The organism is Streptomyces sp. NPDC032091, from assembly GCF_055580265.1.
Genome location: NZ_JBVILR010000003.1, coordinates 286,460 through 340,602 on the forward strand (window position 1 = coordinate 286,460; position 54,143 = coordinate 340,602).

Here is a 54,143-nt window from a genome sequence, read left to right on the forward strand (position 1 = left end):
TCCTTCAGACCGAGGCGTACGCCCGCGCCGTTCTCGGCACGAGCGTCCCACCCAAGAGTGATGAGGAACGTGACAAGCACGTTGTCTCAAGGCTCGAACGGGCAAGGATCCTCAAGGACCCCGTGTCGCCGGTGGTATGGGCACTGATCGACGAAGCCGCGCTGAGGCGCCCCTTCGGCGGCAGCCGCGTAATGGCTGATCAGATCAAGCACATCGTGGACCTGACCGAGCGCGGGCGCATCCGGACGCACATCATCCCTATCGGCCTCGGTCTCTACCCCCTGCTCCAGGGGATGCTGTCGCTCATGTGGTTCGAGGACCAGCCCCCAGCTGCCTACAGCGAAGGCGTATCCGTGGGCAAGGTGCACGACTCACCCGCCCTGGTTCAACGCCTCCAGGCCACATACGCTCAGGCCTTGGGCGATGCGCTCCCACAGCGGGAGTCACTCGCATTCATGAGGGCGATCGCGAAGGAACACGAGCAGCATGGCTGATCACACGGTCCGAGAGGGCTCGACCCTGAGCGGCTGGCGTAAATCCTCGTACAGCGGTAACGAGAGCGGCAGCTGCCTGGAAGTCCTCGACGGCCACCCCACCGCCGTCCCCGTCCGGGACTCCAAGATCCCCCACGGCCCCGCCCTGCTGATCCCGGCCCCCGCCTGGGCCTCCTTCGTGGACGCCCTCAAGCAGGGGGCCAGCACCGCCCCGTAAGGCTCAGGAGCAGTCGAACCAGTGCCCCACCGGCCGGTCCGGACACGTACGGCACTCGAAGACGTAGACGCCCCCGGCGTCGCCGAGGCAGAGGCCCGCCGGGTCGGCGACGCTCCGGCCGGGGTAGCCGCCGTCCGGGGTGCGGTCCTCCTCGGGGAGCCACGTGCGCCAGGACTCTCCGTCGACCTCCCTGCTCGCGACCGTCAGCAGGTGCTCCATCCGCCCGCCGCACCCCTCGCAGTCGGGCCAGGCCGGGTCCTGCGTCCACCCGGGCCAGCCGCCCAGCTTGATCCCCGACGCCTCCGCCAGGTGGTACCAGTAGTACAGGCCGGTGCGCGCCTCCATCTCCTCGATGCGCGGACGCAGCGCGTCCGACAGCGCGCGGGGCATGTCCCAGCTCGGGTACTCGGTCACCGTCTCGGGATGGACCACGCACGGGTCCGGGTACCAGTAGGCGCAGAGGTCGGGATCCGGCGCGGGGGTGGGGCACACCTCGCCCACCGCCGCCGAGTCCCGCCAGTAGACCCTCGGCAGCGGGTAGCAGTACTCGCCGTGCCCGTACGGGCACCACACCACCTGGAGCAGGTCCGTCCCCTCGGGGAACGGCAGGCCGGGCGCGTCGGCGCGGTAGACCTGCACGATGGGAAGCATGGGCGCCGCCTCCTCGTGGAGGTCCACCGACTCCGGCTCGTAGTGCTCCTCGCCACACACCGGCCACGCCTCCCCCGCCGGCCACAGCAGCGGCCCCCCGACCGAGCTGTCGGTGCAGGCGGGTGACCCCGGGCGCGGGTGGAGCCGTACCGCCTCACGGCGGTAGGGGGCCAGCTCCGGGAAGAGCGCCTCGACGTCGACGGGACGGGCGGGCGTCGTACGGGTGTTCTGGATCATGCCGGGACCCTACGGCGCCGGACTGACAGTCACGCGGACGGCGTCAGCGTGCACCGCCCGTCCTCGCACGTGCGCTCCAGGCGGCCCCGGGAGAGCGTCTGCACCAGCCCGACCGCCCAGCACATCGGGCAGCCGCGCAGGGCCAGCAGGCCAACGGGCAGCAGGGCCAGGCTGACCGGCCAGGCGTACGGGAGGAGGACGACGGCCAGGGCGAGCGAGCCGAATCCCAGGACACCGCGCACCAGGTGCCTCGGGAGGGAGGCGCTCGCGAAGTCGGGGCGGCCGTCGGCCTTCGTCGCGGTCATGGGCCGTTCCTTCCGGGAGCCGGGTCGGGCGGGGTCAGGAGGGTGGTGCGGACCGTGGTGCGGGCCCGGTGGAGGCGGGATTTCATCGCCGCCGTGGTGAGGCCCAGGGAGTCGGCGACCATGCGGCCGCTGTGGCCCTGGATGTCCCGCATGATCAGCACCCGTCGCTGGTCGGGCGGGAGGGCCGCGACCGCGGCCGCCACCCTGCCCGCCTCCAGGCGGCGCAGCGCCTCGTCCTCGGCCGAGTCCACCGGGGTGTCCGGGGCCGGGGGGTGCTCCCGGTCGCGGACCACGGCCCGGGCCCGGCGCAGGCACTCGTTGCGGACGATGCGGAACATCCACGAGGCCAGCGCGCCGGAGGCCCGCAGCATGCCGATCTTCCGGTACAGGATGATCAGGGCCTCCTGCGCCGCGTCCTCGGCGTCCTCCGGGGTCGCGCACAGGGAGCGGGCGAAGCGCCGTACGTTCGGGTGCGAGCCCGAGACCAGCGCGGTGATCGAGTCGAGGTCGCCGCGCCGGGCTTCGGCGATCAGGCGTTCGCCGGGCCAGTCAGCCACGTGCGCGCCCCCGCTTCAGGACGAACACGCACGTGCAGAGCAGCAGCGCGCCCGCTGCGATGGCAATGGCGATGATCATGGCGACCTCCAGGTCCCGTTCCCCACCGCGTCCGTCGCGGTACGGGGATAAGAGGCGCGGGCCCCCGGAAAGGATTCACCGCCGGCCGGCCGCATCTGGACAGGATCGACAACCCGCCGGTAACTTAGCTATGAGCAAGCGCTTAGACATAAGCGGCGGACCGCCGCGACGAAGGGAGCCGGCCGTGCGCCGTACGGTGTTCAACGAGGACCACGAGGCGTTCCGCGAGACCCTCCGCGCCTTCATCGAGGCCGAGGTCGTCCCCGTCTACGACGAGTGGTTCCAGGCCGGCCAGGCGCCGCGCGAGTTCTACTACAAGCTCGGCGAGCTGGGCATCTTCGGCATCAACGTCCCCGAGGAGTTCGGCGGCGCGGGCCTGGACACCCACAAGTTCGAGGCCGTCCTGTACGAGGAGACCTCCCGCGCGGGCGTCAACTTCGGCGGTTCCGGCGTGCACGTGCTGCTCGCCCTGCCCTACATCAAGATGCTCGCCACCGACGAGCAGAAGAAGCGCTTCCTGCCGAAGTTCGTCTCCGGTGAGGAGATGTGGGCCCTGGCGATGACCGAGCCGGGCACCGGTTCGGACGTCGCGGGCATGAAGACCACCGCCAAGCTCTCCGAGGACGGCACGCACTACGTCCTCAACGGCTCCAAGACCTTCATCACCGGCGGCGTCCACGCCGACCGCGTGATCGTCTGCGCCCGCACTTCCGCCCCGAGCGAGGACGACCGCCGCTTCGGTATCTCCCTGTTCGCCGTGGACACCAAGTCCGAGGGCTACTCGATCGGCCGCAAGCTCGACAAGCTCGGCCTGAAGACCTCCGACACCGCCGAGCTGGCCTTCGTCGACGTCAAGGTCCCGGTCGAGGACCTCATGGGCGAGGAGGGCAAGGGCTTCTACTACCTGGGCCACAACCTGGCCTCCGAGCGCTGGGGCATCGCCTTCGGCGCGTACGCCCAGGCCGCCGCGGCCGTCCGGTTCGCCCAGCAGTACGTCACCGACCGCACGGTCTTCGGCAAGCCGGTCGCGCACTTCCAGAACACCAAGTTCGAACTGGCCGCCTGCCAGGCCGAGGTGGACGCCGCCCAGGCCGTCGCCGACCGCGCGCTGGAGGCCCTGGACGCGGGCGAGCTGACCCCGGCCGAGGCCGCTTCCGCCAAGCTCTTCTGCACCGAGGTCGCGCACCGCGTGATCGACCGCTGCCTCCAGCTGCACGGCGGCTACGGCTACATGAACGAGTACCCGATCGCCCGCCTGTACGCGGACAACCGCGTCAACCGCATCTACGGCGGCACCAGCGAGATCATGAAGTCGATCATCGCCAAGTCGATGGGTCTGTAAGTCCCCTTGAACGAAGCGCTCTCCGGTCTCCTCGATCTGCTCGACCTGGAGCAGATCGAGGAGAACATCTTCCGCGGGACCAGCCGCCCGTCGCTGGTCCCGCGCGTCTTCGGCGGACAGGTCGCGGCCCAGGCGCTGGTCGCGGCCGGCCGTACCGTGCCCGGGGACCGTACGGCGCACTCGCTGCACTCGTACTTCCTGCGCACGGGCGACCCGGGCGCGCCCATCGTCTACACCGTCGACCGGATCCGCGACGGCCGCTCGTTCACCACGCGGCGGGTCGTAGCCGTGCAGCACGGGCAGCCGATCTTCCACCTGTCGGCCTCGTTCCAGGTGTACGAGGAGGGGCTGGACCACCAGGTCCCGATGCCCGACGCGCCCGACCCGGAGTCGCTGCCGACGGCCGCCGAGGCCCTGCCCGCCTACCGGGAGCTGTTCCGGGACCCGGGCACGGTGGAGCGGCTGCTGGAGGCGCGCGGCGCGGTGGACCTGCGGTACGCGACGACGCCGCCGTGGGGGTCGATCGGCGAGCCGGTGGAGCCGCGCTCGCAGGTGTGGTTCCGTACGGCCGGGAAGCTGGACAGCGCCGACCCGCTGCTGCACACGTGCCTGGCCACGTACGTCTCGGACATGACCCTGCTGGATTCCGTGCTGCTCGCGCACGGCCGCGGCGGCTGGGCGGTGGGCGACGTGGTCGGGGCCTCCCTGGACCACGCGATGTGGTTCCACCGGCCGCTGCGGGCGGACGAGTGGCTGCTCTACGACCAGGACTCGCCGACCTCGCACGGCGGGCGGGGCCTGGGCCAGGCCCGGATCTGGACCCAGGACGGCCGGCTGGCCGTCACCGTGATCCAGGAGGGCGTGGTCCGCGTACCGCGCGCCTGACACGCCGCTCCCCGAAGGCCCCCCGGACCGCGTCCGGGGGGCCTTCGGCGTTCCCTACCCCTGCGGGCGGGACTTCAGCTTCGCCCAGACCGTCTCCAGGGCGGCGATGTCCGTGTCGTCCAGCAGGTCGTCGAAGACCTCGGCCAGGGCCTCGCGGCGGGTGGCGTCGGCCTCGGCGTAGGTGCGGCGGCCGGCCTCGGTCAGGGCGATGCCGACCGAGCGGGCGTCGGTCGGGGAGGGTATCCGCTCGATGAGCCCGCGGGCCTGGAGCGAGTCGGCCACGCGCGAGACCTGGCTGCGGCTGAGCAGGGTCCTGGCGCCCAGCTCCGAGGGGGCGACGGGCTCCTTCTGCACGCTGAGCCACAGCATCACCTCGAACCACGACAGCGGCAGGTCGTGGCGGCGGGTGAGCGCCTGGTCGACCCGGGCGGTGAGGGTGGTGCCGGCCCAGACCAGACCGTAGAAGGCGTGGTCACGGGGGGTGAGGCCGTCCAGGTTGAGGTTCGCGTGCGCCATGGGGAAAGGGTACCGGGTTGCGTGCACGCGCACACATCATTAATGTGTGTGTGCACGCACAAACCTAGGGAGCCTCCATGACCACCACGCCCGCCAAGACCGTCCTCATCACCGGCACCTCCTCCGGCATCGGACTCGCCGCCGCGGTGGCGGCGGCACGGGCCGGCTGGCACACCGTCGCCACCATGCGGGACACCACCCGCGCCGACGCCCTGGTCAAGGCCGCCGCCGAAGCCGGCGTCACCGGTCTCGTCCAGGTCAAGCGGCTGGACGTGACCGACGCGGACTCCGTAGCCGCCTGCGTGGCCGAGGTCGTCGCCGAACACGGCCACCTGGACGCCGTCGTGAACAACGCGGGCGCCGGCTTCGTCGGCACCGTCGAGCAGCACGGCATGGAGGAGGTGCGCTCCGTGATGGAGGTCAACTTCTTCGGCGTCGTCGAGCTCACCCGGGCCGCGCTCCCCCACCTGCGCGCCTCGGGCGGCCGGGTCATCACCGTGACGAGCGTCGGCGGCGTGGTCGGCCAGCCCTTCAACGAGTCCTACTGCGCGGCCAAGTTCGCCGTCGAGGGCTTCATGGAGTCCCTCGCACCGGTCGCCGGGGCCGCGGGCGTCCAGGTCTGCGTCGTGGAACCGGGCGCCGTGTCCAGCGAGTTCGTCAACAACGTCGGGCTCGACCTCCCGGCGCTGCTCGCCCAGGCCGGCCCGTACGCCGCCCAGCTCCAGGGCTACATCGACCACGCCATGCGGTCCTTCGGCAGCGACACCGCGCAGACCCCGGAGCAGGCGGCGGCGCCGGTCGTCGAGGCGCTGACCGCCGAGAGGATGCCGTTCCGGATCCAGACCTCGGACTGGGCGCGCACCTTCGTGGGCATGAAGCTCGCCGACCTCGACGGCTCCACCGTCCAGGGGGAGATGAGCGCCTGGCTCCGCTGACCCGCCCGCCGCGCGGGCCGGCTACCGCAGGCCCGCCGCCGCCAGGAGGTACGCGACCATCGGGTCGTAGTAGCGCGGGTCGCGGACGTGGTCGTCCAGGGGGACGGCCACCTGGAGCGTCCCCTCCGCCTCCGCCAAGAACAGCGCGGGGTCGTTGCAGTCGGCGTAGCCCACCGCGTCCAGCCCCCGCTGCGCCGCGCACCCCGCCCAGCCGTGGTCGGCGACGACCAGGTCCGGCAGGGGGCGGCCGTCGTTCGGCAGGGTGTCGAGGATGGCCGCCATCGGGGCCGGGGAGTGGGTGTGCCACAGCGTCGCACCCCGCTCCATGACCGCCACGTCGGCGAACTGCCACACCGAGCCCTCGTCGGCGAAGAGCCCCGCCGGGATCCGGACGATCTCGCAGCCCGCCGCGCGCAGCGCGTCGGCCGTGGCGCGGTGGACGTCCAGGAGCCCGCCGGGGTGCCCGGTGGCGAACAGCACGCTCTGCCGGTCCAGCGCGGCCTTCCGCAGGCGGGCCGCCATCCGGTCGAGGCCCGCGACCGTCAGCTCCGGGTCGATGGTGTCCTGCCCGGTCCGGTGCGCCGGGTCGTCGACGACGCCGACGCGCTCCGCCATCACGGCCAGGACGTCCTGCTCGTCCGTCCAGCGGTCGCCCAGCTCCAGGCCGAACCAGTAGTGCCGGTCGCCGTTGGCGAGCTTGCGGTAGTGGGAGAGGTTGTTCTCGCGGGGGGTCGCCACCTGTCCCGCGATGCGCGTGCGCACCAGGTGGTCGATGAGCTGCGCTCGGCTGGGGGTCTCTATGGGCTCTGTCGGCTTCGGCATGCGGCCCATTCTGCCGCCGCCCGGCCGGATCCGTCCGCTGCGCCAAGCCGCCCTCAAGCCCTCGCCCCGGCTTTTGCCCGGGCCCGCGCCCCGCTTCACCCCGACAGCGCCCCGAAGGACCCGTGCGCGAGCCGGCGCAGCAGCGACTCCGTCGCCTCGCGGCTCAGCGCGCCCAGGTGCGGGGTGGAGTTCAGCAGGCCGAAGACCGCGTGCACGGCGACCCGTACCTCCGCCTCCCCGACCTCGGGGTGCAGCTCGCGCACGACGGACACCCAGAGCTCGACGTACTGGCGCTGGAGCTGCCGTACGAGCTTGCGGTCCTCGTCGCGCAGCCGGTCGAGCTCCCGGTCGTGCAGGGTGATCAGCGCCCGGTCGTCCAGCGCGAAGTCGATGTGCCCCTCGACCAGGGAGGCGAGCAGCGCCCGCGGGTCGCCCACGGCCTCCTCGACGCGGCGGCGGCCGCCGGTCAGCAGCCGCTCGCTGATCCCGACGAGCAGCTCGGCCAGCATCGCGTCCTTGCCGGCGAAGTGCCGGTAGAGGCCGGGGCCGCTGATGCCGACCGCGGCCCCTATCTCGTCCACGCCCACGCCGTGGAAGCCGCGCTCCGCGAAAAGACGAGCGGCCTCGCGGAGGATCTGCTCGCGGCGGGTCGGGGTGGCAGCTCTGGTGCTCATGGGAATCCATTCTAGACAGGGCGGTTAGCGCTCGTTAACCTTTGACCCACACGCGTTAACGGTCATTAACACAGCAGGTACCGAGCAAGGGAGCTCGACCGATGCAGCAGGCACCAGTGCTGACGAGCGCCGCGGACCCGGCGTCCGAGGCCTGGCGGACCAATGAGGCCGCCCACCGCGAGCTCGCCGAGGGCCTGCGCGCCCGGCTGGACGCGGCCCGCCTCGGCGGCGGCGAGAAGGCACGCGCCCGGCACACCGCGCGCGGCAAGCTCCTGCCCCGCGACCGCGTGGACACCCTCCTCGACCCCGGTTCGCCCTTCCTGGAGCTGGCCCCGCTGGCCGCCGAGGGGATGTACGGGGGCGCGGCCCCGGCGGCCGGCGTGATCGCGGGCATCGGCCGGGTCAGCGGCCGCGAGTGCGTGATCGTCGCCAACGACGCCACCGTCAAGGGCGGCACGTACTACCCGATGACGGTCAAGAAGCACCTGCGGGCGCAGGAGGTGGCCCTGGAGAACCGGCTGCCCTGCCTGTACCTGGTCGACTCCGGCGGTGCCTTCCTGCCCATGCAGGACGAGGTCTTCCCCGACCGGGAGCACTTCGGCCGGATCTTCTACAACCAGGCCCGCATGTCCGGCGCCGGCATCCCGCAGATCGCGGCCGTCCTCGGCTCCTGCACGGCGGGCGGGGCGTACGTCCCGGCGATGAGCGACGAGGCCGTCATCGTCCGCGGCCAGGGCACGATCTTCCTCGGCGGCCCGCCGCTGGTGAAGGCCGCCACCGGCGAGGTGGTCACGGCCGAGGAGCTCGGCGGCGGCGAGGTGCACTCGCGCACCTCCGGCGTGACCGACCACCTCGCGGAGGACGACGCGCACGCGCTGCGGATCGTACGGAACATCGTGGCGACCCTGCCCGAGCGCGGGGCCCTGCCCTGGTCGGTCGAGCCGGCCGAGGAGCCCAAGGTGGACCCGTTCGGGCTCTACGGCGCGGTCCCGGTCGACTCCCGCACCCCCTACGACGCCCGTGAGATCATCGCCCGGGTCGTGGACGGCTCCCGCTTCCAGGAGTTCAAGGCGGAGTTCGGGCAGACCCTGGTCACCGGCTTCGCCCGGATCCACGGCCACCCCGTCGGCATCATCGCCAACAACGGCATCCTCTTCTCCGAGTCCGCGCAGAAGGGCGCCCACTTCATCGAGCTGTGCGACCAGCGCGGCATCCCGCTCCTCTTCCTCCAGAACATCTCCGGCTTCATGGTCGGCCGCGACTACGAGGCCGGCGGCATCGCCAAGCACGGCGCGAAGATGGTCACCGCCGTGGCCTGCGCCCGGGTCCCGAAGCTGACGGTGGTGGTCGGCGGCTCGTACGGCGCCGGCAACTACTCGATGTGCGGCCGGGCGTATTCGCCGCGCTTCCTGTGGATGTGGCCCAACGCCAAGATCTCCGTCATGGGCGGCGAGCAGGCCGCCTCCGTCCTGGCCACGGTCAAGCGCGACCAGATCGAGGGCGCGGGCCAGGAGTGGCCCGCCGAGGACGAGGAGGCCTTCAAGGCCCCGGTCCGCGCGCAGTACGAGGAACAGGGCAACGCCTACTACGCCACCGCGCGGCTGTGGGACGACGGGGTCATCGACCCCCTGGAGACCCGGCAGGTGCTGGGACTGGCCCTGACCGCGTGCGCGAACGCCCCGCTGGGCGAGCGCGGCTACGGCATCTTCCGCATGTGACCCGTGACTTGTGACTTGTGACGTGAGGACCTCACAGATGTTCAGCACTGTTCTGGTGGCGAACCGGGGCGAGATCGCCGTACGGGTCATCCGCACCCTGCGGGAGCTCGGGATCCGGTCCGTGGCCGTCTTCAGCGACGCCGACGCGGACGCCCGGCACGTACGGGAGGCCGACACGGCCGTCCGGATCGGCCCGGCGGCGGCGTCCGAGAGCTACCTCTCGGTCGGGAAGCTGCTCGACGCCGCCCGGCGCACGGGGGCCGAGGCCGTCCACCCCGGGTACGGCTTCCTCGCGGAGAACGCGGCCTTCGCGCAGGCCTGCGCGGAGGCGGGGCTGGCCTTCATCGGGCCGCCCGCCTCGGCGATCTCCCTGATGGGCGACAAGATCCGGGCCAAGGAGACGGTGAAGGCCGCCGGGGTGCCGGTGGTACCCGGGTCGTCCGGGAGCGGGCTGTCGGACGCCGAACTGGTCGAGGCCGCCGAGAAGATCGGCATGCCCGTGCTGCTCAAGCCCTCGGCGGGCGGCGGCGGCAAGGGCATGCGGCTGGTCCGGGACGCGGCCCTGCTGGCGGAGGAGATCGCGGCGGCCCGGCGCGAGGCGCGGTCCTCCTTCGGGGACGACACCCTGCTGGTGGAGCGGTGGGTGGACCGGCCGCGCCACATCGAGATCCAGGTGCTGGCCGACGCCCACGGCAATGTGGTGCACCTGGGCGAGCGCGAGTGCTCGCTCCAGCGGCGCCACCAGAAGGTCATCGAGGAAGCCCCCTCGGTCCTCCTCACGCCCGAGATCCGGGCCGCGATGGGCGCGGCGGCGGTGGAGGCGGCGCGTTCCTGCGGGTACGTCGGCGCGGGCACGGTGGAGTTCATCGTGCCGGGCGGGGACCCGTCCTCGTACTACTTCATGGAGATGAACACCCGCCTCCAGGTGGAGCACCCGGTCACGGAGCTCATCACCGGGCTGGACCTGGTGGAGCAGCAGCTGCGCGTGGCGTCGGGGGCGGAACTGGGCTTCGGGCAGGAGGACGTCCGGCTGACCGGGCACGCGATCGAGGCCCGCGTCTGCGCGGAGGACCCGGCGCGCGGGTTCCTGCCGTCCGGCGGCACGGTGCTGGCGCTGTCCGAGCCTTCGGGCGGGGCGGTGCGGACGGACTCCGGGCTGGTGGCCGGGGTGGACACGGGGTCCACGTACGACCCGATGCTGTCGAAGGTCATCGCGTACGGCCCGGACCGCGCCGCCGCCCTGCGGGTGCTGCGGGGTGCCCTGGCGGACACGGTGATCCTGGGTGTCCAGACCAACGCCGGGTTCCTGCGGAGGCTGCTGGCGCACCCGGACGTGGTGTCCGGGAACCTGGACACGGGGCTGGTGGAGCGGGACCTGCCGTCCCTCCTCCCGGAGGGGGTCCCGGCCGAGGTGTACGCGGCGGCGGCGCTGCTGGCCCGGGCTTCCCTCCCCGCGCCGGCGGGGCCGGATGCGGCGGGCGCGTGGGCCGACCCCTTCTCCGCCGCCGACGGCTGGCGCCTCGGCGGCACCCCCGCCTGGACGGTCCACCACTTCCGCCTCCCGGGCCAGGACCCGGTCACGGTCCGCACCCGGCAACGGGGCGCAGAGCAGGAGATCCTCCTCGACGGTCCGACAGCCGACAATGGCGCCGCGCAAAATACAGCCTCGCCGGCGATTGAGGCGCGGGGTCTGGGGCAGAGCCCCAGCGCACCGGCCCGCGGCCGCATCATCAGCCTCAGCCCCGACCGCCTCAGCGTCGAACTGGACGGCGTCACGCACCGGTTCAGCCACGCCACCTCCCCGGACGGGGTCTGGCTCGGGCGGGACGCCGACAGCTGGCACGTCCAGCACCACGACCCCGTCACCGCAGCCCTCAGCGGCAGCGGAAGGGCAGGCGCCGACACCCTCGCCGCCCCCATGCCCGGCACCGTCACCGTCGTCAAGGTGGCCGTCGGGGACCGGGTGGCGGCCGGGCAGAGCCTGCTGGTCGTCGAGGCGATGAAGATGGAGCACGTCATCTCCGCCCCGCACGCCGGCACCGTCACCGAACTCGACGTCACCCCCGGCTCGACGGTGGCCATGGACCAGGTCCTGGCCGTGATCACTCCCGACGCGGATGAGGAGGAGGCGGCGTGAACGGCCTGCCCATGACCGTCCCGGCCCCCAGCGGGCTTCCGACGCGGGTGCGGATCCACGAGGTCGGCGCCCGCGACGGGCTCCAGAACGAGAAGACGGCCGTCCCCACCGAGGTGAAGGCCGAGTTCGTCCACCGGCTCGCCGCCGCCGGCCTGACCACCGTCGAGGCCACCAGCTTCGTCCACCCCAAGTGGGTGCCCCAGCTGGCAGACGCCGAGCAGCTGTTCCCGCTGCTCTCCGACGTCCCGGCGGACCTGCCCGTCCTGGTGCCCAACGAGCGCGGCCTCGACCGCGCGCTCGCCCTCGGCGCCACCCGTATCGCGGTGTTCGGTTCGGCCACCGAGACCTTCGCCGCGCGGAACCTCAACCGTACGGTCGCCGAGTCCCTGGCCATGTTCGAGCCGGTCGTGGCCCGGGCCAAGGACGCGGGCGCGCACGTGCGCGGCTATCTGTCGATGTGTTTCGGCGACCCCTGGGAGGGCGCGGTCCCGGTCCCCCAGGTGGTCCGCGTCGCCAAGGCCCTGCTGGACCTGGGCTGCGACGAGCTCAGCCTCGGCGACACGATCGGCGTCGCCACCCCCGGCCACGTCCAGGCGCTGCTCGGCGAGCTGAACGCGGCGGGCGTGGCCACCGGCCGGATCGGGGTGCACTTCCACGACACCTACGGCCAGGCCCTGTCCAACACCCTCGCCGCGCTCCAGCACGGCGTGACCACGGTCGACGCCTCGGCCGGCGGTCTCGGCGGCTGCCCGTACGCGAAGAGCGCCACCGGGAACCTGGCCACCGAGGACCTGGTGTGGATGCTCGACGGCCTCGGCATCGAGACCGGGGTCGACCTGGCCGCCCTCACCGCCACGAGCGTGTGGATGGCCGAACAGCTGGGCCGTCCCAGCCCCTCCCGTACCGTCCGCGCCCTCTCCCACAAGGAGTAACGAAGCCATGCCCCTCGACCACCGGCTCACCCCCGAGCACGAGGAACTCCGCCGTACCGTCGAGGCGTTCGCGCACGACGTGGTGGCGCCCAAGATCGGCGACCTGTACGAGCGCCACGAGTTCCCGTACGAGATCGTCCGCGAGATGGGCCGCATGGGCCTGTTCGGCCTGCCCTTCCCGGAGGAGTACGGCGGCATGGGCGGCGACTACCTCGCGCTCGGCATCGCCCTGGAGGAGCTGGCCCGCGTCGACTCCTCGGTGGCCATCACCCTGGAGGCGGGCGTCTCGCTGGGCGCCATGCCGCTCTACCTCTTCGGCACCGAGGAGCAGAAGCGGGAGTGGCTGCCGAAGCTGTGCTCGGGCGAGGTGCTCGGCGCGTTCGGCCTGACCGAGCCCGGCGCCGGCAGCGACGCGGGCGGCACCCGTACGACGGCCGTCCGCGACGGCGACGAGTGGGTGATCAACGGCTCCAAGTGCTTCATCACCAACTCCGGTACGGACATCACCGGTCTGGTCACGGTCACCGCGGTCACCGGCCGCAAGGCGGACGGCCGTCCGGAGATCTCCTCGATCATCGTCCCGTCCGGCACCCCGGGCTTCACGGTGGCCGCGCCCTACTCCAAGGTCGGCTGGAACTCCTCGGACACCCGTGAGCTGTCCTTCTCCGACGTCCGGGTACCGGTCGCCAACCTGGTGGGCCAGGAGGGCCGCGGCTACGCCCAGTTCCTGCGGATCCTCGACGAGGGCCGGATCGCCATCGCGGCGCTGGCCACCGGTCTGGCGCAGGGCTGTGTGGACGAGTCGGTGAAGTACGCCAAGGAGCGACAGGCCTTCGGGAAGCCGATCGGCGACAACCAGGCCATCCAGTTCAAGCTGGCCGACATGGAGACGCGCGCCCACATGGCCCGCCTGGGCTGGCGGGACGCAGCCTCGCGGCTGGTGGCGGGCGAGCCGTTCAAGAAGGAGGCGGCCATCGCGAAGCTGTACTCCTCCACGGTCGCCGTCGACAACGCCCGTGACGCCACACAGATCCACGGCGGCTACGGGTTCATGAACGAGTACCCGGTGGCCCGTATGTGGCGGGACTCGAAGATCCTGGAGATCGGCGAGGGCACGAGCGAGGTCCAGCGCATGCTCATCGCCCGCGAACTGGGCTTCGCCGGCTGATCCGGCACCGCTGCCCGCACCACCCCGTACGACGGCCCGCGCCCTCCGGCGCGGGCCGTCGCGCGTGCGTGCGCCCGTGCGCCCCCGAGAGAAGTTAGGACTGCCTTACCGCTTTTGGCCAAGGTTAGGCTAACCTTCCTCCCGAACGGCCCACCCTCGCAGCCGCCCTGCACGCACGAAAGCGGAACCGACATGCCCAAGCCCAGCCCGACCTTCCTCTCCCGCCGCGGCCTCATCGCGGCCGGCGGCGCCCTCGGCCTCGTCGCCGCGCTCACCGCGTGCGGCGGCGGCGACAAGGCGAAGGACGGGGCGGGCGACCAGGGCTCCTCCGCCGCGTCGGGCGCCTGGAGCTTCAAGGACGACCTGGGCAAGACGGCCACCGCCAAGTCCACGCCGAAGAACATCGTGGCCTACACCGGCACCGCCGCCGCGCTCTACGACTACGGCGTGCAGGTCAAGGGCGTCTTCGGCCCGACCAGGCTGGCGGACGGCAAGCCGGACCCGATGGCCGGCACGATGGACATCTCCAAGGTGGAGATCCTCGGCAACGTCTACGACGAGTTCAACGTCGAGAAGTACGCCGCCCTGCGGCCCGACCTCCTCGCCACCAACACCTGGGACGGCTCGTACTGGTACGTGCCCGAGGCCTCCAAGGACAAGATCCTGAAGCTGGCCCCGGCCGCCGCCGTCGGCGTGGGCGACAAGGTGTCCATGGACAAGGCCCTGGAGCGCACCGCGGACCTCGCCAAGTCCCTCGGCGCCGACCTGAACACGAAGAAGAGCGCCGACGCGAAGGCCCGTTTCGACGCCGCCTCCGCCAAGGTCCGCGAGGCCGTCAAGGCCAACCCGGGCGTCAAGGTCCTCGTCGGCTCCGGCTCCGACCAGATGTTCTACGTCTCCACCCCGAAGACCTCCGCGGACCTGAAGTACTTCGAGACCCTCGGCGTCGAGTTCGTCACCCCGGAGCAGGACAAGCTGGACCCGCAGGGCTTCTTCGAGAGCCTCAGCTGGGAGAACGCCGGCAAGTACAAGGCCGACGTCATCCTCCTGGACAACCGCACCCAGGCCCTCCAGCCGGAAGCCCTGAAGGCCAAGCCGACCTGGAACGAGCTCCCGGCGGTCAAGGCCGGCCAGGTCGCCCCGCGCGTGACCGAGCCGATCTACTCGTACGAGAAGTGCGCGCAGCTGCTGGAAGACCTCGCCAAGACCATCCAGAACGCCAAGAAGCTCGGCTGACCCGGTAACCCAGGGGGGACCTCCGCATGACCGCCACCGCTTCCGCCGCCGCCACCGCTTCCGCCGCCGGCTCCGCTTCCGCCACCGGCCCCGACGCCGCCCCCGACGCGGCTCCGGCCGCCGCGCACTTCCGCTTCTTCACCCTCGAAGTCCTGCGCACCCGCCGCCTCGGCCACTCGTTCCTGCGCGTGACCTTCGGCGGCGAGTCCCTGGCCGGCTTCCGCTCGGGCGGCTACGACCAGAGCCTGTCGCTCTTCCTCCCGGTCGGGGACCGGGAGGACACCGTCCTCCCGTCCACCGACGAGGACACCTGGTTCGGGGCCTGGCGCGCGATGCCGGAGCAGGAGCGCCCGGTGATGCGCTCGTACACCGTGCGCGAGCAGCGGCGTACGGACGGCGGGGCGGTCGAGGTGGACGTCGACTTCGTCCTCCACGGGGACGCGTCGCCCGCCTCCCGCTGGGCGGGCCGGGCGGTCACCGGCCGGCGGATCATGGCGATCGGCCCGGCCGTGGCGGAGAACAAGTCGGTCCGCTTCCAGCGGCCCGAGGGCACCGGCACGGTGCTGATGTACGCGGACGAGACGGCCCTGCCGGCGGCCGCCGCGATCCTGGACCGGCTGCCCGCCGACACCGGGGTAAAGGCCTGGTTCGAGGTCCCGCACGCCGACGACCGCCTCGGCCTGCACACCCTCGCGGACGCGGACATCACCTGGATCGTGCGCGAGGACGGCGCGGGCCCGGCGGCGCGCACCGAGAGGGTGCTGTCCGCGCTGCGGGCAGCGGAACTCCCCGCCGGCGGGACCCCGTACGCCTGGCTCGCGGGCGAGGCCGGGACGATCAGGGCGGTACGCCGCCACCTGGTGCAGGAACGTTCCGTCGACCGGCGCGCGGTGCGGTTCACCGGCTACTGGAGGCTCGGCGCGAGCGAGGAGCAGCTGCTCGCCGAGGCGTACGCGGGCCAGGCACCGAGCGAGGACCCGGCATCCGACCTGTAGTCAACTCCCGTCGCGTACAAGCTATTTGAGGAAGGGCCCCGGCATCAGCCGGGGCCCTTCCTCATTTGTGATCTAACTTAGGTTAGGCTAACCTAAATCCCGCACCCACCCCCCGCTCTCCCTGCCCGGAGGAAAGTTGATGCGCTCGCATCTGCTGAACGAGACGACCGCGGACCTCTACCGGCGCACCGTCACCGAGGGCGTCGACCGCGTCGCCGCCAAACTCGCGGCCACGCGACGCCCCCACACCGGCATCTCCGTGGACGAACTCGCCCCGGTCATCGACGGCATCGACCTGGACCGCCCGCTGGGCGACGCGGCCGCCGCCCTCGACGAGCTGGAGGACGTCTACCTGCGCGACGCGGTCTACTTCCACCACCCGCGCTACCTGGGCCACCTCAACTGCCCGGTCGTCATCCCCGCGGTGGTCGGCGAAGCCGTTCTGTCGGCCGTCAACTCCTCCCTCGACACCTGGGACCAGTCCATCGGCGGCACGCTCATCGAGCGCCGCCTGATCGACTGGACCGCCCGCCGCATCGGCCTCGGCGAGGGCGCGGACGGCGTCTTCACCTCCGGTGGCAGCCAGTCCAACTTCCACGCGCTGCTCCTCGCCCGGGACGAGGCCTGCCGGATCGTCATGAAGCGCGCCCTGGACGGCGGAACCGAGCTCACCAAGGCCGAACTCCTCCCGAAACTGCGCATCTTCACCTCCGAGGCCAGCCACTTCAGCGTGCAGAAGTCGGCCGCCATGCTCGGCCTGGGCTACGAGGCCGTCATCTGCGTCCCCGTCGACCGCCACCGCCGCATGGACACCTCCGTGCTCGCCCTGGAGCTGGAGGAGTGCGCCGCCGAGGGCCTCTTCCCCATGGCCGTCGTCGCCACCGCCGGCACCACCGACTTCGGGTCCATCGACCCGCTCCCCGAGATCGCCCGCCTGGCCTCCGAGCACTCCGCGTGGATGCACGTGGACGCCGCCTACGGCTGTGGACTGCTGGTCTCCCCCACCCGCCGGCACCTCCTCGACGGCATCGAGCACGCCGACTCGGTGACCGTCGACTACCACAAGTCCTTCTTCCAGCCCGTGAGTTCCAGCGCGGTGCTGGTCCGCGACCGCGACACCCTGCGGCACGCCACGTACCACGCGGACTACCTCAACCCGCGCCGCATGGCCGAGGAGCGGATCCCCAACCAGGTCGACAAGTCCATCCAGACCACCCGCCGCTTCGACGCCCTCAAGCTCTGGATGACCCTGCGCATCATGGGCGCCGACGGCGTCGGCTCGCTCTTCGACGAGGTCGTCGACCTCGCCGCCGCCGGCTGGGAGATCCTCGACGCCGACCCCCGCTTCGAGGTGGTCGTCGCACCGCAGCTCTCCACCCTGGTCTTCCGCTACGTCCCCGCTCCCGACGGCGCCGGCGACGGCCCGCGCGCCGACCTCCTCGACGAGGCCCAGCTGCACGCCCGCAAGGCCCTGTTCGCCTCCGGCGAGGCCGTCGTCGCCGGCACCAAGGTCGACGGGAAGCAGTACCTGAAGTTCACCCTCCTCAACCCGCAGACCACGACGGCCGACATCACCGCCGTCCTCGACCTCGTCGCCGCACACGCCGAGCAGTTCCTGGGAGAGTCCCTTGCCGTCCACCACTGAGCCCTACGACTTCATCGGCATCGGCCTGGGTCCCTTCAACCTGGGTCTGGCCTGCCTGACGGCGCCGATCGACGAGCTGAACGGCCTGTTCATCGAGTCCAAGCCGCACTTCGAGTGGCACGCCGGGATGTTCCTCGACGGCGCCCACCTCCAGACGCCGTTCATGTCGGACCTGGTCACGCTCGCCGACCCGACCTCACCCTTCTCCTTCCTGAACTACCTGAAGGACAGGGACCGGCTGTACTCCTTCTACATCCGGGAGAACTTCTACCCGCTGCGCGCCGAGTACAACGACTACTGCCGCTGGGCCGCCGACCGGCTCGACAACGTCCGCTACTCCGCCTCCGTCACCGAGGTCTCCTACGACGAGGGCGCCGGCCTCTACGAGGTGCACACGGACCGCGGCGAAACGTTCCTGGCCCGCCGCCTGGTCCTCGGCACCGGCACCCCGCCGCACGTCCCCGCCGCCTGCGAGGACCTCGGCGGCGACTTCCTCCACAACTCCGCCTACATGGAGCACAAGGAAGCCCTCCAGAAGAAGAAGTCGATCACCCTGATCGGCTCGGGCCAGAGCGCCGCCGAGATCTACTACGACCTCCTCACCGAGATCGACGTCCACGGCTACCGGCTCGACTGGGTGACCCGCTCCCCGCGCTTCTTCCCCCTCGAATACACCAAGCTCACCCTGGAGATGACCTCGCCGGAGTACGTGGACTACTTCCACGCCCTCCCCGAGGAGACCCGCTACCGGCTGGAGAACCGGCAGAAGAACCTCTTCAAGGGCATCGACGGCGACCTGATCAACGCCATCTTCGACCTGCTCTACCAGAAGAAGATCACCATGCCGGGCCCGGTCCCCACCACCCTGCTCACCAACACCTCCCTGAACAGCACGGCGTACGACACCACCACCGGCACGTACACCCTGGGCCTGCGTCAGGAGGAGCAGGAACGGGACTTCTCCCTCACCACCGAGGGCCTGGTCCTCGCCACCGGCTACAAGTACCGCGTCCCGGAGTTCCTGGCCCCCGTCCGCGACCGCCTGAACTTCGACGGCCACGGCCGCCTCGACGCCGGCCGCAACTACGCCGTCGACGTCACGGGCCGCGGGGTCTACCTCCAGAACGGCACCACCCACAACCACTCCCTCACCTCGCCCGACCTGGGCATGGCCGCGTACCGCAACGCGTACATCGTCGGAGAGCTCCTCGGCCGCGAGTACTACAAGGTCGAGAAGTCCATCGCGTTCCAGCAGTTCGCGGCCCCGGAAGGCACCCACGCATGAGCACCACCGAGACCCTCTTCACCCGCACCGACCCCGCCCTCGGCGCCTTCTCCCTGAGGCCCCTGGACCCCTTCTCGGACGCGGAGCTGCTCCACACCTGGGTCACCCACCCCAAGGCCGCGTTCTGGATGATGCAGGACGCCACCCTCCCGGACGTGGAGCGCGAGTACGTGCGCATCACCGCGCACGAGCACCACCAGGCCTTCCTCGGCTTCCACGAGGACCGCCCGGCCTTCCTGATGGAGAGCTACGACCCCGCGCGCCTGGAGCTCGTCGGCCTGTACGACGCGCAGCCGGGCGACGTGGGCATGCACTTCCTGGTCGCCCCGACCGACACCCCGCTGCCGGGCTTCACCCGCGCCGTCATCACCACCGTCATGGCGGCCCTCTTCGCCGACCCCGCCACCGAGCGCGTCGTGGTCGAGCCGGACGTCCGCAACACCGCCGTCCACGCCCTCAACGAGGCCGTCGGCTTCGTGGCCGAAGGCCCCGTCACCAAGCCGGAGAAGGAAGCCCTCCTCAGCTTCTGCACCCGCGCCCAGTTCGAGGCGGCCACCGCCCTCACCACCGGGGTCTCGATATGAACCTCTCCGCCGACATCGCCCACCTCACCCCGGAGCTGTGGGCCCGCGCCAACCGCGCCCTGGTCCGCAAGGCCCTCGCGGAGTTCTCCCACGAACGCCTGCTGACCCCGGAGCCCCTCGGCGAGGACCGCTACCGCGTCCCCTCCGACGACGGCACGGTCGAGTACCGCTTCCGCGCGACCCTCCACGCCCTCGACCACTGGTCGGTGGACGCGGCGTCCATCACCCGCCACGGCACCGGCACCGGCACCGGCACCGGCACCGAGCTCCCCCTCGACGCCCTGGACTTCCACATAGAGCTCCGGGACACCCTCGGCCTCAGCGCGGAGGTCCTCCCCGTCTACCTGGAGGAGATCTCCTCCACCCTGGCCGGCACCGGCTACAAGTACACCAAGCCGCAGACCCCGTCCGCGGTCCTCGCGAAGTCCTCGTTCCAGGACATCGAGACCGGCATGACCGAGGGCCACCCCTGCTTCGTCGCCAACAACGGCCGCCTGGGCTTCGGCGTGCACGAGTACCGCGCGTACGCCCCGGAGACCGCGAACCCGGTCCACCTCATCTGGGCGGCGGCCCACAAGGACGTCTCCACCTTCACGGCGGGCGCGGGCCTGGACCACGACACGTTTATGCGCGAGGAGCTGGGCGAGGCGGCGCTCGCCGGCTTCGCGGCGAAACTCACCGCCCTCGGCCTCGACCCGGCCGACTACCACTACTTCCCCGTGCACCCCTGGCAGTGGTGGAACAAGACGACGGTCACCTTCGCCGCCGAGATCGCGAACCGCCGCCTGGTCCTGCTCGGCGAGGGCGAGGACGCCTACCTCGCGCAGCAGTCGATCCGCACGTTCTTCAACACCACCACCCCCACGAAGCACTACGTGAAGACGGCCATCTCCGTCCTCAACATGGGCTTCATGCGCGGCCTGTCGGCGGCCTACATGGAGGCCACCCCGGCCATCAACGACTGGCTGCACCAGCTGATCGAGGGCGACGAGACCCTCCGCTCCGTCGACTTCTCGATCATCCGCGAGCGCGCGGCGATCGGCTACCACCACCGCCAGTACGAACGCGCGACGGACCGCTACTCCCCGTACCGCAAGATGCTGGCCGCCCTGTGGCGCGAGTCCCCGGTGAACTCCCTGCGCGACGGCGAGCACCTGGCCACGATGGCCTCGCTCCTCCACGTGGACGAGGACGGCGCGTCCTTCGCCGGCGCCCTCATCGCCGAATCGGGCCTCACCCCGGCGCAGTGGCTGAAGCCCTACCTCCGCGCCTACCTCCTGCCCCTCCTGCACTGCTTCTACCAGTACGACCTCGCCTACATGCCGCACGGCGAGAACACGATCCTGGTGATCAGGGACGGGGTGGTCCAGCGGGCGATCTTCAAGGACATCGCCGAGGAGATCGTCGTCATGGACCCGGACGCGGTCCTCCCGCCGGCGGTCGAGCGCATCCGGGCCGACATCCCCGAGGACATGAAGCTCCTGTCGATCTTCACGGACGTCTTCGACTGCTTCTTCCGCTTCCTGAACGCCATCCTCGTCACGGAGGGCATCTGCGACGAAGCGACGTTCTGGCGGGCGGTCGCGGACTGCGCCCACGACTACCAGCAGTCCCACCCCGCCCTGGCGGACCGCTTCGCCCGCTACGACCTGTTCGCGCCCGACTTCCAGCTGTCCTGCCTCAACCGCCTCCAGCTGCGCAACAACCAGCAGATGGTCGACCTCGCGGACCCGTCGGCGGCCCTGCAGCTGATCGGCACCCTCAAAAACCCCGTCGCGCCCTTCGCCCGGCGCTGACGGCCCCCGCCGGGGCGGGCACGGCTTCGACACGGTCCCTCGAAAGCCGCGCCCGCCCCGGCGGTCGTCTCATCCGCCGGAGACCTGGAGCCGGTAATCCACGGAGACGGCGAACGACCCCGACGCCCCCCGGATCCCCACGGTGTGACTCCCGGCCGCCAGGCGTTCCAACTGCACCCAGAGCCCGCAGGCCTTGGTCCGCACCCGCCCCCCGCCCTGCACGACGGGGTTGCCTTCGACGGCCGTGATCTGCACCGGCGTCGCCTCGAACCGTTCGGCCTGCACTTCCCGCCCGTCAAGGGTGGCCCTCCCCTGCGCCGAGGCCATGAACGCGGCGCAGTCGGCCGATTCGCCGAAGCTGTTCACCAGGGGGAAGGCCACCGGCACCCCCGCCGGCACCGTGCACGCGCGCTGCGCACTCCCCCCGAAGGTCCCCGCCAGGAACCACACCCCGTCCTTCTGCCCCTTCGCGCAGAGGTGCCCGTCCGGATCGGAGACGGGGTTCGCGTCACTGGTACTCGAAGCCGCCCAACTCCACCAACGCCCCTGCAGATCGGCCGCACTCATCCGCCCGGCGGGCTGGCCGGAGGACGTCGGCGTCGACGACGGCGCGGGCGCGGGCGCGAGCGAACAACCGCTGACCAGGAGGGACGCACCGATGAGCAGGGCCATGGATCTACCGGGAAACATGGCCGAAGCGTACGAGGCCCCACCGCCCCTCCCACACCGCGCCCCCGGACCCCGGCCTCCCCGAGGCCGTCAAGGGCGGTGAACCGCTCGGCGGAGCCGTCCAAGAGCCCGATGTGGCCGTCTGTCGAGCGCAGCCCCGTCAGCAGCAGGCCCGTGGCCTCGCGGCCCCGCCCGTCCAGCCGGCGCACCCACACCAGGGCACGGCCGCCGGGCGGCAGCTCGGCAAGCGCCCGCACACCGTCCCTGACGGTGGGGAACTCGGACACCTGCAGGACGGACCCCAGCCGGGCCATCGTCCCGCCGAACCAGCCGGCCGCCCCCGGCGCGGGCGTGGGTTGTCCGCCGGGTCCGGCGCCACCAGCTCGACGGGCTCCTCGTAGGTCCGGCGCAGCTACTCCTCGGCCTTGAGCCGGGCTGCCCCGAAATCCCCGGCGGACTGCGTCGCCCCGGGCCGGAACCGGGCGAAGACCAGCTCCAGCACCCCGACGGTGTCCAGTCGCGCCAGCCCGCCGGTCATACCGTCCAGGAAGGCCACGCTGACCTGGTTGTTGTGCGCGTACACCAGGTGCCCGCTGACCTCGGTCCCTCCGATCGCCCGCCGCACCCACACCACGCCCTGCGTGTCCGGCCCCGTCTCCTGGGCCCGCCGGACCACCTCGTCCCAGCTCGCGCACCGCAATTCCTCGGCCGCCGGGAAGTACCGCCGCAGCAACAGCTCCCACCACCCGGGCGCCTCGTGCGCGGGCTGCCACGGCAACGGCGACGACGGCGCCCCGGCGATCATCCCGGCGACGGTGACGACACACCCGCGCGAGTTGAGCCGCCGCGCCTCCACTTCAGGGTCCCTCTTGGCAGGAGCCCTCATGTAGGCGGCCACATCCCCCCATGGATCGTTGGAGGCAGGGTGGAAAGGCCGTCCCGGAGACTTGGGTACGACGACCGACGCAGCGAGCATCGGCGTTCGCGGATATCCCGGCTGCGCGATGGTCCGGCAGGCGAACAGCCACGTACCGGCGTCCTCGGCGACCGGTTCGATGCCCACCAGCTCGACGAGCCCACGGTACGTATCGAGTAGCCACTGCAGCGCCCGCTGCCACGGCAAGGCCTTCACCGTCTTCGCCGTTCCGGCCGTCTCCCAGCCCCCGTGGCGCGCGTAGGCGAGGTACTCGTCCAGTGGCAAGTGGGTCGGGGGGAACCGGACCTCCGTCCCGTCCTTGGGCACCAGCACCACGTTCGCCAGGAACCCCACCCACGAATCGCCCTTGTCGATGCCCTCCTGAGTATCAACCCTGACGATCCAGGCCACCTCGTGCTCCCGGCTGAGCTCCGGTCGCATCACCGGTGTCCACGACTCGGCCGCGTACGCCCGCTCGACAAAAGGCCTGGCCGCCTCGACGGCCTCGTTCAACGTGAGCATCTCTGATTCCTGACGGCACTATCTTGAACGGCCCTGGACGCCACCCGGAGGTCAGCTGACGCCCATGCCTCGCTCGGGCCACTCACCGGATTCGGCGTACATCGCGTTGATCTTCCTCGATGCCTTCAGGAAGGTGTAGTCCACAACGCCGTCGTCGGCGACCGCCGCTACGCGGCCCTTCTGCATCGTCAGGCTCCGCGACAGGGAATCGAAGTCGTCCCCGAATTCATACGAGACCACATCAGGCCCCTCGGAGACCTTGCGGAAACAAACCAGCGCAGCCATCACCACGCACCTTCGAAACCAGGGAGCGGCGTCGCTCCGGTACCTCAACCGGACAGATCGTCGCACGATCCCGCGACGCACTGGGGGCCGCCGGCTACGGCCAGGGGATCTCCGGGGCCCGGTAGTACGTGATGTCCTGGGCGTCCAGGCGGGGGCCCTGGGCGGCGAGGCGTTGGCGGTGGGCGGGCCAGTTCAGGGTGGTGGACGGGGACCAGGCGAGTTCCGCCAGGCTGAGGAGGCGGGGGAAGGCCATCAGTTCCCAGTCGGTGCGGGTGGAGATGGTCTCCGTCCACAGGGGGGCCTCCACGCCCAGGACCGCGGACGCGGGGACGTCGGGGAGGTAGGAGCCGGGGTCCCAGGCGTAGGCGCGCTCGGCGGGGACGTAGCCGGCCCAGGCCAGGCCCGGGCCGGTCCGCCGGTCGTACTTCATGTCGAGGTAGGCGTGGTCCGCCGGGGAGAGGACCACGCGGTGGCCGGCCCTGGCCGCCGCCGCGACCGCCGCCTTCTCCGCGGCCGGGGTCCGGTCGTGGCCCCAGTACTGGAGGACCGCGCCCGGTGCCGGGCGGGCGGAGGCGAGCTGGTGCCAGGCCATCACCGTCTTGCCGTGCCGGGCCACCACCGCCTGGGCGCGGTCCATGAACGCCGCGTAGTCCGCCGCCGGGGTGGAGTGGGCCTCGTCGCCGCCGATGTGGAGGTAGGGGCCGGGAGTGAGGGCGGCGATCTCGCCGAGGACGTCGTCGACGAACGCGTACGTGCGCTCCTTGCCCACGCACAGGGAGCTGAAGCCGACCTTGACGCCGGTGTAGCGGGCGGGGGCCTTGCCGTCGCAGGTCAGCTCCCCGTAGGCGGCCTGGGCGGCGTTGACGTGGCCCGGCATGTCGATCTCCGGGACGAGGGTGACGTAGCGGTCCGCCGCGTAGGCGACCAGCTCGCGGTAGTCGTCCTTGGACCAGGAGCCGCCGGGCCCGCCGCCGACCTCGCTCGCGCCGCCGTACTCGGCGAGGCGGGGCCAGGAGTCGACGGCGATCCGCCAGCCCTGGTCGTCGGTGAGGTGCACGTGCAGGGTGTTGATCTTGTACTGGGCGAGCTGGTCGACGTAGCGCTTCGCCTGCTCCACCGGGAAGTGGTGGCGGGCGATGTCGATCATGGCGCCGCGGTAGGCGAAGCGCGGGGTGTCGGTCACCGTGCCGCCCGGGACCGTCCCCGCGCCCCGCACCGGCAGCAGCTGCCGCAGCGTCTGGCCCGCGTGGAAGAGGCCGGCCGGGGTGCGGGCGGTGAGGAGGACGCCCGTGGGGGTGGTCAGGAGCCGGTAGCCCTCCTCGCCCAGTTCCCGCGCCGCGCCGTCGAGGCGCAGCCGCACCCCGTCGCCGTCGCCACCGCCGTCGCCGGGGCCGCCCGGCCCGTCCGCCACCGGCAGCGGCAGTCCGGTCGGCCCGCGCAGCTGCTCCGCGAGGAGCTCGCCGATCCGCCGGACCTCCTCCGGCGTGCCGGGGCCGCCGGTCCGGATGACCGTGCCCGCCCCGAAGGCGTACCCGGGCCCCTGGGCCCGCACCGAGGACGGGGCCGGCAGCAGCCGCTCGTAGGGGGTGAGGACGGCGGAGGCGGCCGGTTTGGCGTCGTCGCCGTGCGCGGCGGTGCAGGCGGAGGAGGCGGCGAGGGCCACGAGGGTGCCGAGGGTGCCGAGGGTGCGGCGCAGGACTCTCATGCGCCCAGGTATAGGCCCAACGGCCCCCGCCCGGGCCCCACATACCGGTGGGAGAATGCCCGGATGGCGGAAATCATCCAGAAGGACGGTACGTGGACCTTCGACGGGGACGCGGTGCGCATCGTGCCGGGCCGCGACAAGGGGGTGGGGCTGCTGCGGCAGCAGCTCGGTGAGGTCGTCGTGCCGCTGCGCGCGGTCGGGGGGATCAGTTACGAGCCGGGCCGCAAGTCCGGCCGGCTGCGGCTGCGGCTGCGCGACGGGGCGGACCCGCTGCTCCAGGTGACGGGCGGCCGGCTGCCGGAGTCCTCGGACCCCTACCGGCTGACCGTGGAGGCGGACCGGGCCGGGGTGGCGGAGTACTTCGTGGACGAGGTGCGCAACGCGCTGCTGCTGGACGGCGTCGACCCCGGCCCCTCGGCCGCGTACCTGCTGCCGGGCCCGGCGGTGCCGATCGCGGTCGCCGCGGGGGACGGGACGGCCTCCTTCGACGGGGACCGGGTGGTGCTGGACTGGAACTGGACCACCGAGGACGCGAAGTCCTCGGGCGGCCCGCGCGAGTTCCGGGTCGCGGACGTGCGGGCGGTGGAGTGGGCCCCGTCGAAGGGGCTGGAGAACGGCTGGCTGCGGTTCACCCTGACGGGTGCCCCGCCGGCGCCCGCGCCCAAGTACGACCCCTGCGCGGTGGAGCTCTTCGGTTTCAAGAAGGACCCGCTGATGGCGCTGGTCGCGGCGGCGGTGGCGGTGCGGATGCCCCACCCGGCCGCCCCGGCGGCATCGGCGGAGGCCCCCGCGGCCCTCCCCCTGGCGGACGCGGCCCCGGCGCTGGCGGGCGAGCCGGCGGACCACGACACCCTGCTGCGGCGGCTGCGCGAGCTGGGGGAACTGCACCAGAGCGGGGTCCTCACGGCGGACGAGTTCTCGGCGGCGAAGGCCGCCATTTTGGGTGGTTTCTAGCCAAACGAGACCGGAATCACCTATTCCTTGGTCCAGACCAGCATGATCCTGCCCGATTCCGGGCAGGATCTTTGCGTTTCTGCCCCTGGCCCGTCAATATCTACTGGTGCTCGACCGCCGACCGTCCCATGACGAACTCGTCGACCACCTGGTACGCACCACCGCGCTGCAGCGCGGCGAGGCCGCCCGGGTGGTGCTCGACGTGCTCGCGTACTTCGACGAGACGACCGAGGAGTTCGTCCGTCGCCGCCACCGGGAGCTGCAGTCCGGCGGAGCGGTCAACGCGGAGATCTTCGAGCGGATCGCGGCGGAACTGCCGCACCGCGCCGTGGCGCCGCCGGAGCTCTCGCTCCGGCAGCTGCGCCGCATCGTCTACGGCTGAGACGCCGCATCGTCCCGGCCGGGGACAGGGCCCGCACGGGGCCGGTACGCGTCCGGGCACGGACACCGAACTTCAGGAGGGGCAACACCGTATGTGCGGAATCGTCGGTTACATCGGCAAGCGCGACGTGGCACCACTGCTGCTGGAAGGCCTCCAGCGGCTCGAATACCGCGGCTACGACTCGGCGGGCATCGTCGTCAACAGCCCGAAGTCGGCCGCCCTGAAGGTCGTCAAGGCCAAGGGCCGGGTCCGCGAGCTGGAGTCCCGCGTCCCCAAGCGCTTCGCCGGCACCACCGGCATCGCCCACACCCGCTGGGCCACCCACGGCGCGCCGAGCGACATCAACTCGCACCCGCACCTGGACGCCGAGAACAAGGTCGCGGTCGTCCACAACGGCATCGTCGACAACGCCGCCGAGCTCCGCGCCAAGCTGGAGGCCGACGGTGTCGTCTTCGTCTCCGAGACCGACACCGAGGTGCTCGTCCACCTGATCGCCCGTTCCCAGGCCGTCACCCTGGAGGAGAAGGTCCGCGAGGCGCTCAAGGTCGTCGAGGGCACGTACGGCATCGCTGTCATGCACGCCGACTTCGCCGACCGCATCGTCGTGGCCCGCAACGGCTCCCCGGTGGTCCTCGGCATCGGCGAGAAGGAGATGTTCGTCGCCTCGGACGTCGCCGCGCTCGTCGCCCACACCCGCCAGGTCGTCACCCTCGACGACGGCGAGATGGCCACCCTCAAGGCCGACGACTTCCGCACGTACACCACGAGCGGTACGACGACCACCGCCACGCCCGAGACCGTGGAGTGGGAGGCCGCCTCCTACGACATGGGCGGCCACGAGACGTACATGCACAAGGAGATCTCCGAGCAGCCCGACGCGGTCGACCGCGTGCTGCGCGGCCGGATCGACGACCGCTTCTCCACCGTGCACCTGGGCGGCCTGAACCTGGACCCGCGCGAGGCGCGCGGCATCCGCCGGGTCAAGATCCTCGGCTGCGGCACCTCGTACCACGCGGGCATGATCGGCGCCGGCCTCATCGAGAGCCTCGCCCGCATCCCCGCCGACGCCGAGCCGGCGTCCGAGTTCCGCTACCGCAACCCGGTCGTGGACCCCGACACCCTCTACGTCGCCGTCTCCCAGTCCGGTGAGACCTACGACGTGCTCGCGGCGGTCCAGGAGCTCAAGCGCAAGGGCGCCCGCGTCCTCGGCGTGGTCAACGTGGTGGGCTCCGCCATCGCCCGTGAGGCCGACGGCGGCGTGTACGTGCACGCCGGCCCCGAGGTCTGCGTCGTGTCCACCAAGTGCTTCACGAACACCGTCACCGCCTTCGCCCTGCTCGCCCTGCACCTGGGCCGCATCCGCGACCTGTCCGTCGCCGACGGCAAGCGGATCATCGAGGGCCTGCGCAAGCTCCCCGGCCAGATCCAGGAGATCCTGGAGGGCGAGGAGGACATCAAGAAGCTGGCGGCCGAGTACGCCGAGGCCAAGTCGATGATGTTCATCGGCCGGGTGCGCGGCTACCCGGTGGCCCTGGAGGCCTCCCTCAAGCTGAAGGAGATCTCCTACATCCACGCCGAGGCCTACCCGGCCTCCGAGCTCAAGCACGGCCCGCTCGCGCTCATCGAGCCGGCGATGCCGACGGTCGCGATCGTCCCGGACGACGACCTGCTGGAGAAGAACCGCGCGGCGCTGGAGGAGATCAAGGCCCGCAGCGGCCGGATCCTGGCGGTCGCCCACCGGATGCAGGAGAAGGCCGACCACACGATCCTCGTCCCGAAGAACGAGGACGAGCTGGACCCGATCCTGATGGGCATCCCGCTCCAGCTGCTGGCGTACCACACCGCCCTGGCCCTGGGCCGGGACATCGACAAGCCGCGCAACCTGGCGAAGTCGGTCACGGTCGAGTAGGACCCGCCGCGGCACCGTCCGCGGTACGCGACAGGGGCGCCACCGGTAACTCCGGTGGCGCCCCTGTCCGTTGTGCCCGCGGTGCGGGCGGCCTTCAGCCCGCCGCTACCGCGCCCCGCCCGGACGCCTTGCCGAGGGCCAGGGGCCAGTGGGCGAGTGCGGCGGTCGCCCCGTACCAGGCCAGCAGCCCGGACACGGCCGCGACCCAGCCGCCCGCCTTGGCCAGGCTCGCGCTGTCCGCGAACGAGGCTATCGCCAGGAGCAGGAGGGAGAGGGTGAGCAGACCGTAGACGCCCTGCCCGAACAGACCGCTCGCGGCGGCGAGCGTGAGGGTCAGCGCGAGCATCGCGAAGAGGACCAGAAACGTTCCGGCCGCCTCGCCGGACACCGAGGCGCCCGCGCCCTTGGCCCAGGTGAACCAGAAGACGCCGAGGCCCGCGAAGGCGGTGCCATTGAACCCGTTGCCGCCCCGGTATTCCAGGAGGCCGAGGAGGAAGAGGGCCGCGCCGCCGACGTACATCGCGAGCGACACGGAGTTGGCAGCGGTGACACCGGAGAGGACGCCGGTGTGGCCGATACCGAACGCGAGAAGGGTGAGACCCAGGGCGATGTTCCCCAGGGTCGAGGTCGAGGCCGTGCTTCCCGCAGAGACACCATTGTCCACGGCGGGCTCCCTTCGATCTGCAGTTGTTGCTGCGTCCCAGCAGCACTTATCTACCCTTTACACGGGTTCACAACCGCACAACCGGAATACACACGGTCACGGAATGACAACGACCGGTCGCTGCGCGCGCTTGGCCAGACGGCCCGCGACCGAGCCGAAGATCCGGCCGACGATGCCGTGGGTGGAACCCACCACGATGGCGTCCGCCGAGTACTCCCGGCCGACCTCCTCCAGCTCGTGGCAGATGTCCCCGCCCCGCTCGACCAGGATCCACGGCACCTCGGCGAGGTAGTCCGCGCAGGCGAGTTCCAGGCCCAGCACCTCGGTGCGGTGGTCCGGCACGTCCACGAAGACCGGTGGCTCGCAGCCGGCCCAGACGGTGGTGGGGAGCCGGTTCGCCACGTGCACGATGATCAGGCCGGATCCGGAACGCCGGGCCATGCCGATCGCGTAGGCGAGGGCGCGCTCACTGGACGTGGAGCCGTCGAAGCCCACCACCACTCCGTGCCGGAAGGCCGGGTCGCAGGGAAGGCGTGTCTGTTCCACCGCGCGCAGGTCGCTCGATACGGAATCGGCGAGATGGTGCTTGCGCTTGCGGTCCGCGGGTTCGAAGAATTCGTGACCGGCCATGGATGTCTCGGCGAAAAGTCCTCGGGGGAAGCGACAGGGGCGGTTTCGGCGACTCGGGCTTTCTGACGACGAGGCGGGCCTTTCGGCGACGCTGCGTGACGGAGGTCTGTCCTGGAAGCATCTTTCCAAGCCCTTACCCACCAGGGTACGGCGACACTCCCGTCCTGCACAGGGCATGCCGCCCTTGGAGAGCGTCCAAGGGAGCATGCCGGAGCGGAGCCACCTTGGCAATGGCCGCTGGCCCCTACAGCCAGTGACGGAAGACCCTCGCGCCACCCGTGCGCGCAGTGACCGGGACCTGCGCGCGGGCGTTGGACAGGCGTCCGACCGTCCAGGAAGAGCCCGCAGGGAGTACGCCGTGCCCGGCCATCCGGTTCACCCCGTCCCGCCCGTCCAGCCCGCTCAGCCGGCACAGTCCGCCCCATCCGCACACCCTCCGCTCCAGCCGCCGGCCCGCTCCCGCCTTCACCCGTCCGTGCGGCCCCCCTCGGGCGGGCAGCATGACGATCCCGCGGGTGACGTGGTGCGCTGGGCCGTCTTCAGCTGCCTGCTCGTGCCCGTCGTGCTGGTGGTCTACGGGACCTCGTACGGCGGGGCCGCCGTGACGACCCTGGGGCTGGCCGCCGTCACGGCCGCCTGCCGGGTGCTGCTGCGGCACTCGGAGAAGACCGGGCGGGCCGCCGCCCGGATCCTGTCGGAGGATCCGCTTCCGCACGGGCACCGCGGCCGGCACTCCCGCAGCGGGGCCGGTACGCACCGCGGGTGCCACGGATCCCCCGGCCACTCCCCTCACGACTGACCGATTCGCACGTACACACCCGGCTGTTTTCGGCCAACTTCCGGACTGGACGCTGCCCTTGCCGGAATGTCCCCCCAACCCCCCTACCACCAGCGACGACAGAGCGAAGGGGGCGAAAACACCCCATGGGTACTGGCCACGACCGGATCGTGAGGTTCCCGTACGGGTAGCGGAGTGGAACGCTTCCTGATCGAATGCTTTTCGCCAAGTTGCCAAGTCGACATAGCGGTGCGTGCTGAACTTGTCACGCCGACACCACGGGACGCAGTAGATTCGATCATGTATTTACGGCGGGGGATCCACGTGCAAGGCCGAGGGGAAACGTGCAGGTGCGACCAGACCAAGGAGTCGCGACACCCAAGGGGGGCTTAGCGCCATGAGCCAGGATTCCACCGCAGTCATCGCCGACGCGGGCAGGAAGCTCGCGGGGCGTCGCCGCAGAGAGATCGTCGCCGTGCTGCTGTTCAGCGGCGGCCCGATCTTCGAGAGTTCCATTCCGCTGTCCGTGTTCGGCATCGACCGCCAGGACGCCGGAGTGCCGCGCTACCGACTGCTCGTGTGCGCCGGGGAGGACGGTCCGCTGCGGACCACCGGCGGACTCGAACTGAGCGCGCCGTACGGGCTGGAGGCCATCGCCCGCGCGGGCACGGTCGTCGTCCCGGCGTGGCGCTCCATCACCTCCCCGCCGCCGCCGGAGGCGCTCGACGCCCTGCGGCTGGCGCACGAGGAGGGCGCCCGGATCGTCGGCCTGTGCACGGGGGCGTTCGTACTCGCCGCCGCCGGGCTGCTCGACGGCCGGCCCGCGACGACGCACTGGATGTACGCGCCGACGCTGGCCAAGCGCTACCCGTCCGTCCACGTCGACCCGCGCGAGCTGTTCGTCGACGACGGCGACGTGCTGACGTCCGCCGGCACCGCGGCCGGAATCGACCTGTGCCTGCACATCGTGCGCACGGACCACGGCAGCGAGGCGGCCGGGGCACTGGCCCGCCGGCTCGTCGTCCCGCCGCGCCGCACCGGCGGCCAGGAGCGCTACCTCGACCGGTCGCTGCCCGAGGAGATCGGCGCCGACCCGCTCGCCGAGGTCGTGGCCTGGGCGCTGGAGCACCTCCACGAGCAGTTCGACGTGGAGACGCTGGCCGCCCGCGCCTACATGAGCCGGCGCACCTTCGACCGGCGGTTCCGCTCGCTCACCGGCAGCGCGCCGCTCCAGTGGCTGATCACCCAGCGGGTGCTCCAGGCGCAGCGGCTGCTGGAGACCTCCGACTACTCGGTCGACGAGGTCGCCGGACGCTGCGGCTTCCGCTCCCCGGTCGCCCTGCGCGGTCACTTCCGCCGGCAGCTGGGGTCCTCCCCGGCCGCCTACCGCTCCGCCTACCGGGCGCGCCGGCCGCAGGGCAGCGACGTCTCCCCGGTCTCGGAGATGTCGGGGACCTCGCTGCCGCACCAGCGCACCCCGCAGCCCCAGCGGGCCGCGGCGGCCCTGGCCGCCTCCGGTCCGAGCGTGACGGAGCTGTACGCCCCGGGCCGGGTGCTGCGCGAGCACGCGTAGCCGCGGAACCCGGAAGACGCATGACGAAGGCCTCCCGCATCAGCCGGACACCACGGCGGGGGGCCTTCGGCATAAGGTGGGGCGCATGAACGATCGCATGGTGTGGATCGACTGCGAGATGACCGGGCTCTCGTTGACGGACGACGCACTTATCGAGGTGGCCGCGCTGGTCACCGACTCGGAGCTCAACGTGCTCGGCGAAGGCGTGGACATCGTGATCCGCCCGCCGGACGCGGCCCTGGAGAACATGCCGGACGTGGTGCGCGAGATGCACACCGCCTCCGGCCTGCTCGACGAGCTGGCCGGCGGCACGACCCTGGCCGACGCGGAGGCGCAGGTCCTGGCGTACGTGCGCGAGCACGTCAAGGAGCCGCGCAAGGCTCCGCTGTGCGGGAACTCCGTCGGCACCGACCGCGGCTTCCTCTCGCGCGACATGCCGGCGCTGGAGGCCCACCTGCACTACCGGATCGTGGACGTGTCCTCGGTCAAGGAGCTGGCGCGCCGCTGGTACCCGCGGGCGTACTTCAACAGCCCGCCGAAGAACGGCAACCACCGGGCGCTCGCGGACATCAAGGAGTCCATCGCCGAGCTGCGGTACTACCGGGAGGCGGTCTTCGTCCCGCAGCCCGGGCCGGACTCGGACACGGCCAAGGCCATCGCCGCCAAGCACGTGGTCGCCGGCGAGTAGGACCGCCCGCGGCGCCGCCGGAAGGGGTACGGGGAAAGGGGGGAGCGAGCACCCTCCCGGACCCTGTACCCTTTTCTTCGAGCCGGTCGTCCACGACCGGACGTGGTGGGTGTAGCTCAGTTGGTAGAGCACCTGGTTGTGGTCCAGGTGGCCGCGGGTTCAAGTCCCGTCACTCACCCTGTGGGAAGGCCCCGGTTCGCGAGAGCGGACCGGGGCCTTCCGCGTATCCGGGCCCGGCCGGCCCCCGCAGGGGGGTTCCCGGGACGGGATCGCGAGGCTAGCGTCTGCGGCAACGGGCAACGACGCGCGCCGGAGACACGGGAGGGTCGGCGTGCGGCTGGAGGTTGCCCCATGTCCGTATCGAAGACCGGGCCCGGTGGCGGGCCCCGCTCCGGGCCGGCCACCGGCTCCGCGGCGGTTCCCGCGGCCGGATTCCGCGGGGTGTTCGCCCTCGGCGGGACCGCCCTGCCCCTGTACGCGTTCCTCGCCCGGCTCCCCGCCGCGCTCTGCCCGATCGGGACGCTGCTGCTGATCAACGAGCGCGACGGCATCGGCGACGCCGGCGGCGTCGCCGCCGCCCTCTGGCTGGGCCAGGCCCTGGGCGGGCCGGTGATCGGCCGGCTCGCGGACCGGCGCGGCCACCGCCCCGTCCTGCTGGCGGCCTGCGCCGCGAACGGCGCCGTGCTGGCGCTGCTGGTCGCCGCCGTCCTGGGCGGGCTGCCGCTGGCCGCGTGGATCGGTCTGGCCGTCGCGGCCGGGCTGACCGTCCCGCAGGTGGGGCCGCTGGCGCGGGCCCGCTGGGCGCGGCTGGCCGGCCCGGACCGGGCCCTGCTGGGGTCGGCGCTGTCCTTCGACACCACCCTCGACGAGGCCTCGTTCATGGTGGGGCCCGCGCTGGCGGGGATCCTCGCGGTGGCCGTGCACCCGGCCTCGGCGCTGGTCCTGGCGGCCGTCCTGATCCTGGTGTTCGGGACCCTGTTCGCCCTGCACCCGAGCGCGCCCGGGCCGCTCGGGGCGCAGGGCGCGCGGGCCGGCGTACGGCTGTGGTCGCCGGGGCTGGCCCTGCTGTGCGCGATGGCCGTGCTCCAGGGGGCCGCGTGGAGCGGGGCCAACACGGGGGTCAACGCGCTGGCGAAGTCCCTGGGGCAGGGCGGGGCCGCCGGGCTGGTGTGGGCGGCGATGGCGGTGACCAGCTCGGTCGCCGGATGCGTGACGGTGGCCCGGCCCGGTACGGCGGACCTGGTGGCGCGGCTGCGGTGGACGATCGGGCTCCAGGCGGCGCTGACCCTGCCCCTGCTCGCGGTGTCCGGGCTGTGGGGGGCGGCGGCGGCCGTCGCGGGGATCGGGCTCGCGGTGGCCCCGCACCTGATCGCCCTGTTCGGGCTGGTGGAGCGGACGGGGCCTGCGCCGCGGCTGGGCGAGGCGATGACGGTGGCGGGCAGCGGCCTGATCGTCGGCCAGGCCCTGGCCGCTGCGGTGGCCGGACCCCTGGCCGCCGCGTACGGCTACCGCGCGGCGTTCGCCGTGTCCTGCGCGGCGGCGGCCGCCTCGGCGGTCCTGGCGGCGACCGCGGGCGGACGGGCCCGGCCGCGGGCCGGGGGCCGGGCCGGGGCCGGGGCCTAGGCGAGGGTGCGGACCTCGGAGAGGATCTCGGCGAGCTCCTCCCCCGTCGTGACCGGGGTGATCTCGACCTCGGCGTGGAAGCGGCTGAACAGGTCCCAGGTCAGCAGCGGCGCCTGGGCGCTGTCCTGGAGGTCGAAGACGATCCAGCAGGAGCGCACGCCCTCGTGGAGGCCGAAGTAGGCGGCCTCGGGCCGGACCCTCTCCATGAACTTCCTCATGGCCTGGACCAGGGCCCCGGTCTTGATGGCCTCGTTGCTGGCGGCGGTGTCCAGGTGGGCCCTGAGCATGACTCTCATCCGCGGCTCCCTCCGTCACCCCCCACCCTCCGCACGGGTCGGGGGCGCGGCAACATCTGCGCCCCCGTCCGTGCGGGCAGGCGGGGCAGGGAGGGCGGGGTCAGGCGGAGGGGCGGGCCGTCTGGATGTGGAAGTTGAAGTCCGCGTGCCCCAGGGCGTTCATCAGGCGCAGCCACACCGGCAGGAGCATCTCCGTACCGCGCGCGGTCTCGATGCCGCCGAGGTCGATGACCGACCGGTCCGGCCAGCCGAAGGAGCTCAGCAGGTCGTGGACGGCCTTCTTCGCGTCGGCGTCGTCCCCGGAGAGGAAGACGGTGTGGTCGCCGGGGACGCGGGCGGGGTCGACCATGATCTGGCAGTTCATGGTGTTGAGGGTCTTGACCACCCGCAGCTGCGGGAAGGTGCGCTGGATCAGCTCGCCGAGGCTGTCGTCGTCGACCGGGTCCAGGCGCGGCGGGAAGCCGTGGGAGAAGTCCAGCGGGTTCGCGATGTCGATCAGGACCTTGCCGTCGAGGTGGGCGGCGTCGGCCTCGGTCAGCGCCTCGACGCTGACCCGTCCGCCGGTGGCGTTGACCAGCGTCTCCCCGTGCCGTGCGGCCTCCGGGAAGGCGGCGAGGCCGATCGTCGGGTGGGCCTCCTGCCACTCGGCGTACTCCGCCCGGTCGAGGGTGGCGCGCGGGTCGCGGGTGCCGATGACCACCTCGTGGCCCAGGGAGGCGAGGCGGGCGGCCACCGTACGGCCGACGATGCCGGTGCCGAGAACTGCGTAACGCATGCGGATGTCCTTTTCCGAAAGGTGTGACACGAGCCGTGCGCGGGATGCGGCCGGGCGGTGCGGCCGGTGTCCACCGGCGCCAACTGGCCGGGAACGTACGGTATTCCACGCGCGGACCCCCGGCCCGCGTCCTCACCCGGCCGGGTGGCTCCGCTCGCCCCGCCGGCGGCTGCGCGCGCGGCGGGCGCGACGGCCGCCCGGGCCGCGGCCGCCGCGCCGGGCCCGGTCGTCCAGGGCGAGCCACACCCGCACCTCGGTCCCCCCGAGCACCGAGCGCCCCAGCCGTACGTCACCGCCGGTGGACTCGGCGACGCGGCGCACGATGTCCAGGCCGAGGCCGGTGGAGCCGTCGCGGGCGCCGTCGTTGCCGCGCCGCAGGGCCGCGTCCGGGTCGGTGATGCCCGGGCCCGCGTCCGAGACGAGGACGATGACGGCGTCCCCCGCGTCGTGCACGTCGACCGCGAAGGGGGTGGCCTCGGGGGTGTGCCGGAAGACGTTGCCGAGCAGGGCGTCCAGGGCGGCCGCCAGCTCCGGCCGGGCCACGGGGACCCGTACGGTGCGGTCCACGCCCGCGAGCCGCACCTCGCGGCCCTCGTCCTCGGCGAGCGCGGACCAGAAGGCCATCCGGTCGCGGATCACCTCGGAGGCGTCGCAGCCGGCCGTGGCCGCCGCGGCGGCGGGCGGGCGCTGTTCGCGGGCGGTGCGGATGATCGTGTCGACCTCGCGCTCCAGCTGCTCGACGGCCGCCCGGGTGTGTTCGGCGGCCGGGCCGTCGCCGAGCGAGGCGGCGTTGAGCCGCAGCACCGTCAGCGGGGTGCGCAGCCGGTGGGAGAGGTCGGCGGCGAGCTCCCGCTCGTTGGCGAGGAGTTCGACGACCTGGTCGGCCATCGAGTTGAACGCGACGGCGGCCGACCGGAGTTCCTTCGGGCCGTCCTCGGGCACCCGGGCCCCGAGCCGGCCCTCCCCCAGCTGGTGCGCGGCGTCCGCGAGGCGTTCGGCCGGGCGGACCAGGCGGGCGCCGAGCCGGTCGGCCACCGCGACCGAGCCCACGACCAGGGCGAGGCCGACGCCGGCGAGGATCAGCCAGGCGGTGGCGACCCCGTTGCTGACCTCGCTCTCCGGTACGTAGATCTCGATGACGGCGATGTCCCCGGAGCCGAGGGCGATGGGCTGGAGCAGCGCGGAACCCCCGCCGGCGGCCCCGGCGGTGGTGGCCCGTCCCATGGAGCGGGTCTCGGCCACCGCGTGGGCACCCGCCCAGCCCTCGCCGATGTCCACGGCGGCGGCGCCGCCCATGGCGGGGACGTGGACGGCCATCCGGCGGGCGGCGCCCATCTCGGTGGACTCGACGGCCTTGCGCAGCTGCACGGGGTCGGTGGTGATGGACAGGGTCGGCCCCATGGTGGCCGCCTGCCGCTCGGCGTTGGAGAAGGCCCGGTCACTGGCCATCTCCTGCACCACCAGCCCCAGGGGCACCGCGAAGGCCACGACCACCATGGTGGTGACGGCGAGGCAGACCTTGACCAGCGCCCATCTCACAGCGGCGGCTCCAGTTTCACCCCGACGCCCCTGAGGGTGTGCAGGTAGCGGGGCCGGGCGGCGGTCTCGCCGAGTTTGCGGCGCAGCCACGACAGGTGCACGTCGATGGTCTGGTCGTCCCCGTACGACTGCTGCCAGACCTCGGCGAGCAGTTCGCGCCGGGCCACGACCACCCCGGGCCGTCCGGCGAGGAAGGCCAGCAGGTCGAACTCCCGGCGGGTGAGGTCGAGTACGGATCCGTCCAGCTCGGCCTGGCGGCGCAGCGGGTCGATGGCGAGGCCGCCGACGCGCAGCACGCGCGGGGGCGGTTCGGCCGCGGCGGCCTGGGAGCGGCGCAGGACGGCGGCCATCCGGGCGGAGAGGTGCTCGACGGAGAACGGCTTGGTGAGGTAGTCGTCGGCGCCGTCGTTGAGCAGCCGGACGATCTCGGCCTCGTCGTCGCGGGCGGTGGCGATGATGACCGGCACGTCGGTGATGCCGCGCAGCATCTTCAGGGCCTCGGAGCCGTCGAGGTCGGGCAGGCCGAGGTCGAGGATGACCACGTCGAACCGGTGGTGGGCGACCTCGCGCAGGGCCTCCAGGGCCGTGCCGACGCTCCGTACGGTGTGGGAGGCCTCGGTCAGGTGCCGGATCAGGGCGGAACGTACGAACTGGTCGTCCTCGACCACGAGCACACTAGCCATGGGCGCACGGTAGTCCATTCGGGCGACCCCGGGAGGTGCCGGGACGGGCTTGTGACGTGTGGTGCACTATGTGCCCTGATGCGCAGAGGACTTGTACACGCCATGGCCTGGGTGGCGGCGACCGCGGCCGCCGTGACCCTGTCGTGGTGGGGTGTGCGCACCGTCATGTCCGGGACGGCGTACGATCCTCCGCTCGCGGTTCCGCTGGCGACCCGGCCGCTGTCCTCCTCGACGCGGGGGCCCGAGCCGCCGCCGGCCGGCCCGTCGGGTTCCGCGTCGGCGGCGGCGTCCGCGTCCCCGTCGCCCTCGTCCTCCGGGGCGGGGCCCGGGCCTTCGGCGCCGGCCGCCGCACCGTCGGCGCCGGCGAGGTCGAAGCCGGCGCCGCCGCCCGGGCAGCAGCGCCAGAACCCGGGGGGCGCCGCGGGCGAGGTGAAGGGGTACTCGGTCTCGGGCGGGCGGGTGGTCTTCGACCTCGGGACCTCCTCGGCCGCCCTGGTGTCGGCGACGCCGGAGGCGGGGTGGCGGGTGCAGGTGTGGAAGCAGGACTTCTGGATCCGGGTCACCTTCACCCGTGACGGCCGTGAGGTGTCGGTGTTCTGCACCTGGCACGACCACCCGCCGACGGTGGAGACCGTCGATCCGTAGCCGTTCCGTTCCTACCGGAACACCGAGGCCGGGGGCTGCGGCGAGGCCGTCGCCGAGGCGTCGGAGACCGGGAGGGCGCCGCCGGTGAAGTCCGCCAGGGCCCGGCCGTGCTCCACCCGGCCCGGGTGCGGGTCGCTCGCCACGCGGCGGGTGAACTCCGCCACCGGCAGCTCCCGGTCGGAGGCCACGAGCACCGCATTGCCGAAACGTTTCCCCCGCCAGACGACGGGATCCGCGGCCAGCGCCAGCCGCTCGAACCGGGAGGCGGCCGTGGCGACCTGGCCTCGCAGGTGCGCCAGCGGCGGCCCGTCCGCGAGGTTGGCCACGTACCACCCGGCCGGCGACAGCGCCCGGCGTACGTCGTCCAGGAACTCGGCACTGGTCAGGTGGGCCGGGGTGCGCGCGCCGCTGAACACGTCCGCGATGACCAGGTCCGCCCAGCCGTCCGGCACCTTCGCCAGCCCCGCCCGCGCGTCCACCGCGCGGACCCGGACCCGCGCCTGCGGGTCCAGCGGCAGGTGTTCCCGTACGAAGGCCACCAGGGCCGCGTCGATCTCCACCACCTGCTGCGCGGAGCGGGGGCGCGCGGCGGCGGTGTAGCGCGCCAGGGTGAAGGCGCCGCCGCCCAGGTGCACCACGTTCAGGGGCTGCCGGGCGGGGGCGATGAGGTCGATCAGGTGGCCGATGCGCCGCTGGTAGGCGAAGTCCAGGTGTCCGGGGTCGTCCAGGTCGACGTGGGACTGCGGGGCCCCGTCGATCAGCAGCGTCCAGGCGCGGGCGCGCTCGCGGTCCGGGGACAGCTCGGCCAGGCCGCCGCCCACCTGCCCGGCGACCGGCTCGGCGGCGCCCCGCCGGACCCCGTCGCGGTTCCTGCCCTTGTCCCTGTCCCTGCCCGTGCCCTTGCCTGCCACACCCCCATTATCGCTGGCCAGAGCTTCACCGGCAGTTGTCGGCCGCCTCGATCAGCCGGGCCGCCTCGCCGAGCGCCGCCCGCAGCACCTCCGGGTCGGTCACCGGCCCCACCGCCTCGGGCGGCAGCAGCCAGCCCGTACCCCCGGCGGTGGGGGCGGCGGCCAGGTCGCCGAAGCGCATCCCGCGCCCGTTGGTCTGCGTACAGGCGCTGCCGGGCAGGTCCCAGGCATCGGCCGTCCCCGGCGGGACCAGGAAACCGAGGGTGTCGCCCGAGCCGTCGTGCAGCACGGGACCGACCGCGGGCACCGCCTGCCCGGCGCCCCTGCGGATGATGTCCACGGCCTCCAGGCCCTGCCGCACGGACACGGTCACCAGATCCGGGGCCGGGGCCCCCGGAACCTGCGCGGTGAACGGGATCGCGCCGGCGTCGGGCGCGGTGTCCGTACCAATGCTGTCCATGCCGGCCTCCACCAAGGGGAACCCTCCTCGATCCGTATCCGCATGGGTTCAACGCGGCGAAGCGTCAACAGGTGCGGCGGCAAGACGCCGCAAAGGATGGCAGTTCATGGCGGATCGCGGGTGAGATATCCGTTTTGTAGGCAAACACCGCGTGGGAGCCCCGTCGCTGGCGGTACGTTCATGCGCGCCGGAGCGCTTGACTCCGGGGCGGGCTTGTCCAGAGAGGCAGCGTCCATGGCGGCGTCACCCCACTCACCCAACTCCAGCTTCCGGCGGCTGCGCGGAGCGCACTCCCCGGCCGAGTTCGCGGCCATGGTCCGCAGGGCCGCACGGGAGATCGGCGAAACGGTTTCCTGCGACGCCCGCTACATCGGACGCGTGGAATCGGGCGAGATCCGCTGCCCCAACTACGCCTACGAACGCGTCTTCCTCCACATGTTCCCCGGCCGCACCCTGGCCGACCTGGGTTTCTCCCCCCGCGAGACGGTCCGCGGACGGGCCGCCCAGCGCGCCCTGCCCACCCCGCCCGCCTTCACCCACCTCATCCACCGTTCCAAGGAGAGCGACGTGCAGCGCCGCGCCTTCATGGCGGGCGGCTCCGCGACCGTGGCGGCCGCGACGCTCGGCCTCACCCTGCTCGGCGACAGCCGCCGGCTCCCCTCCCGCGCCGGCGAGGCCGAGGCCGCCGCCGTCGAGGACGCCGTCCGCCAGATCCGGCTGCTGGACGACCGGCACGGCGCCGACGCCCTCTACCGGCGGGCCGCACAGCCCCTGCGCACCGCCTACGCCCTGCTCGACGCGGGCGCCACCCGGCAGTCCACCGAGGACCGGCTGCACGCGGGGGCCGGGGAACTGGCCGTCTCGGTGGGCTGGCTGGCCCACGACTCGGGCCGCTTCGACGACGCCCGCTCGCACTACGCCGAAGCCCTGGCCACCGCCCGGGTGGCGGGGGACGCCGGTCTGGAGGCGCACGCCTTCAGCAACATGGCCTTCCTCGCCCGGGACTGCGGCCGCCCCCGGGAATCGGTACGGGCCGCCCAGGCGGGACGGCGCGCGGCCCGCTCGCTCGGCTCCCCCCGGCTGCTGGCGCTGCTGGCGCTGCGGGAGGCGGGCGGCTGGTCGGGGCTCGGGGACCGCAGGGCCTGCGAGGAGGCGCTGACCCGGGCGCACACCGAGTTCGCGCGGGGGGCCTGCGCCGCGGACCCGGAGTGGATGTCCTTCTTCGGCGAGGCCGAACTGGAGTCCCTGGAGTCCCGCTGCTGGGCGGCGCTCGGGGAGCACGCCCGCGCGGCCCGGCACGCCCGCCGGGCGGCCGACCTCCAGGACCCGCACTTCGCGCGGAACGTGGCCCTCTACACCGCCGAGCTCGCCGACGACCTGGCCCGCGCCGGGGCGCCGGACGAGGCCGCCTGGGCGGGCGGGCGGGTCCTGGACCTGCTGGCGGAGGTCCAGTCGACCCGGATCCGCTCCATGCTGGCCGGCACCGCCCGCACCCTGGTCCCCCACCAGCGCTCCCCGCGCGTCGGCGCCTTCCTGACCCGGCACGCCCAGGCGTAGACCGGACGCGGGCCGGGCGCGGGCCGGGGGGCGTAGGCCGGGGCCCGGGGCTACCCCTCCAGGTGCCCGGTGTCGTTCCAGCGCTCCAGCGCCGGCGCCCCGTACGCCCAGCCCAGGACCGACAGGGAGGTCGGGTCCAGCCGGATGCGGGCGCCGAAGGAGGCCTCGAAGCCCAGCCAGCGGGCGGCGAGGGTGCGCAGGACGTGCCCGTGCGCGAAGACCAGGACGTCCCGCTCGGCGGAGCGGGCCCAGGCCACGACCTCGTCCGCGCGGGCCGCCACGTCGGCGACGGACTCCCCGCCGGGAACCCCGTCGCGCCAGATCAGCCAGCCCGGCCGGACCGCCTGGATCTCGGCCGGGGTCATCCCCTCGTAGTCGCCGTAGTCCCACTCCATGAGGGTGTCCCAGGGGTCCGCCCGCGACCCGAAGCCGGCGAGGTCGCAGCTCTCGCTCGCCCGCAGCAGCGGACTGGTGCGCACCTCCAGCCCGCGCAGCGAGGCCCAGGGCTCGCCCGCGAGCCGCTCGCCCAGCCGCTTCGCCCCCTGCCGGCCCTCCTCCAGCAGGGGCACGTCCGTGCGTCCGGTGTGCTTGCCGAGCAGGGACCATGCCGTCTGGCCGTGGCGGGCCAGCAGGATGCGGGGGGCCATCTGTGTTTCTCCCGGTCCGTGGTGGTTCGCCCAGGGATGCGCGAATCCGTCGTCCGTCCATCATCCACGACGTGAACGTGGGGCAACTGCGGCCGCCCGTCGAGCGTCTTACACCGTATGACCACACAGCAGCGGCCCTTACGGTGGCGGGTGGAGCTGCTGCTCCTGGCGCTCGTCTACGGCGCGTACTCCGGCGGCAGGCTCCTCGTCCGGGGTGACGCGGACCTCGCCGTCGGGCACGGGCTGGCGATCCTGCGGATCGAGGAGGTCCTCGGGCTCGACGTCGAACGGCCGCTGAATCGTTTCTTCTCCCGGGAGGGCGTGCTCGGCGTACCCGCCGACTTCGTCTACGCCTCCCTGCACTACCTGGTCACCCCGGCCGTGCTGCTGTGGCTCTACCACCGGCGGGCCGCGCACTACCGGGCGGCGCGCGGCTGGCTGGTGGCCTCGACGCTGCTCGGGCTCGTCGGGTTCAGCCTGCTGCCCACCTGTCCGCCGCGGCTGCTGGCCGCCCCGTACGGGTTCACGGACACGATGGCCCGCTTCAGTTCGTACGGGTGGTGGGGCGCCGAGGCCAGCGCCCCGCGCGGGCTGGGGGCGCTGACCAACCAGTACGCCGCCATGCCGAGCCTGCACGTCGGCTGGGCGCTGTGGTGCGGGATCCTGCTGTGGCGGCACGCGCGGCGGCCGCTGGTGCGGGCCCTGGGCCTGGCGTATCCGGCCCTGACGACCGTGGTGGTCATGGGCACGGCGAACCACTACCTCCTCGACGCCGTCGCCGGGGCCGCCGTGATGGGCGCCGGCTGGCTCCTCGTCCGCGCGCTCGGGGCGGGCGGCGGACGGCCGGGACGGCGGGAACCGGTCCGTTTCAGCCGTAAGTCCACGATTGTCGGTGGCGGATGGGACACTTCCGCCCGTGAGCTCCTACCCGCCCAGCGACCCGCCCCAGACGACGACACTGCGGCAGCGGCTCGCTGACCTGCGCGGCCCCGCCGTGCCGCCCCGTCCGCTCGACGCCCGGGCGCTCGCCGCCCTCGCGGCGAACCCGGGCTGTGGCAGACGGGCCGTCCTCGACGGTGCCGGAGTGGACAAGACCGCCCTCGCCGCGGCCCTCGGCACACCGGCCGCTTTCGGCCAGTCGCAGTTCGCGATCATCCGCGGGAACTCCTTCGAGGCCAAGGTCAAGGGCGACGGCGGGGCCGAGCTGCTGCGCCTGGCGCACGCCCGCCTCGGCGCCGGGTCCGAGCCGCCCGGGCCGGACGCCCGGGTGCCGGACCTCACCGCCGCCGGCCCGCAGGGCCGGGCCGCCCGCACGGCGCTGGCCCTGCGGGAGGCCACCGCCGCGCGGGCGTGGACGCTGCTGGACCATCCGATGCTGGCCCTGGAGGTGGCGGGCACCCCCGCCTACCTGGAGCCGGACGCCGTCGTGGTGCACCCCGACGGCCGCTGGACCGTGGTCGAGATCAAGTCGTTCCCGATGATCGACGGGTCCGCCGACGCCGCGAAGGTGGGGGCCGCCGCCCGGCAGGCCGCCGTGTACGTGCTGGCCCTGGAGCAGACCGCCGCGAAGCTGTCCGGGGCCTCTGTGGACCACCGGGTCCTGCTGGTCTGCCCCAAGGACTTCTCCAACCTGCCCGCCGCCGAAGCCGTCGACGTCCGCCGTGAGCGCGCGGTCACCCGCCGGCAGCTGGAGCGGCTGACCCGGATCGAGGACCTGACCGCGGACCTGCCCGAAGGGCTCTGCTTCGACCCCGCCCGCCCGGCCGACGAGCTGACCGAGGCCGTCTCCGCCGTGTCCGCCGCCTACGCCCCCGAGTGCCTGGCCGCCTGCGAGCTGGCCTTCCACTGCCGCGAGCGCTCCCGCGCCGCCGGGGACCCCGCCGCGCTCGGCCGCTCCGTCCGCGGTGAGCTGGGCGGGCTGGCCACCGTGGCGGAGGCCCTCGCGGCGGCCGGCGGCGCGGGCCCCGACGGCGACCCCACCGCGGACGCGCTGCGCCAGGCGGCCCGGCTGCGCGCCGAGGCGCTGGAGCTCGCCGCCGCCCGACCCCCGTACCAGGCCCCGGAGAGCCCCGAATGCCCCTGCTGAGCACCCTCGCCCGGCTGGAGGCGGTCCGCGCGGGCCGCGCCCGGCCGCTGGCGACCGCACGCCACCGCCACCTGAGCGCGGAGCCGCTGGTCTTCGTGCCGCTGACCACCGCCGGTGAGGCCGGGGCGCCGCTCGGCGCGATGCTGGGGACCGACCGGCACGAGCCGCGGATCCTCGTCATACCGCAGCCCCGCGACCGGGACCTGCGCTGGGAGTTCCTGGGCGAGCTGGCACGGCTGCTGATGCCGTACGTCGAGGCCTACACGGAGGTCGTCGAGCCCGCCGAGCGCACCGAGACCGACCCGGAGACGGGCCGGAAGACCAAGGTCGAGGCCGAGCTGTGCGTGGACGCGCCGCAGATCGTCGTGCCGAGCCGGGCGGGCATCGAGTACGTGCGGCTGCTGGGCCGGTCCATGCGGTTCCGGCGGACCGCCGAGGAGGACCCGGAGAACCCGTACCCGGTGCCCTCCCAGGTCCCGCTGCTGGGCCGCTGGTTCACCCACCTCGCCGAGCGCTCCCGGGTGCCGGGCTCCTCGATGCTGGTGTCCGCCACCGACCTGCTCTCGCGGCACTGGGCGACCGGCCAGAGCAACCTGGAGGACCAGCACCTGGGCTCGCTGCTGGGCTGGATCGCCCCGCCCGAGGGGGTCTCGGGCGCCGAGTGGGCGCTGCGGGTGGAGCTCGAACGGGACCAGGACGGCCAGTTGCTGTTCCCGCCGGCCGGCCCGGCCACCGACCCGGCCTTCGACAACAGGCTGCTGGCACCGGCGATCGGCAGGTTCGACGCGGCCCGCGCGGCGGGCGAGCCCCGCGACGGGGACACGCCGCGGAAGGCCGAGCGGGCGATCCGGCGGCTGGTCGTGGACCAGATGCAGAGCGCGTGGTGGCAGACCTGGGAGGCGATCGACCTGCTGCGGACGCTGCCGCCCGGCGAGCGGACCGGGGAGCGCTGGACCCGTGACCGCTGGTCCTTCACCGGCCACCGCGACCGGGTGCGCGCGGGCGAGCCGCCGCAGCCGCGCCGTGACGACGCCGTGACGGCGGCGCAGAAGCTGGCCACGCGGGAGACCGAGCAGGTACGGCTGGACGCGCAGGAGGCGCTGGACGACCCGCTCGTCATGGCGGGCCGGCGGTTCGCGGGCGAGGCCTTCGCCGGTGAGGTCACCGAGGTGGTGATGGAGTGGACGGAGGGCAGGCGGCCGCGTCCGCGTCCGCTGCTGAGGGTGGCCACCGAGGACCGGCCGCAGCTCGCGGACGAGGGCGGCGGCAGGGTGTTCCGCTCGCTGGACGGGCGTCAGCAGGCCTTCGAGTTCGTCCGCCGCGAGGAGGACGGCCAGCTGGTGCTGCGCGTGCTGGACAAGATGGGCGCGGGCCGGGAGCCGGTGGCCGGGTCGGTGCCGGAGAAGGGCGACCGGGTGTGCTGGACCCTGTTCGAGCACGACGCGCGCGGCGGCCCGAAGCTGCCCGACCCGGAGAACACCCCGTGGACGCACGGCGGTCCGCCGGGGTCCGCGACCGCCCCCGCCCTGGACGCCGTGACCGACGAGGACCTCCTGTGACCACCGCCTTCGATCCGGGTGCCGCCGCCGACCGGGCGACCGCCGCCATCCTCCGGGACACCCTGCACGGCACGGAGCGGGGCGTGGTCGTCGATTCCCCGCCCGGGGCCGGGAAGTCGACGCTCGTGGTGCGCGCGGCCCGGGAGCTGGCCGCCGCGGGGCGCCGGCTGATGGTGGTGGCGCAGACCAACGCGCAGGTCGACGACCTGGTGCTGCGGCTCGCCGCCAAAGACCCGGAGCTGAAGGTCGGCCGGCTGCACAGCAGTGACGCCGACGCCTACGACCCGGCCCTCCGCGACCTCCCGTCGGTCACCCTCTCCGCCAAACCGGCCGACCTGGCCGAACTCCCCGTCACCATCTCCACGGCCGCGAAGTGGGCGTACGTGAAGGCGGAGCCCTGGGAGCACGCGATCGTCGACGAGGCGTACCAGATGCGCTCCGACGCGCTGCTGGCCGTGGCCGGGCTGTTCGAGCGGGCGCTGTTCGTGGGCGACCCGGGGCAGCTGGACCCGTTCAGCGTGGTCGGGGCGGAGCAGTGGGCCGGGCTGTCCTACGACCCCTCCGCCTCGGCGGTGAGCACCCTCCTCGCCCACAACCCGCACCTGCCGCAGCACCGGCTGCCGGTGTCGTGGCGGCTGCCGGCGACGGCCGCGCCGCTGGTCTCGCGCGCCTTCTACCCGTACTCGCAGTTCCGCAGCGGCACCGGCCCGGGCGAGCGGAGACTCGCGTACGGGGTCCCGTCGGACGGGTCCGGACCGGACCGGGTGCTGGACGAGGCGGCCGAGTCGGGGTGGGGGCTGCTGGAGCTCCCCGCCCGGCACACCCCGCGCACGGACCCGGAGGCGGTGCGGGCGGTGGCGCTGGTGGTCCGCCGCGCCCTCGACCGCGGGGCGGTGACCTCGGACGAGCAGACCCCGGCCCCCACCCCGCTGACCCCGGCCCGCATCGCGGTCGGCACCGCGCACCGCGACCAGGCGGCGGCCATCCGCACGGCCCTGGCCTCCCTGGGCGTCACCGGCGTCACGGTGGACACCGCGAACCGCCTCCAGGGCCGCGAGTACGACCTGACGGTGGTCCTCCACCCCCTGTCGGGGCGCCCCGACGCGACCGCCTTCCACCTGGAGACGGGCCGCCTGTGCGTCCTGGCCTCCCGCCACCGGCACGCCTGCGTGGTGGTGGCCCGGGCGGGCATAGCGGAACTCCTGGACGACCACCCGTCCACGGAGCCGGTCCAGCTGGGCACGACGATCAAGTTCCCCGACGGCTGGGAGGCGAACCACTCGGTCCTCTCCCACCTCTCCGAACACCGCATCACCTGGCGCCCCTGAGCGCGGATTACTTGCGGGGGGCGCCGAAGGTGTGGCGGAGGACTTCGCCGACCTCGGCGAGGGTGCGCAGCTGATCCGGGGTCAGGACGTCGATCAGGTGGCGGCGTACCGACGCGACGTGGTGGGGTGCGGCCTCGGTGATGGTCCGCACTCCGCCGCCGGTGAGGACCACCTCCGCCCCGCGGCCGTCGTCGGCGACCTCCTCGCGGCGTACCAGGCCGCGCTGTTCCATGCGGGTGAGCTGGTGGGACAGCCGGCTGCGGGACCAGCTCATCAGGGCGGCGAGGGCGGTGATGCGCATGCGGTGGCCGTCGGTCGATCCGAGGACCGACAGCACGTCGTAGTCGGCTTCGGAGAGCGCGCTGTCCTGGTGGAGGTCGCGGGCGATCTCGGCGTTGACGAGGGGGAACATCCGGCGCCAGGCGTACCAGGCGTCCTGTTCGGACTCGGTGAGCCAGCGGGGGTGGGCGGGCTCGGGCACTTCGGTCATGGGGGCACCCTAGCGAAGTTGGTGATACGTCACCTATCTAGTTGACATATCACGCACCACCCCCTTTCCTGGGTGACACGTCAACAACAAGACTCCACACCGCACACCGCACCCGCACCACAAGGGAGTTCACCCCATGACCCGCCTGCACGTCATCTCCTCCGCCCACCGCCCCACCTCCGCCGGCCGCCCCCTGGCCCAGTGGGTGGCGGACCTCGCCCGCGAGCACGGCGCCTTCGAGGTCACCCCGGTCGACCTCGCGCAGATCGCGCTGCCGTTCCTGGACGAGCCGGAGTTCCCCTCCAGCGGCAACTACGCCCACCAGCACACCCGCGACTGGAGCGCGCTCGTCGACTCCGCCGAAGCGTTCGTGTTCGTCCTGCCCATGTACAACGGCGGCTTCACCGCCCCGTTCAAGAACGCCGTCGACTTCCTCTACCGCGAGTGGCAGGGCAAGCCCGTCGGCATCGTCAGCTACAGCGCGGGCGGCACCGGCGGCGCCCCGGCCGCCGAGATGCTGCTGCCGGTGCTCACCCAGGTCGGCCTGGTGCCGGCCGCGCGCTCGGTGGCCGTCCCCGGCGTCCTCGGCCTGCTCGGCGCCGAGGGCTTCGAGGCCCCGGAGGGCCTGGCGGCCGAGGTGACGGGCGTCCTCGACGACATCACGGCCCTGGTGAAGGAGCCCGCGACGGCCTGACGGCCGACCGCACCCTTGCGCGGCATTGGACAATGGAGGGTGGCCCCGGAGGAAACCCGTACGCGCAGGAGGACACGCATGGCAGAGCCCGAGCGGACCGAGCGGAGGCAGCGGCCCGCGCCGCTGCTCTTCGAACCCTCGGCGGCCGTCGCGGACCCGGAGCACTTCTTCGACCTGGAGTCGATCGAGGACCCCCGGGAGCTGCTGGCCCGCGCGACCGAGCTGACGCTGGCGTTCCGGGCCGCGCAGAACCGGGCGGAGGAGTTCCAGGCCCTGGCGGCGGCCCAGCTGGCCGACCCCCGCCGCTTCGACCGCCTCTCGGCGTCCGCGATCGCCGAGGCGGCGGAGTGGACCGAGGACTACGCCCGCCGCATGATCGAGTTCGGCGAGGACCTCCAGCGGGGCACTGCGACCGAGTCCTGACCGGAGCCGGGGCCGGGGTGCGGCGCGCACGATAGCGCAGCGGACCCCGCCCCGTCACGGTTTTCGGTAACTCGTGGGAACCGACACACTACGCGCGGTAGACATTGGCATATGACGATCCTGACGACGGCCGCCCACCGCCCCGCCCTCGACGGCATCGACGCGCCCACCGCGCCCGCCACCCAGGTCACCCCGCAGGGTGCCGCCTGGCTGGCCTCCGCCTCCGCGCGGCCGGGTCACACCCTCGACACCTGGGAGGCCCGGCCCGACGCGCCGGCCGTGCTGCCCTGCGGGACCGCCTTCGACGTCGTCAACGTCCCGCTCGTCCTCGGCCGGCGCATGCTCGACCTGCTCTGGGAGCGCGGGCCCGGCTCCGGACCCGCCGCCGTGCACCGGGGGCGGATGCTGCTCTTCGCCTCGCCGGGCACCGCCCAGCGGCTGCCCGCGCTGCTCGCCTGGGAGGAGTGGGGGCCCGCCGCGGCGGCCTCAGCCCCGACCCCGGCCCCGGCGCCCCTGTGTCACGGCCACGGCGACACCGTCACCGTGCCCCCGCTGCGGCCCGCCCCCGGACCCTCGCGATGGCTGGTGGCACCGGACTCGCGGCTGCCCTGGCTGCCCGGCCCGGACTGCCTGCTGTGGGCGTTCCTGCACGCCACGCGGGGTCCGGCCCCGGTATCGATTTTTGGTTCGGCGGATTCGGATGCTAGTGTCTACGACGTCAGCAAGCGCCGCTAGCTCAGTTGGTTAGAGCAGCTGACTCTTAATCAGCGGGTCCGGGGTTCGAGTCCCTGGCGGCGCACAGACGGGAGAAGGCCCCCACTCATCAGAGTGGGGGCCTTTTTCGTTCCCGCACGGGCGGGGTCAGGTGGTGATCTTCACCGTGTACGCGCCCGACAGCGTCCGGTCCGCGACCTCGATGGTGATCCGCTCCCCGGGGACGGTGAAGGTCTCGCCGACCTCCAGCGGGGCGTCGGCCAGCGGCGGGTACACCGAGCGGTCCCAGCAGGCCTCCGTGTGCGGATGCCCGTCCAGCACCTCGATCGGGCCGCCGCCCGACGCCGCCTCGTTGCGGACCCGGTAGACCAGGACCCCTTCCGTGCAGGTGTCCCCGTCGTTGCCGGCGGAACCCCGCGCCTCGACCGCGATCGCGCTGCCGGGGCCCGTACGGATCACCGCGAGCCGGGTGCCGCCCGTGCCGCCGGGCTGCAGGGGCTGCGAGAGCGGCTGGAGGGTGTGCAGGGAGGTCCCGGAGCGCACGCAGTCGACCTGGGAGGCGTCCAGCCAGCCCAGCTTCCACTTCTGCCAGCCGAACAGGTCCGGGGCCATCCCGAACTGGCTGCCCATGACGTCCCAGTCGCCGACGTAGGTGTCCCAGTCGCCCTTCCCGTCCGTCGGCCGGTGGTAGAGGTCGGGCAGGTCGAAGACGTGCCCGGTCTCGTGGGCCAGCACGTTGCGGTCCGGCGGGTGCCGCTCGAAGACGGTGACGATCCGCCGCAGGTCCGTGCCGTCGGCCCGCAGGGGGCGGTCGAAGTTGACGACCTTGGTGGCGTCGGAGTCCACGCCGGGGGCGTTGGGGTCCGCGACGAAGTACACGATGTCGTACGCGCTGAAGTCCACCTGCGGATCGGCGACGGCGACCGCCTCCCTCAGGTAGGCGGCCCGGGCGTCCGGGGCCCAGTCGCGCTGTATCCCGTACGCGGTCGACGGCCTGGGCATCCGGATCCACTGCCGCTGCGGGTGCGGGACCAGCCGGAAGCGGCCGTAGGAGGCCCGCTCGAAGAAGTCGCTGGTCGCGGGGAAGTAGTCGGCCGTCAGCTCCTCGGGGGTGACGGCGGGCTGGTGGTCGGGGAAGGAGAGGAAGACCATCACCGCGTGGAGCGTGCGCACCGGCTTGGGGTAGGCCCGGTTCCAGGTGTCCAGGCCGAGGGAGTGGTGGGCGGCCGTGCGGGTCAGCGCGCAGGGCCCGCCGGTGGCGGGTCCGGCGGCGACGGCGGGTCCCGCGACGAGCGACATGGCGGCGAGCGCCGTCATCGAGGTGAGGATGGCCGCCGTACTTCGCATGCGGGAGCGGTCCACTCCCCCGGGTGTCAGCTGTCGCGGCACATCGACCTCCGGTGGTGGATTCGTCCTGTTCCATCCACCTTGGGGCGATTGTCTTACTTATGCATGGTTCCCCTGCCCCACACGGGTGAGCACTACGGCAAGCCGGTGACCCCCGGAGTTCACGCCCCCACCGACGGCCCGTCACGAACGGTCACCCGAGATCAGGGTCGGGCCCCGCGTGCTCACAGGTGTGCGGAATCGATCGCCCCGCCGCGGCCGACGCGGCGTCAGCAACGGGCCGACGGGGCGTCAGCACGGTGACGGCCCGTGCCCCACACGGCGACGCCGCTGGATAGGGCCTCCGTCAGCCTCTATGATCGGCACACTTTCCTGCACGGACACTCACGAGCACTGCGGGAGCCAACGGTGAGCGGAAGCTCAGAGGGAACCGGTTCGGCGGCCGACAGCATCCGTTCGGCCGTTACGGAGCGTCACCCGGCAGTGCCGGCCGTGCCGGGCATGTCGGCGCCGCCTTCGGACATCAGAGCCGCCACGGCGATCGGCGGCCCGGCGGGCGAACCGCACGACTATCGCGCCGCCTTCGACGCCGCCCACCTCGCCATGGCCCTCGTCGGCCGCGGCGGCGACGTCATCGCCGCCAACCGCGCGCTGGCCGCCCTGCTGGGCGGCGAGCCGCACGAGCTCACCGGACAGTGCGCCGCCGACCTGGTGGACCTGGCCGCCGAGGCCCGTACCTGGCAGGCCTACCAGGAGGTGCTGCGCGGGCGGCAGGCCCGGCTGCGCTGCACCCGCCGCCTCAAGCACCCCGACGGGCACTCCCTGTGGACCGAGGTCACCCTCGGCCCGGTGCCCGGCACCCCGGACGTCCTGCTCTCGGTCGCCGACATCAGCGACCGGCGCGACCTCCAGGCCCGGCTGCGCCACCTCCAGATGCACGACCCCGTGACCCGGCTGCCCAACCGGGCCCTGTTCTTCGAGCGGCTCTCGGCGGCCCTGGAGGCGTCCGCGTACGGCAGCGGCGGGACGGGCCGGATCGGCCTGTGCTACCTGGACCTCGACGGCTTCAAGGCCGTCAACGACACCCTGGGCCACCGGGTCGGCGACCGGCTGCTGACCGCCGTCGCCAACCGGCTGACCCACTGCGCCGACCAGTCCGGGTACGGGCGTACGGGCGGCCACCTCGTCGCCCGGCTCGGCGGCGACGAGTTCGCGCTGCTGGTCGAGGACTCCACCGGCACCGAGCAGCTCGTGGACCTGGCGCGCAGCGTGCTCGCCGCCGTCCAGGAGCCCTTCGACCTGGCCGGCCAGCGCCTGTCGGTGTCCGCGTCGATCGGCGTGGTCGAGCGGGACGCGGCCGGCACCTCCGCGACGGGCCTGATGCAGGCGGCCGACACGACCCTGTACTGGGCGAAGGCGGACGGCAAGGCCCGCTGGACCCTCTTCGACCCCGAGCGCAACGCGCACCGCATGACCCGGCAGGCGCTCTCCAGTTCGCTGCGCCCGGCCGTGGAGGGCGGCGAGTTCGCGCTGGAGTACCAGCCGCTGGTGGACCTGGAGAGCGGGGTGGTGCGCGGGGTGGAGGCCCTGGTGCGCTGGAACCACCCGCAGTTCGGCACGTTGACGCCGAATCGGTTCATCGGGATCGCCGAGGAGGACGGCTCGATCGTGCAGCTCGGCCAGTGGGTGCTGCGCACGGCCTGCCGGCAGGCGCGGCGCTGGCAGATCGAGCAGCCCAGCGACTCGCCGGTGTTCGTGTCGGTGAACGTGGCGGTGCGCCAGGTGTGGGACTCGGACCTGGTGGGCGACGTCGCGGAGATCCTCGCCGAGACCGGGCTGGCCCCGCAGCTGCTTCAGCTGGAGCTGACGGAGTCGGCGGTGATGGGTTCGGCGGGACGGCCACTGCAGGCGCTCCAGGCGCTCAGCGACATGGGCGTGCGGATCGCCATCGACGACTTCGGCACCGGGTACTCGAACCTGGCCTACCTGTCGCGGCTGCCGGTGTCGGTGCTGAAGCTGGACGGGTCCTTCGTGCGCGGCTTCCGCTACGAGGAGGGCACGCACCCGAACCCGGCCGACGAGACCATCGTGGAGGCCCTGGTGCAGCTGGCGCACCGGCTGGGGCTGACGGTGACCGCCGAGTGCGTGGAGACCGCCGGGCAGGCGGCCCGGCTGCGGCGGGTGGGGTGCGACACGGGGCAGGGCTGGCTGTACTCGCGCGCGGTGGCCCCGGAGCGGATCGCGGAGATGATCGGCGCCCGCCCGGAGGTGCGGGACCGCTGACGGCGCACGGCCGCCCCCGGCCCGTGGTCGGGCGCGGGGGCGGCCGGCGCTCGGCGCCGGGTGGGGGGATCAGCAGGCGCCGAGGTCCTTCCAGACGCCCCATTCACCGGTGGTGCCGGGCACCTCGTTCTGCGTCCACCACTGGGCCTTCCACTTGTGGCCGTTGTACGCGACCTCGCTGCCGCCGGTGTAGACCTGGCCCGCGACGTAAGCCGGGGTGCTGCCGCAGCCGGTGCTCGGCGGCGTGGTCGGCGGGGTGGTCGGGGGCGTCGTCGGCGGGGTGGTGGGCGGCGTCGTCGGCGGGGTGGTGGGGGGCGTGGTGGTCCCGCCGAGGGCGTCGTTGATCTGGTTCAGCAGGGTGGTCTTGTCGTCCAGGCCGAGCAGGGAGTACATCATCGCGCCGGCCAGCCCGCGGCTCTTGCCGTAGTCGACCCGGGCCTGGATGGACTTCTGGTTCAGGCCGGTGAAGAACTCGCCGTCCTTGTAGAAGTACGAGGCCTTGGCCTGGTCGTCCCAGAAGGTGGTGGCCGGGTTGTCGACGATGCCGCCGAGCTCCTTGTAGTTGGCGATGCCGGCCTGCTGCGAGGTCGGGCGGGCGCCGGAGGGGCCGGTGGCGGGCTGGGCGAGGCCGTTGGTGGTGCCGGCGGGGACGCCCTTCCAGCCGCGGTAGTAGAACTCGTAGCCCAGGGTCAGTTTGCCCGCGGGGAAGCCGCCCGCGATGCCGTAGGCCGGGTTGCCGTCGAGCCAGGAGTCGATGGCGTTCTTGATGCCGTACTTCTGGGTGCCGGGCGCGATCGGGTCGGTCGGGTCGGCGGCCGAGTTCAGCAGCGGGGACTGGTGGTAGGTCGGCCCGTCGCCGTCCCAGGCGCCGTGCATGTCGTACGTCATGATGTTCGCGTAGTCGAGGTACGAACCGATCTTGTCCGTCTCGATGTACTTGATCTTGTCCTGGCCGGCCGGGAGGGCCGCGGTCAGCAGGTACTTCCTGCCGCCGTTGGCCTGCCCGTAGGCGTCGAGCTGGTCGCGGAACTCCTTGAGCAGCAGGGTGAAGTTCTGCTTGTCCTCGGGGGCGTAGTGGTTGCCCAGGTGGCCGCCGGAGGAGCCCGGGTACTCCCAGTCGATGTCGATGCCGTCGAAGATCCCGGCCGCCGTGCCGGGGCCGCCGTAGCCGTCGGCCTTGGGGAGGTTGCCCTTGATG

At 72.9% G+C, this 54,143-nt stretch carries 54 protein-coding genes and 2 tRNA genes (2 of these 56 running past the window's edge); 34 read left to right on the top strand and 22 right to left on the bottom strand.

From position 1 onward, the window contains the following. Together ACZ5NJ_RS07035 and ACZ5NJ_RS07040 are read left to right on the top strand one after the other, a co-directional pair. Positions 1 to 494: the 3' portion of a helix-turn-helix domain-containing protein gene (locus ACZ5NJ_RS07035; protein WP_468763625.1), read on the top strand. Its footprint begins 301 nt before the window's first position; 494 of the gene's 795 nt are visible here — the last part of the coding sequence; the start codon falls outside the window, past its left edge; it ends in the stop codon at positions 492 to 494. Further along, a complete protein-coding gene (locus ACZ5NJ_RS07040; RefSeq protein ID WP_468763627.1) occupies positions 487 to 711 on the top strand; it encodes a DUF397 domain-containing protein in 225 nt (74 codons plus the stop codon). The genes ACZ5NJ_RS07035 and ACZ5NJ_RS07040 overlap by 8 nt, the downstream gene beginning before the upstream one ends. Before the next feature lie 3 nt (positions 712 to 714). On the opposite strand, the gene ACZ5NJ_RS07045 is transcribed toward ACZ5NJ_RS07040, so the two are convergent. Genes ACZ5NJ_RS07045 through ACZ5NJ_RS07055 form a run of 3 tightly spaced genes read right to left on the bottom strand, consistent with a single transcriptional unit; the run spans position 715 to position 2,461 of the window. Then, positions 715 to 1,599, bottom strand: coding sequence for a YwqG family protein (locus tag ACZ5NJ_RS07045; protein WP_468763629.1), 885 nt, complete (start codon positions 1,597 to 1,599; stop codon positions 715 to 717). A gap of 29 nt (positions 1,600 to 1,628) precedes the next feature. After that, the gene (locus tag ACZ5NJ_RS07050) at positions 1,629 to 1,904 is read right to left on the bottom strand and encodes a hypothetical protein (protein ID WP_468763631.1); all 276 of its coding nucleotides are present in this window, start codon (positions 1,902 to 1,904) and stop codon (positions 1,629 to 1,631) included. Next, complete coding sequence (locus ACZ5NJ_RS07055) at positions 1,901 to 2,461, bottom strand: RNA polymerase sigma factor (protein WP_468763633.1); 561 nt, start codon at positions 2,459 to 2,461, stop codon at positions 1,901 to 1,903. Before ACZ5NJ_RS07055 ends, ACZ5NJ_RS07050 begins: the two co-directional genes overlap by 4 nt. 263 nt (positions 2,462 to 2,724) lie before the next feature. Here ACZ5NJ_RS07055 and ACZ5NJ_RS07060 point away from each other — a divergent pair, with 263 nt between their 5' ends. Further along, positions 2,725 to 3,882 (top strand): acyl-CoA dehydrogenase family protein, encoded by a 1,158-nt coding sequence (locus ACZ5NJ_RS07060; RefSeq protein ID WP_468763635.1) that lies wholly within the window; start codon positions 2,725 to 2,727, stop codon positions 3,880 to 3,882. 6 nt (positions 3,883 to 3,888) lie between these two features. Then, the gene (locus ACZ5NJ_RS07065; protein WP_468763637.1) at positions 3,889 to 4,767 is read left to right on the top strand and encodes an acyl-CoA thioesterase; all 879 of its coding nucleotides are present in this window, start codon (positions 3,889 to 3,891) and stop codon (positions 4,765 to 4,767) included. Positions 4,768 to 4,821: 54 nt separating this feature from the next. Here the strand turns inward: ACZ5NJ_RS07065 and ACZ5NJ_RS07070 are convergent, their stop codons facing one another. Beyond that, complete coding sequence (locus ACZ5NJ_RS07070) at positions 4,822 to 5,283, bottom strand: MarR family winged helix-turn-helix transcriptional regulator (RefSeq protein WP_468763640.1); 462 nt, start codon at positions 5,281 to 5,283, stop codon at positions 4,822 to 4,824. 77 nt (positions 5,284 to 5,360) lie between these two features. Between ACZ5NJ_RS07070 and ACZ5NJ_RS07075 the strand changes: the two genes are divergently transcribed. Beyond that, a complete protein-coding gene (locus ACZ5NJ_RS07075) occupies positions 5,361 to 6,218 on the top strand; it encodes an SDR family NAD(P)-dependent oxidoreductase (RefSeq protein ID WP_468763642.1) in 858 nt (285 codons plus the stop codon). A gap of 21 nt (positions 6,219 to 6,239) precedes the next feature. On the opposite strand, the gene ACZ5NJ_RS07080 is transcribed toward ACZ5NJ_RS07075, so the two are convergent. Both ACZ5NJ_RS07080 and ACZ5NJ_RS07085 read right to left on the bottom strand, forming a co-directional pair. After that, positions 6,240 to 7,049 carry a phosphatase gene (locus tag ACZ5NJ_RS07080; protein WP_468763645.1) on the bottom strand — a complete coding sequence of 270 codons (810 nt, stop codon included), beginning with the start codon at positions 7,047 to 7,049 and terminating at the stop codon, positions 6,240 to 6,242. Positions 7,050 to 7,135: 86 nt separating this feature from the next. Continuing rightward, positions 7,136 to 7,714: an SACE_7040 family transcriptional regulator gene (locus tag ACZ5NJ_RS07085; protein WP_468763647.1), complete on the bottom strand. Its 579-nt coding sequence runs from the start codon at positions 7,712 to 7,714 to the stop codon at positions 7,136 to 7,138. Between the two features lie 101 nt (positions 7,715 to 7,815). Between ACZ5NJ_RS07085 and ACZ5NJ_RS07090 the strand changes: the two genes are divergently transcribed. The 10 genes from ACZ5NJ_RS07090 (at position 7,816) to ACZ5NJ_RS07135 (ending at position 21,210) form a co-directional block, all read left to right on the top strand. Continuing rightward, positions 7,816 to 9,432 (top strand): carboxyl transferase domain-containing protein, encoded by a 1,617-nt coding sequence (locus ACZ5NJ_RS07090; protein ID WP_358896156.1) that lies wholly within the window; start codon positions 7,816 to 7,818, stop codon positions 9,430 to 9,432. 37 nt (positions 9,433 to 9,469) lie between these two features. Next, entirely contained in the window at positions 9,470 to 11,569 is a 2,100-nt protein-coding gene (locus tag ACZ5NJ_RS07095; RefSeq protein WP_468763650.1) for an acetyl/propionyl/methylcrotonyl-CoA carboxylase subunit alpha, read from the top strand. A gap of 11 nt (positions 11,570 to 11,580) precedes the next feature. Then, positions 11,581 to 12,501: a hydroxymethylglutaryl-CoA lyase gene (locus tag ACZ5NJ_RS07100; protein WP_468763883.1), complete on the top strand. Its 921-nt coding sequence runs from the start codon at positions 11,581 to 11,583 to the stop codon at positions 12,499 to 12,501. Positions 12,502 to 12,508: 7 nt separating this feature from the next. After that, the gene (locus tag ACZ5NJ_RS07105; protein ID WP_468763652.1) at positions 12,509 to 13,669 is read left to right on the top strand and encodes an acyl-CoA dehydrogenase family protein; all 1,161 of its coding nucleotides are present in this window, start codon (positions 12,509 to 12,511) and stop codon (positions 13,667 to 13,669) included. Positions 13,670 to 13,861: 192 nt separating this feature from the next. Continuing rightward, positions 13,862 to 14,905, top strand: a complete 1,044-nt coding sequence (locus ACZ5NJ_RS07110; protein WP_468763654.1) for an ABC transporter substrate-binding protein — start codon at positions 13,862 to 13,864, stop codon at positions 14,903 to 14,905. 26 nt (positions 14,906 to 14,931) lie between these two features. After that, on the top strand, positions 14,932 to 15,900 hold the full coding sequence (locus ACZ5NJ_RS07115; RefSeq protein ID WP_468763656.1) for a siderophore-interacting protein: 969 nt from the start codon (positions 14,932 to 14,934) through the stop codon (positions 15,898 to 15,900). Positions 15,901 to 16,039: 139 nt separating this feature from the next. Beyond that, positions 16,040 to 17,545, top strand: a complete 1,506-nt coding sequence (locus tag ACZ5NJ_RS07120) for a pyridoxal phosphate-dependent decarboxylase family protein (protein ID WP_468763659.1) — start codon at positions 16,040 to 16,042, stop codon at positions 17,543 to 17,545. Then, positions 17,529 to 18,830, top strand: coding sequence for a lysine N(6)-hydroxylase/L-ornithine N(5)-oxygenase family protein (locus tag ACZ5NJ_RS07125; RefSeq protein WP_468763661.1), 1,302 nt, complete (start codon positions 17,529 to 17,531; stop codon positions 18,828 to 18,830). Before ACZ5NJ_RS07120 ends, ACZ5NJ_RS07125 begins: the two co-directional genes overlap by 17 nt. Beyond that, positions 18,827 to 19,414, top strand: a complete 588-nt coding sequence (locus tag ACZ5NJ_RS07130) for a GNAT family N-acetyltransferase (protein ID WP_468763663.1) — start codon at positions 18,827 to 18,829, stop codon at positions 19,412 to 19,414. Before ACZ5NJ_RS07125 ends, ACZ5NJ_RS07130 begins: the two co-directional genes overlap by 4 nt. Beyond that, positions 19,411 to 21,210 carry an IucA/IucC family protein gene (locus ACZ5NJ_RS07135; RefSeq protein WP_468763665.1) on the top strand — a complete coding sequence of 600 codons (1,800 nt, stop codon included), beginning with the start codon at positions 19,411 to 19,413 and terminating at the stop codon, positions 21,208 to 21,210. Before ACZ5NJ_RS07130 ends, ACZ5NJ_RS07135 begins: the two co-directional genes overlap by 4 nt. Before the next feature lie 69 nt (positions 21,211 to 21,279). On the opposite strand, the gene ACZ5NJ_RS07140 is transcribed toward ACZ5NJ_RS07135, so the two are convergent. The 4 genes from ACZ5NJ_RS07140 to ACZ5NJ_RS07155 all read right to left on the bottom strand — a co-directional run bounded on the left by ACZ5NJ_RS07140 (position 21,280) and on the right by ACZ5NJ_RS07155 (position 25,307). Next, the gene (locus ACZ5NJ_RS07140) at positions 21,280 to 21,882 is read right to left on the bottom strand and encodes a signal protein (protein ID WP_468763667.1); all 603 of its coding nucleotides are present in this window, start codon (positions 21,880 to 21,882) and stop codon (positions 21,280 to 21,282) included. Positions 21,883 to 22,291: 409 nt separating this feature from the next. Next, complete coding sequence (locus ACZ5NJ_RS07145) at positions 22,292 to 23,317, bottom strand: toxin glutamine deamidase domain-containing protein (protein WP_468763669.1); 1,026 nt, start codon at positions 23,315 to 23,317, stop codon at positions 22,292 to 22,294. A gap of 51 nt (positions 23,318 to 23,368) precedes the next feature. Next, positions 23,369 to 23,602, bottom strand: a complete 234-nt coding sequence (locus ACZ5NJ_RS07150; RefSeq protein WP_468763671.1) for a hypothetical protein — start codon at positions 23,600 to 23,602, stop codon at positions 23,369 to 23,371. 94 nt (positions 23,603 to 23,696) lie between these two features. After that, positions 23,697 to 25,307: a beta-N-acetylhexosaminidase gene (locus tag ACZ5NJ_RS07155; RefSeq protein ID WP_468763673.1), complete on the bottom strand. Its 1,611-nt coding sequence runs from the start codon at positions 25,305 to 25,307 to the stop codon at positions 23,697 to 23,699. A 63-nt stretch (positions 25,308 to 25,370) separates the two neighbouring features. Between ACZ5NJ_RS07155 and ACZ5NJ_RS07160 the strand changes: the two genes are divergently transcribed. From ACZ5NJ_RS07160 to glmS, 3 genes are all read left to right on the top strand, one after another. Further along, positions 25,371 to 26,261: a DUF4429 domain-containing protein gene (locus ACZ5NJ_RS07160; protein WP_468763675.1), complete on the top strand. Its 891-nt coding sequence runs from the start codon at positions 25,371 to 25,373 to the stop codon at positions 26,259 to 26,261. 106 nt (positions 26,262 to 26,367) lie between these two features. Then, a complete protein-coding gene (locus ACZ5NJ_RS07165; RefSeq protein WP_079427144.1) occupies positions 26,368 to 26,643 on the top strand; it encodes a hypothetical protein in 276 nt (91 codons plus the stop codon). 91 nt (positions 26,644 to 26,734) lie between these two features. Beyond that, positions 26,735 to 28,552, top strand: a complete 1,818-nt coding sequence (glmS, locus tag ACZ5NJ_RS07170; RefSeq protein ID WP_468763678.1) for a glutamine--fructose-6-phosphate transaminase (isomerizing) — start codon at positions 26,735 to 26,737, stop codon at positions 28,550 to 28,552. Between the two features lie 94 nt (positions 28,553 to 28,646). Here the strand turns inward: glmS and ACZ5NJ_RS07175 are convergent, their stop codons facing one another. Then, the gene (locus ACZ5NJ_RS07175; RefSeq protein ID WP_468763681.1) at positions 28,647 to 29,216 is read right to left on the bottom strand and encodes a GPR1/FUN34/YaaH family transporter; all 570 of its coding nucleotides are present in this window, start codon (positions 29,214 to 29,216) and stop codon (positions 28,647 to 28,649) included. A 96-nt stretch (positions 29,217 to 29,312) separates the two neighbouring features. Further along, positions 29,313 to 29,846: a universal stress protein gene (locus ACZ5NJ_RS07180; RefSeq protein ID WP_468763683.1), complete on the bottom strand. Its 534-nt coding sequence runs from the start codon at positions 29,844 to 29,846 to the stop codon at positions 29,313 to 29,315. A gap of 520 nt (positions 29,847 to 30,366) precedes the next feature. Here ACZ5NJ_RS07180 and ACZ5NJ_RS07185 point away from each other — a divergent pair. From ACZ5NJ_RS07185 to ACZ5NJ_RS07205, 5 genes are all read left to right on the top strand, one after another. After that, on the top strand, positions 30,367 to 30,645 hold the full coding sequence (locus ACZ5NJ_RS07185) for a hypothetical protein (protein ID WP_468763686.1): 279 nt from the start codon (positions 30,367 to 30,369) through the stop codon (positions 30,643 to 30,645). 376 nt (positions 30,646 to 31,021) lie between these two features. Beyond that, the gene (locus ACZ5NJ_RS07190; RefSeq protein WP_468763688.1) at positions 31,022 to 32,197 is read left to right on the top strand and encodes a helix-turn-helix domain-containing protein; all 1,176 of its coding nucleotides are present in this window, start codon (positions 31,022 to 31,024) and stop codon (positions 32,195 to 32,197) included. Between the two features lie 85 nt (positions 32,198 to 32,282). Next, positions 32,283 to 32,885, top strand: coding sequence for an oligoribonuclease (gene orn / locus ACZ5NJ_RS07195; RefSeq protein WP_045946000.1), 603 nt, complete (start codon positions 32,283 to 32,285; stop codon positions 32,883 to 32,885). A gap of 105 nt (positions 32,886 to 32,990) precedes the next feature. Further along, a tRNA-His gene (locus ACZ5NJ_RS07200) sits at positions 32,991 to 33,063 on the top strand. Positions 33,064 to 33,236: 173 nt separating this feature from the next. Continuing rightward, complete coding sequence (locus ACZ5NJ_RS07205) at positions 33,237 to 34,508, top strand: MFS transporter (protein WP_468763692.1); 1,272 nt, start codon at positions 33,237 to 33,239, stop codon at positions 34,506 to 34,508. Here the strand turns inward: ACZ5NJ_RS07205 and ACZ5NJ_RS07210 are convergent. The 4 genes from ACZ5NJ_RS07210 to ACZ5NJ_RS07225 all read right to left on the bottom strand — a co-directional run bounded on the left by ACZ5NJ_RS07210 (position 34,505) and on the right by ACZ5NJ_RS07225 (position 37,801). After that, entirely contained in the window at positions 34,505 to 34,804 is a 300-nt protein-coding gene (locus tag ACZ5NJ_RS07210; RefSeq protein ID WP_468763694.1) for a DUF3303 family protein, read from the bottom strand. The two genes, ACZ5NJ_RS07205 and ACZ5NJ_RS07210, sit on opposite strands and share 4 nt — an antisense overlap. A 100-nt stretch (positions 34,805 to 34,904) precedes the next feature. After that, positions 34,905 to 35,579 carry an NADPH-dependent F420 reductase gene (locus ACZ5NJ_RS07215; RefSeq protein ID WP_468763696.1) on the bottom strand — a complete coding sequence of 225 codons (675 nt, stop codon included), beginning with the start codon at positions 35,577 to 35,579 and terminating at the stop codon, positions 34,905 to 34,907. Positions 35,580 to 35,711: 132 nt separating this feature from the next. Continuing rightward, positions 35,712 to 37,118 carry a sensor histidine kinase gene (locus ACZ5NJ_RS07220; protein ID WP_468763698.1) on the bottom strand — a complete coding sequence of 469 codons (1,407 nt, stop codon included), beginning with the start codon at positions 37,116 to 37,118 and terminating at the stop codon, positions 35,712 to 35,714. Next, on the bottom strand, positions 37,115 to 37,801 hold the full coding sequence (locus ACZ5NJ_RS07225) for a response regulator transcription factor (RefSeq protein ID WP_468763700.1): 687 nt from the start codon (positions 37,799 to 37,801) through the stop codon (positions 37,115 to 37,117). The genes ACZ5NJ_RS07220 and ACZ5NJ_RS07225 overlap by 4 nt, the downstream gene beginning before the upstream one ends. A 78-nt stretch (positions 37,802 to 37,879) precedes the next feature. Here ACZ5NJ_RS07225 and ACZ5NJ_RS07230 point away from each other — a divergent pair, with 78 nt between their 5' ends. After that, entirely contained in the window at positions 37,880 to 38,446 is a 567-nt protein-coding gene (locus ACZ5NJ_RS07230) for a hypothetical protein (RefSeq protein WP_468763701.1), read from the top strand. 11 nt (positions 38,447 to 38,457) lie between these two features. On the opposite strand, the gene ACZ5NJ_RS07235 is transcribed toward ACZ5NJ_RS07230, so the two are convergent. After that, entirely contained in the window at positions 38,458 to 39,357 is a 900-nt protein-coding gene (locus tag ACZ5NJ_RS07235; RefSeq protein WP_468763702.1) for a spermidine synthase, read from the bottom strand. Between the two features lie 25 nt (positions 39,358 to 39,382). Next, a complete protein-coding gene (locus ACZ5NJ_RS07240) occupies positions 39,383 to 39,817 on the bottom strand; it encodes a hypothetical protein (protein ID WP_468763703.1) in 435 nt (144 codons plus the stop codon). Positions 39,818 to 40,051: 234 nt separating this feature from the next. Between ACZ5NJ_RS07240 and ACZ5NJ_RS07245 the strand changes: the two genes are divergently transcribed. Next, positions 40,052 to 41,374, top strand: coding sequence for a tetratricopeptide repeat protein (locus ACZ5NJ_RS07245; protein ID WP_468763704.1), 1,323 nt, complete (start codon positions 40,052 to 40,054; stop codon positions 41,372 to 41,374). 50 nt (positions 41,375 to 41,424) lie between these two features. On the opposite strand, the gene ACZ5NJ_RS07250 is transcribed toward ACZ5NJ_RS07245, so the two are convergent. Then, complete coding sequence (locus tag ACZ5NJ_RS07250; RefSeq protein ID WP_468763705.1) at positions 41,425 to 42,021, bottom strand: histidine phosphatase family protein; 597 nt, start codon at positions 42,019 to 42,021, stop codon at positions 41,425 to 41,427. Between the two features lie 117 nt (positions 42,022 to 42,138). On the opposite strand from ACZ5NJ_RS07250, the gene ACZ5NJ_RS07255 reads away from it, so the two are divergent. The 4 genes from ACZ5NJ_RS07255 to ACZ5NJ_RS07270 are packed head-to-tail and all read left to right on the top strand — an operon-like array spanning position 42,139 to position 46,994. Next, positions 42,139 to 42,999 carry a phosphatase PAP2 family protein gene (locus ACZ5NJ_RS07255; protein WP_468763706.1) on the top strand — a complete coding sequence of 287 codons (861 nt, stop codon included), beginning with the start codon at positions 42,139 to 42,141 and terminating at the stop codon, positions 42,997 to 42,999. After that, positions 42,938 to 44,107, top strand: a complete 1,170-nt coding sequence (locus tag ACZ5NJ_RS07260) for a hypothetical protein (protein WP_468763707.1) — start codon at positions 42,938 to 42,940, stop codon at positions 44,105 to 44,107. Before ACZ5NJ_RS07255 ends, ACZ5NJ_RS07260 begins: the two co-directional genes overlap by 62 nt. Beyond that, a complete protein-coding gene (locus ACZ5NJ_RS07265) occupies positions 44,095 to 45,666 on the top strand; it encodes a hypothetical protein (protein ID WP_468763708.1) in 1,572 nt (523 codons plus the stop codon). The genes ACZ5NJ_RS07260 and ACZ5NJ_RS07265 overlap by 13 nt, the downstream gene beginning before the upstream one ends. Next, entirely contained in the window at positions 45,663 to 46,994 is a 1,332-nt protein-coding gene (locus tag ACZ5NJ_RS07270) for an AAA domain-containing protein (RefSeq protein WP_468763709.1), read from the top strand. Before ACZ5NJ_RS07265 ends, ACZ5NJ_RS07270 begins: the two co-directional genes overlap by 4 nt. A gap of 7 nt (positions 46,995 to 47,001) precedes the next feature. On the opposite strand, the gene ACZ5NJ_RS07275 is transcribed toward ACZ5NJ_RS07270, so the two are convergent. Next, on the bottom strand, positions 47,002 to 47,484 hold the full coding sequence (locus tag ACZ5NJ_RS07275; RefSeq protein ID WP_468763710.1) for a MarR family winged helix-turn-helix transcriptional regulator: 483 nt from the start codon (positions 47,482 to 47,484) through the stop codon (positions 47,002 to 47,004). Between the two features lie 136 nt (positions 47,485 to 47,620). Between ACZ5NJ_RS07275 and ACZ5NJ_RS07280 the strand changes: the two genes are divergently transcribed. The 4 genes from ACZ5NJ_RS07280 (at position 47,621) to ACZ5NJ_RS07295 (ending at position 49,400) form a co-directional block, all read left to right on the top strand. Further along, positions 47,621 to 48,178, top strand: coding sequence for an NADPH-dependent FMN reductase (locus ACZ5NJ_RS07280; protein WP_468763711.1), 558 nt, complete (start codon positions 47,621 to 47,623; stop codon positions 48,176 to 48,178). A 78-nt stretch (positions 48,179 to 48,256) separates the two neighbouring features. Next, a complete protein-coding gene (locus ACZ5NJ_RS07285) occupies positions 48,257 to 48,601 on the top strand; it encodes a hypothetical protein (RefSeq protein ID WP_468763712.1) in 345 nt (114 codons plus the stop codon). Positions 48,602 to 48,712: 111 nt separating this feature from the next. Then, on the top strand, positions 48,713 to 49,336 hold the full coding sequence (locus ACZ5NJ_RS07290; RefSeq protein ID WP_468763713.1) for a bifunctional DNA primase/polymerase: 624 nt from the start codon (positions 48,713 to 48,715) through the stop codon (positions 49,334 to 49,336). Next, positions 49,327 to 49,400 (top strand) — tRNA-Lys (locus ACZ5NJ_RS07295). Before ACZ5NJ_RS07290 ends, ACZ5NJ_RS07295 begins: the two co-directional genes overlap by 10 nt. 62 nt (positions 49,401 to 49,462) lie before the next feature. On the opposite strand, the gene ACZ5NJ_RS07300 is transcribed toward ACZ5NJ_RS07295, so the two are convergent. Further along, the gene (locus ACZ5NJ_RS07300) at positions 49,463 to 50,662 is read right to left on the bottom strand and encodes a M6 family metalloprotease domain-containing protein (protein WP_468763714.1); all 1,200 of its coding nucleotides are present in this window, start codon (positions 50,660 to 50,662) and stop codon (positions 49,463 to 49,465) included. Positions 50,663 to 51,163: 501 nt separating this feature from the next. Between ACZ5NJ_RS07300 and ACZ5NJ_RS07305 the strand changes: the two genes are divergently transcribed. Further along, positions 51,164 to 52,945 carry a putative bifunctional diguanylate cyclase/phosphodiesterase gene (locus ACZ5NJ_RS07305; RefSeq protein WP_468763715.1) on the top strand — a complete coding sequence of 594 codons (1,782 nt, stop codon included), beginning with the start codon at positions 51,164 to 51,166 and terminating at the stop codon, positions 52,943 to 52,945. A gap of 69 nt (positions 52,946 to 53,014) precedes the next feature. Here ACZ5NJ_RS07305 and ACZ5NJ_RS07310 read toward each other — a convergent pair whose 3' ends face one another. Then, positions 53,015 to 54,143, bottom strand: the 3' portion of a protein-coding gene (locus tag ACZ5NJ_RS07310) for a glycosyl hydrolase family 18 protein (protein WP_468763716.1). The gene runs 575 nt beyond the window's last position; only the last 1,129 of its 1,704 coding nucleotides appear in the window; the start codon falls outside the window, past its right edge; the stop codon is at positions 53,015 to 53,017.

Bases quoted from the DNA above. Each gene is read 5' to 3' on its own strand.
- orn (WP_045946000.1), top strand. From the start codon at position 32,283: ATGAACGATCGCATGGTGTGGATCGACTGCGAGATGACCGGGCTCTCG.
- ACZ5NJ_RS07145 (WP_468763669.1), bottom strand. From the start codon at position 23,317: ATGCTCACGTTGAACGAGGCCGTCGAGGCGGCCAGGCCTTTTGTCGAG.
- ACZ5NJ_RS07300 (WP_468763714.1), bottom strand. From the start codon at position 50,662: ATGCGAAGTACGGCGGCCATCCTCACCTCGATGACGGCGCTCGCCGCC.
- ACZ5NJ_RS07075 (WP_468763642.1), top strand. From the start codon at position 5,361: ATGACCACCACGCCCGCCAAGACCGTCCTCATCACCGGCACCTCCTCC.
- ACZ5NJ_RS07255 (WP_468763706.1), top strand. From the start codon at position 42,139: ATGACCACACAGCAGCGGCCCTTACGGTGGCGGGTGGAGCTGCTGCTC.
- ACZ5NJ_RS07215 (WP_468763696.1), bottom strand. From the start codon at position 35,579: ATGCGTTACGCAGTTCTCGGCACCGGCATCGTCGGCCGTACGGTGGCC.
- ACZ5NJ_RS07280 (WP_468763711.1), top strand. From the start codon at position 47,621: ATGACCCGCCTGCACGTCATCTCCTCCGCCCACCGCCCCACCTCCGCC.
- ACZ5NJ_RS07100 (WP_468763883.1), top strand. From the start codon at position 11,581: ATGACCGTCCCGGCCCCCAGCGGGCTTCCGACGCGGGTGCGGATCCAC.
- ACZ5NJ_RS07130 (WP_468763663.1), top strand. From the start codon at position 18,827: ATGAGCACCACCGAGACCCTCTTCACCCGCACCGACCCCGCCCTCGGC.
- ACZ5NJ_RS07160 (WP_468763675.1), top strand. From the start codon at position 25,371: ATGGCGGAAATCATCCAGAAGGACGGTACGTGGACCTTCGACGGGGAC.
- ACZ5NJ_RS07205 (WP_468763692.1), top strand. From the start codon at position 33,237: ATGTCCGTATCGAAGACCGGGCCCGGTGGCGGGCCCCGCTCCGGGCCG.
- ACZ5NJ_RS07180 (WP_468763683.1), bottom strand. From the start codon at position 29,846: ATGGCCGGTCACGAATTCTTCGAACCCGCGGACCGCAAGCGCAAGCAC.
- ACZ5NJ_RS07155 (WP_468763673.1), bottom strand. From the start codon at position 25,307: ATGAGAGTCCTGCGCCGCACCCTCGGCACCCTCGGCACCCTCGTGGCC.
- ACZ5NJ_RS07230 (WP_468763701.1), top strand. From the start codon at position 37,880: ATGCGCAGAGGACTTGTACACGCCATGGCCTGGGTGGCGGCGACCGCG.
- ACZ5NJ_RS07250 (WP_468763705.1), bottom strand. From the start codon at position 42,021: ATGGCCCCCCGCATCCTGCTGGCCCGCCACGGCCAGACGGCATGGTCC.
- ACZ5NJ_RS07045 (WP_468763629.1), bottom strand. From the start codon at position 1,599: ATGATCCAGAACACCCGTACGACGCCCGCCCGTCCCGTCGACGTCGAG.
- ACZ5NJ_RS07080 (WP_468763645.1), bottom strand. From the start codon at position 7,049: ATGGGCCGCATGCCGAAGCCGACAGAGCCCATAGAGACCCCCAGCCGA.
- ACZ5NJ_RS07090 (WP_358896156.1), top strand. From the start codon at position 7,816: ATGCAGCAGGCACCAGTGCTGACGAGCGCCGCGGACCCGGCGTCCGAG.
- ACZ5NJ_RS07305 (WP_468763715.1), top strand. From the start codon at position 51,164: ATGTCGGCGCCGCCTTCGGACATCAGAGCCGCCACGGCGATCGGCGGC.
- ACZ5NJ_RS07245 (WP_468763704.1), top strand. From the start codon at position 40,052: ATGGCGGCGTCACCCCACTCACCCAACTCCAGCTTCCGGCGGCTGCGC.
- ACZ5NJ_RS07150 (WP_468763671.1), bottom strand. From the start codon at position 23,602: ATGGCTGCGCTGGTTTGTTTCCGCAAGGTCTCCGAGGGGCCTGATGTG.
- ACZ5NJ_RS07120 (WP_468763659.1), top strand. From the start codon at position 16,040: ATGCGCTCGCATCTGCTGAACGAGACGACCGCGGACCTCTACCGGCGC.
- ACZ5NJ_RS07210 (WP_468763694.1), bottom strand. From the start codon at position 34,804: ATGAGAGTCATGCTCAGGGCCCACCTGGACACCGCCGCCAGCAACGAG.
- ACZ5NJ_RS07070 (WP_468763640.1), bottom strand. From the start codon at position 5,283: ATGGCGCACGCGAACCTCAACCTGGACGGCCTCACCCCCCGTGACCAC.
- ACZ5NJ_RS07265 (WP_468763708.1), top strand. From the start codon at position 44,095: ATGCCCCTGCTGAGCACCCTCGCCCGGCTGGAGGCGGTCCGCGCGGGC.
- glmS (WP_468763678.1), top strand. From the start codon at position 26,735: ATGTGCGGAATCGTCGGTTACATCGGCAAGCGCGACGTGGCACCACTG.
- ACZ5NJ_RS07115 (WP_468763656.1), top strand. From the start codon at position 14,932: ATGACCGCCACCGCTTCCGCCGCCGCCACCGCTTCCGCCGCCGGCTCC.
- ACZ5NJ_RS07225 (WP_468763700.1), bottom strand. From the start codon at position 37,801: ATGGCTAGTGTGCTCGTGGTCGAGGACGACCAGTTCGTACGTTCCGCC.
- ACZ5NJ_RS07085 (WP_468763647.1), bottom strand. From the start codon at position 7,714: ATGAGCACCAGAGCTGCCACCCCGACCCGCCGCGAGCAGATCCTCCGC.
- ACZ5NJ_RS07140 (WP_468763667.1), bottom strand. From the start codon at position 21,882: ATGGCCCTGCTCATCGGTGCGTCCCTCCTGGTCAGCGGTTGTTCGCTC.
- ACZ5NJ_RS07275 (WP_468763710.1), bottom strand. From the start codon at position 47,484: ATGACCGAAGTGCCCGAGCCCGCCCACCCCCGCTGGCTCACCGAGTCC.
- ACZ5NJ_RS07040 (WP_468763627.1), top strand. From the start codon at position 487: ATGGCTGATCACACGGTCCGAGAGGGCTCGACCCTGAGCGGCTGGCGT.
- ACZ5NJ_RS07105 (WP_468763652.1), top strand. From the start codon at position 12,509: ATGCCCCTCGACCACCGGCTCACCCCCGAGCACGAGGAACTCCGCCGT.
- ACZ5NJ_RS07190 (WP_468763688.1), top strand. From the start codon at position 31,022: ATGAGCCAGGATTCCACCGCAGTCATCGCCGACGCGGGCAGGAAGCTC.
- ACZ5NJ_RS07240 (WP_468763703.1), bottom strand. From the start codon at position 39,817: ATGGACAGCATTGGTACGGACACCGCGCCCGACGCCGGCGCGATCCCG.
- ACZ5NJ_RS07095 (WP_468763650.1), top strand. From the start codon at position 9,470: ATGTTCAGCACTGTTCTGGTGGCGAACCGGGGCGAGATCGCCGTACGG.
- ACZ5NJ_RS07110 (WP_468763654.1), top strand. From the start codon at position 13,862: ATGCCCAAGCCCAGCCCGACCTTCCTCTCCCGCCGCGGCCTCATCGCG.
- ACZ5NJ_RS07285 (WP_468763712.1), top strand. From the start codon at position 48,257: ATGGCAGAGCCCGAGCGGACCGAGCGGAGGCAGCGGCCCGCGCCGCTG.
- ACZ5NJ_RS07135 (WP_468763665.1), top strand. From the start codon at position 19,411: ATGAACCTCTCCGCCGACATCGCCCACCTCACCCCGGAGCTGTGGGCC.
- ACZ5NJ_RS07050 (WP_468763631.1), bottom strand. From the start codon at position 1,904: ATGACCGCGACGAAGGCCGACGGCCGCCCCGACTTCGCGAGCGCCTCC.
- ACZ5NJ_RS07290 (WP_468763713.1), top strand. From the start codon at position 48,713: ATGACGATCCTGACGACGGCCGCCCACCGCCCCGCCCTCGACGGCATC.